This is a genomic window from Pseudomonas fluorescens (assembly GCF_902497625.1).
In the GTDB taxonomy this organism is placed as follows: Bacteria; Pseudomonadota; Gammaproteobacteria; order Pseudomonadales; family Pseudomonadaceae; genus Aquipseudomonas; species Aquipseudomonas fluorescens_BQ.
The window spans coordinates 1-57,671 of the sequence record NZ_CABVGX010000030.1 but is presented as its reverse complement, the minus strand read 5'-3'; the positions used below and the strand labels follow the sequence as shown (position 1 = coordinate 57,671).

Here is a 57,671-nt window from a genome sequence, read left to right as displayed (position 1 = left end):
GCTCGGCCCCGGCGCAACTGGCCTACATCCGTGAAGCAGAGTGCATCGGCTGCACCAAGTGCATCCAGGCCTGCCCGGTAGACGCCATCGTCGGCGCAGCGAAACTCATGCACACGGTGCTCGTTGATGAATGCACCGGTTGTGATCTGTGCGTAGCGCCCTGCCCGGTTGATTGCATCGAGATGCGACCATTGCAACCGGCGACAGTGGTGCCGATTGTCGGCGGTCTGGCGTTTAATCTCGAAGAACAACAGGCCCGGGCTGCCAAACGTAATCATGCGCGGCGGCGATTCGAGCAGCGCAACGCCCGACTCCAGCGAGAGGAACAGCAGAGACTCGCCGAGCGCCAGGCTCGTGCGCAACGCGCTGCAAATCCGCCCGGTGCAGCGACGGCAGATCCCGTGCAAGTCGCCCTCGAACGGGTGAGCGCGCAAAAGCTCGCCAATGCCGATGCGGCGCTGAAGAAAGCCAGAATTGAAGTAGCGATGAGCCGCGCCCAGTTGAACAAATCGCTGAAAGCTTTTGGGCACCCGCCGACCTTCGAACAGCAATCGCAATTGATCGTGCTGCAACAGCAATTCGAGGCGGCGGAAGCTGTGCTGACAGATCTGGAAAAGACCGCGCCACGGGCTCCCGTCGTTGCAGCCCCGGCGCAAAGTGCCGAGCTGAAACGGGCCAAGATTCAATTGGCCATGCGCCGCGCCGAACTCAATAAAGCACACACCGCCGGTGCGTCGGCTGAACACATCGCGTCACTGGAAAGAGCAGTGAACGAGGCGCAACGTCAGGTCGACGCCCATGTCGCCCCTTGAATCGATAGACCAACGTCTCCAGCACGCCATGAAGCGGGTGCTGCTGGCTGCAATCCCCGGTCTGCTGACACTGTTCTGGTTTTATGGCTGGGGGGTGTTGCTGAACCTGCTGCTGGCGGCCATCTCAGCGCTGACGATTGAAGCGCTGGTGATGAAATTGCGAAGACGTCCACTCAAGCCTTCTCTGCTGGACGGCAGTGCCTTGGTCAGTGCGATGCTGCTGGCGATCGCGTTGCCCGCCTATTGCCCATGGTGGCTGACGGTGAGCGCGGCAGTATCGGCCATGCTGTTGGGTAAGCACCTTTATGGCGGCGTCGGCAGCAATCCGCTCAATCCGGCCATGCTGGGTTACGCATTGGTGCTGGTGTCGTTCCCGCAGCAGATGACTCAATGGCCGGCGGTTCACGGCATGGACCTGCTCGGTGGTATGCAGCATTTTTTCGGATTCGACACCGGGGCACCGGATGCCTGGGCTCAGGCCACGGCACTGGACAGTGTGCGCATCAATAAAAGCCTGACGATGGAAGAGCTGTTTTCGGCCAATCCGGCGTTCGGTACCTTCGGTGGGCGCGGCATGGAGTGGGTCAACCTGGCTTTCCTCGCGGGGGGCGCTTTTCTCCTGCAGCAACGAATATTCACCTGGCACGCGCCGGTCGGCATGCTCGCCAGCCTTTTTATCATCAGTCTGCTGTGCTGGAACGGTTCGGGCTCGGACTCCCACGGCTCGCCTCTGTTTCATCTGCTCACCGGTGCGACCATGGTCGGCGCCTTTTTCATTGTCACGGAACCGGTGTCCGGCGCCAAAAGCCCCGGCGCACGACTGATGTTCGGCGTCGGTGTGGGGTTGCTCACTTACCTGATCCGCACCTGGGGCGGCTATCCAGACGGCCTGGCATTTGCGGTCCTGTTGATGAATCTGGGCGTACCGACGCTGGAGCGAATGGTCGCCTCCAGAGCGGAGCGATTGGCACCATGAACCGCACATCGAGCGTGATCATTCTGCTGTTGTTGGCTATGACGGGAGCGGGCGCGACTTATCTGGTTTACTACACCAGCACGCCGCACATTGCTGCCGAGCAACGGTTGATTGACCGCCGAAACCTCCTGGACCTGCTGCCGGCAGACAGTTACGACAACGATCCGCTGCAGCAGCCACTACAACCTGCCAGCAGCGTTTTGACCCATAGCAGGTTGTTGGCTGGATATCTGGCCACCAAGGGCGGCCAACCCAGCGCCGTGTTACTGCAAAGCGAGACGATCGGTTACGCAGGCGCCATCGTATTGATGATCGCGATTGACACTCACGGGAAGCTACTGGGGGTGAAAACGCTCTCGCAATCGGAAACCCAGGGGCTCGGGGCCCGAATCGCCGATTGGCCCAATGCCTGGCTTCAAGGTTTCACGGGCAAGTCCCGTACCGGATCGCCTGACAATGCCTGGGCGTTGAGGAAGGATCAGGGGCAATTTGATCAGATCGCTGGCGCGACCATCACTTCAAGAGCAGTGATCAATGCGGTCCATGACGCGTTGAAATATTTCGACGCGCATTCACAAATGCTGACCGGGAACAGTCCCCATGAATAAGCCCGGCGCGCTACAAAGTTGCTTGATGCTTACGCCTCTGATCGGCGCAACCGGCTTCTTCGCAAGCGCCCTGGGAGTCTGGCTGATGTTCATCGTCGTGATCAGTGCCTATGGAGCGGGCATGACGCTGTTGCGCCATCGGCTGGTTCCGCAAGCGCACTTGCCGGGGGGTATCCTTCTGGCAGCGACCCTGACCAGTTGTGCAGAAATTGCCACGCAAGCCTGGTCGCTTCAATGGCATCAGCCAATGGGCATTTATGCAGGGCTGATTGCGTTGCAATGCGTTGTTTTGGATCACACCGGTTTTTTCCATAACGCCGTACGTGATCGTCTGCGCTTGAGCCTCCAGTTCGGCGTGTTGATGCTGGGCCTGGCCGCGTTGCGAATGTTCCTGGGCAGCAGTGGCTGGCGTCTGGCGACTTTGGCACCTGGCGGCTTCATCCTGCTCGGCCTGCTGCTCGCCGCCTGGCAGGCCTGGCAGCCAACGCATGCCGGCAATAAACAAAACTTAGGAAAAATTGATCCGCCATGAATGCCGCAAAACGTCAGGAAATATTTCGCAGGTTGCATGAAGACAACCCGGAACCGAAAACCGAACTGGCGTATTCCTCGCCCTTCGAACTGCTGATCGCCGTCATCCTGTCAGCGCAGTCGACAGACGTCGGCGTCAACAAAGCCACCTCCAGGCTTTATCCGGTGGCCAATACACCGCAGACCATTTATGCACTAGGCGTCGAGGGCTTATCGGAATACATCAAGACAATTGGCCTGTTTAACAGCAAAGCCAGGAACGTGATCGAAACCTGTCGCCTGTTGTTGGAGCATCACGCAGGCGAAGTACCACAGACCCGAGAGGCGTTGGAGGCGCTCCCGGGTGTCGGCCGCAAAACCGCAAACGTTGTTCTCAACACTGCTTTTCGCCAGCTGACGATGGCCGTAGACACGCATATTTTCAGGGTAAGCAACCGCACCGGCATTGCTCCAGGCAAGAACGTGGTCGAGGTTGAACAAAAGTTGATGAAATTTGTACCCAGACAATACCTGCTCGACGCGCATCATTGGCTGATCCTCCACGGACGCTACGTATGCCTGGCCCGCAGGCCCCGGTGTGGCAGTTGCCGGATCGAAGACCTGTGCGAGTATAAGCACAAAACCTCAGACGATTGAGACGCCCCTTGTTTTTGTATCTGATCGATTGAAAAAATCTTTTGTACCCGCCGGAAAATTGTCGATATAAGGAGCCCCAAGGCAATCTTAGCCTGGAGTAGCCTGATGAGTACTGATAAAGAGCCGCTGGATGCAGTAGAAGACTTCTCAGAGCCGAACAACGATGAACCGCCGGTGGAAGTGGCGAAGACCAACCTGAGCAAACGCCGCACCATTGATAACCTGTTGGAGGAGCGTCGATTGCAGAAGCAATTGGCCGATTACGATTTTGATCTGTAATACCTGAAGGCCTCCCGCAATGGAGGCTTTTTTATCGGATACAAAAGCTACACAGGCTCCCCGCCGCTTCCATTCAACGCGGGCTAGACCAGCCCGTTACGCTGGGCCAGTTCAATCAGATCAACCAGTGATCGTGCATTCAGTTTCAGCAGCAGCCGGGTTTTGTAGGTGCTAACGGTTTTATTACTGAGAAACATTCCATCGGCGATCTCCTTGTTGGTCTTGCCTCGAGCCAGCTGTTGCAACACCATCATCTCTCGGCCCGAGAGACGATCTACCATATCGGCCTCGCTGGCATTCCCCAAACTGGAACGCACCGTGTGCAAGGCTTGATTTGGGAAATAACTGTAGCCTGAAAGAACCGCCTTGATCGCACTAAGCAACTCGGTAAGATCCTGCTGTTTGCAAACATATCCAGCGGCGCCGGACTGCATGCAACGCATTGAGAAATGTCCTGGGGACTGAGATGTCAATATCAGGACCTTCACGGGCATGGCTGCAGATGACAGACGCGCTATGACTTCCAGCCCGTCGAGCTTCGGTATCCCAATATCCAGTATGACAATGTCCGGCATATGTTCCCGGGCAAGTTGCAGCGCGTCGATACCGTTGTCTGTTTCTGCAATGACTTCGTAGCCATGACGCTCCATCAGCATTCGTACCGCAAGACGAATGACAGGGTGATCATCCACGATCAGCACTCTATTCATGGGCAAGTCCAATTTTCGCTGTTCGATTTTTTAGAGCCCGCACAATAGCCTAGTCGTTTCATCCGTGGCATGCCGCCTCCCCCAGTCACCCACAACCAAAGACACTTCCTACTAATATCTCAGAAACTTCCTACAGGAAATCTACAAGCACCCTGATCCAAAAATAATAGTGATTACTTCATGTTTCCAATAATTAAGACGCAGATATTAATATACTAATTAAAATAAATAATTATTTCCGATAATCTTCAGGCACTGCACACTGGAGGGAGTTGTTAATAGCAAACGACCTGAGCCAACTCAGACGGTCCGGGACAGACCAGAAAAACTACAACCTTATACCGCAAAAACAGAAACAAGTTAGTATATAAAACATCAACCCCTACCCAATCAGCCAAACCACCGAGAAAACAATCTTACCCATGAGTACAACAGATGAGAAAATTCAAAAAAACGATCACCAACCCCATGACAGTCATTGCAATATTCGCGACACTGTCTGAAACCTCCGCGGCCATATCCTTACCGTTCCTCGACGACGAGGAGAGGCAGACCTACGTATGGTTTTTGATAAGCTTTCCTTTTTACCTGATTTTTCTATTCTTCATCACGCTTAACTTTAATTATCGCTCACTTTACGCGCCCTCAGACTTTGTAAAAGGGAAGCACTTTATTAAAGCCATGGACAATGATCGCTCGGGGCATGGCAATTCGAAAAATCCCATTGTTGAACCGTGCCAACAACGACCAAACATCGCTCAAGATCCGCCAGAACAGCCCGGACTGCGAACTTACTTGTGCCGGCGAAATCTGGTTCGACTTGCGGCACCATTCGAAGACCTGCAAATTTTCGACACACGAGGCAAGAATGGAAAGATCGACATGCGCGATCTTTGCGAAAGACATCCGTGCGAGAGGAGTGATGCGCCACGGCTTGTCTTGTTCATAACGGGCCGTGATCCGGAAAAATCACTGAGGTCATGTGCACCGAAGTTTACTGAAAATGCAAAAAAGCACTGTAATTCGATGTTTTGCGTCGCCTACAACGTGATTTCGCGTGAAGTGACAGTGATAGCTGAGACCTGGCCATTGACGAGTAAAAAGGAGGCGTTGCAGGCACCAGAACGACCAGTAAGAAAGCAATCGGAAGAAGTTTGAAAAACAACAAGAATGATCCATGCACTGTCAGCACCACCATCCCTATTCTCAAATATGTGGCCGGATCCGAGATCCAGGCCACATATCCGTCACGCCATCACTTGTTTCAGAACAACTTCCGGCCCTTGTTGGCAGCAATACGCATGCGCAAGGCGTTGAGCTTGATGAAACCCGCAGCGTCTGCCTGGTTATAAGCACCACCGTCTTCTTCAAACGTTGCGATGTTGGCATCGAACAGCGATTCGTCCGACTTGCGGCCAGTAACGATTACGTTGCCCTTGTACAGCTTCAGGCGCACGACGCCGTTCACGTGGGCCTGGGACGCATCGATCATCTGTTGCAACATCAGACGTTCAGGACTCCACCAGTAACCGGTGTAGATCAGGCTGGCGTACTTCGGCATCAGCTCGTCTTTGAGGTGGGCCACTTCACGGTCCAGTGTGATCGATTCGATCGCACGGTGAGCGCGCAGCATGATCGTACCGCCCGGCGTTTCGTAACAACCACGGGACTTCATGCCCACGTAACGGTTTTCGACGATGTCGAGACGGCCGATACCGTGTTCGCCACCGATGCGGTTCAGGGTCGCCAGCACAGTGGCCGGGGTCATTTCGACGCCGTCCAGCGCGACGATGTCGCCATTGCGGTAGGTCAGCTCCAGGTATTGCGCCTGATCAGGAGCGTTCTCCGGGGAGACGGTCCATTTCCACATGTCCTCTTCGTGCTCGGTCCAGGTGTCTTCCAGCACGCCGCCCTCATAGGAGATGTGCAGCAGGTTGGCATCCATCGAGTACGGAGATTTTTTCTTGCCGTGACGCTCGATCGGGATCGCATGCTTTTCGGCGTAATCCATGAGCTTTTCACGGGACAGAAGGTCCCATTCGCGCCACGGCGCAATGACTTTCACGCCCGGTTTCAGCGCGTAGGCGCCCAGCTCGAAACGTACCTGGTCGTTGCCTTTGCCGGTTGCGCCGTGGGAAATGGCGTCAGCGCCGGTTTCATTGGCGATTTCGATCAAGCGTTTGGCAATCAACGGGCGAGCGATGGAAGTACCCAGCAGGTACTCACCTTCGTAGACGGTGTTGGCGCGGAACATCGGGAACACGAAATCGCGGACGAATTCTTCGCGCAAGTCGTCGATGTAGATTTCTTTGACGCCCATGGCCTGAGCCTTGGCGCGGGCCGGTTCGACCTCCTCGCCCTGCCCGAGATCAGCGGTGAAGGTCACCACTTCACAGTTATAAGTATCCTGCAGCCACTTGAGGATCACCGAAGTGTCCAGGCCGCCGGAATACGCCAGAACGACCTTGTTTACGTCCGCCATGCCATCACTCCACGGGGTTCTACGGAAAGCCGTCAAGTCTACCGGTCATGCAGAATAATTTACAGAGGCGCGACAGCTTATGACGACGAAGCGACAGAGCGTGTCGATTGCGCGACGATGACCGGTCAGTCAGGATGTCTTCGCGGCACTCGCCGATGCGGTGGTTTGCGGGGCTGCGGGCTCGGCGGGAGCGACTCGCGCCAGATGCACGTTGACCCGCCGGTTTTTCGCCCGGTTGGCGGAATTGGTGTTAGGCACCAGCGGATATCGCTCGCCGTGGAAACGCATGGTGATCTGTGATTCCTGAATGCCATTGGCCTTCAAGAAGTCCACAACCGCCAGCGCCCGCCGCCGCGAAAGGTCGCGATTGGTCAGGCGATTGCCGCTATTGTCGGAGTGACCGTCGAGCTCGACGTGGTTGACAGTCGGATCAGCCTTCATGAACTCCAGCATCACTTGCAGTTGCGCCTTGGCCTGCGCGTCGAGGTCATTGCCCTCGCCAGGGAAGCCGATCTGCGCCTGTTTGACCTGCTCGAAATTCTTCGGCAGCAATTTGGCCACGCAACTCTGGTAGTCGTTGAATGCTTTGTTGAACTTGACCGGCAACAGGCGCACTTCCGATACCCGGCCGTCACCCGATGCGCGCCGTATGACCGGGCTGCGTCCATCCATCAAACCACTGATCAACCGGCCCGCCTGCACCTGCGAAGTGTTAAACAGCACGTTACCGCTGCCGATCTGTACCGAACCGAGATTGATGTCGCCGCGCCCCGGTTGCCACGGTGCGGCTGCCGCCAGCAAGGTTGCCGAACCACCGCCGATGATCGCGTTATAAGCTGTCAAACGAAATATCGCCTGCTCGCCGGCCCGGCGCACGAACTCGCCGGAACCGAAATCAGTAATCGGTTGCGTGAGACGGCATTCGAACTTGTCCCCTTCGACCGTCCACTCAATGCTCTCCAGGCGAGTCTGGAAAGTGAGCGCCATCGCGGGAAGGCTGGCAAACACACTGAGCAAGGCTAAATAACGCTGGCGCACGGGAGGCTCCACTGGCTTCTACAACAAAAAGACCGATACAGATGTTTACGGCATACCTGTTGGATATCGGAAGCTTCCTTCAAAACTTGATAGCGAGTGCCTGGAAGAGTCTTTTCCGGTAGCATTCCCCTCAGTTTGACCCGCCTGGAATTCCCTCATGTCCGACCGCCTGACCCTGCTGCGTCCCGACGACTGGCATATTCATCTTCGCGATGGTGCCGTGTTGACCAATACCGTTGCGGATGTTGCGCGCACGTTTGGCCGCGCCATCATTATGCCCAACCTGGTCCCGCCGGTGCGCAACGCCGCTGAAGCCGACAGCTATCGCCAGCGGATTCTCGCTGCCCGTCCGGCCGGCAGCCGTTTCGAGCCGTTGATGGTTCTGTACCTCACCGACCGTACCCAGCCCGAAGAAATTCGTGAAGCCAGGGCCAGCGGTTTCGTGCACGCCGCCAAGCTGTATCCGGCTGGCGCGACCACCAACTCGGATTCTGGCGTCACCAGCATCGACAAGATCTTCCCTGCGATCGAGGTCATGGCCGAAGTCGGCATGCCGCTGCTGATCCACGGTGAAGTCACCCGTGGCGATGTCGATGTGTTCGATCGCGAAAAGATTTTCATCGATGAGCACATGCGCCGTGTGGTCGAGCGTTTCCCGACGCTCAAGGTGGTGTTTGAACACATCACCACCGCCGACGCCGTGCAGTTCGTCAATGAGGCCTCGGCCAACGTTGGCGCCACCATCACCGCACATCACTTGCTGTACAACCGCAACCACATGCTCGTGGGCGGGATCCGGCCGCACTTTTACTGCCTGCCGATCCTCAAGCGCAACACGCATCAGGAAACCCTGCTTGATGCCGCCACCAGTGGCAGCGAGAAGTTTTTTCTCGGCACCGATTCGGCCCCTCACGCTCAACATGCCAAAGAAGCTGCTTGCGGCTGTGCCGGCTGCTACACCGCCTACGCGGCAATAGAGATGTATGCCGAAGCCTTTGAACAGCGTAATTCGCTCGACAAGCTCGAAGCTTTCGCCAGCCTCAACGGCCCGCGTTTCTACGGTTTGCCAGTGAACACCGATCGCATCACCCTGGTCCGTCAAGAGTGGACCGCCCCAACCAGCCTGCCATTTGGCGAGCTGACCGTAATCCCGCTGCGCGCCGGTGAAAAACTGCGCTGGCGCCTGCTGGAGGAAAACGCGTGAGTGAAGACCATTTCGACGACGAACAGGACGGTCAAGGCGGTGGAGGTGGTTCACGCCACCCGATGGCCGAGCGGTTCCGTGGTTACCTGCCAGTCGTTGTCGACGTCGAAACCGGCGGTTTCAACTCTGCCACTGACGCTCTGCTGGAAATCGCCGCGACCACAATCGGCATGGACGAGAAAGGTTTCGTATACCCCGATCACACCTACTTCTTTCGCGTAGAGCCGTTCGAAGGCGCCAATGTCGAGGCGGCTGCACTGGAATTCACCGGGATCAAACTCGACCACCCTCTGCGCATGGCTGTGAGCGAAGAAACGGCGCTGACCGATATCTTCCGTGGCATTCGCAAAGCGTTGAAAGCGAATGGCTGCAAGCGAGCGATTCTGGTGGGTCATAACAGCAGCTTTGACCTCGGCTTCCTCAACGCCGCTGTTGCCCGTCTGGATATGAAACGCAACCCGTTTCATCCGTTTTCCAGCTTCGATACCGCGACGCTCGCCGGTCTTGCTTACGGCCAGACCGTATTGGCCAAGGCCTGCCAGGCTGCCGATATCGACTTCGATGGCCGTGAGGCTCATTCCGCGCGCTATGACACCGAGAAGACGGCCGAGCTGTTCTGCGGCATCGTCAATCGCTGGAAGCAAATGGGTGGCTGGGAAGACTACAACGACTGATCGGCTTTTCGTAGGAGCCGGCTTGCTGGCGAATCAGGCAACGCGGTTTGCCCGATTACCGAGGTGATTGGATCACCAGAAACCGACTCCTACAGGGACCTGCGTTAGTTCCGCGGACAAAAAAACCGGCCTTGATGGCCGGTTTTTTTATGCCTCGAACGCGCCTTACAGGGCAGCAGCGTTCTCGGTCAGGTAAGCCGCAACACCTTCGGTGGAAGCGGTCATGCCTTTGTCACCTTTTTTCCAGTTGGCAGGGCAGACTTCGCCGTGCTCTTCATGGAATTGCAAAGCGTCGACCAGACGGATCAGCTCTTCCATGTTACGGCCCAGCGGCAGGTCGTTGATGATCTGCGAACGGACAATGCCTTTGTCGTCGATCAGGAACGCGCCACGGAAAGCCACGCCGCCTTCGGATTCCACGTCGTAGGCCTTGGCGATTTCGTGTTTCATGTCGGCAGCCATGGTGTAGCGAACCTGGCCGATACCGCCATTGTTCACCGGGGTGTTACGCCAGGCGTTGTGGGTGAAGTGCGAGTCGATCGACACAGCGATCACCTCAACGTTGCGTGCCTTGAAGTCAGACATGCGGTTGTCCAGAGCGATCAGCTCCGACGGGCAAACGAAGGTGAAGTCCAACGGGTAGAAGAACACCAGGCCGTATTTGCCTTTGATGGCCGACGACAGGGTGAAGCTGTCGACGATTTCGCCATTGCCGAGTACCGCCGGTACGGTGAAGTCAGGGGCTTGCTTGCCTACGAGTACGCTCATTGAATATCTCCTGGTGTGAAAACGTGAAGTTCCGGGTTTGCGCCAGCCTGCCACCCTCAGGCGACAGCCCTGTGACACCCACCCGCTTCATAAGGACCGGCCATCATACACTGGGTTTTTCGCCTGTCTTCCACGGATTTCCTCGCGGGGCAAAAATACGCAATCCCCCTGCCTCGTCAGCACAAACCGTTCGTCAGCCATGCGCAGTTATAACGCGAAGCTTTCAGAAAGCACTTTGACAATCATTCTCGTTAACATTAAGATCCATCGCAATTGAGTCACAACCAGCGACGGTTCTCACTTATGTATGTCTGCCTCTGCACTGGCGTCACCGACGGTCAAATCCGCGATGCAATCTATGAAGGATGCTGCAGCTACAAGGAAGTCCGTCAGGCTACCGGCGTAGCCAGCCAATGTGGAAAATGCGCCTGCCTTGCCAAGGAAGTGGTGCGTGAAACCCTGACCAAAGTCCAAACCGCCCAAGCGGCGATTCCTTTCCCGGTAGAATTTACTGCCGCGTAAAAACCCCTATTTCAAAGAACCGGACTTAGTGTCCGGTTTTTTATGTCTGCAAATCAATTGCTTACGTGTTAGACGCGGAACACAAACATTCTTATTCCGATTAATTTTCACTTAACTTTCAATAACTTAGGTTTGACACTCTTAGGTGCGCGGCTCAAACTCTGCCCTATAGTCAGCGAATACAGGGCAGGACCCCATCATGAAAGGCGACATCACAGTCATCCAGCATCTCAACAAGATCCTTGCCAATGAACTGGTCGCGATCAATCAATACTTTCTGCATGCGCGCATGTATGAAGATTGGGGTCTGAACAAGCTCGGCAAGCATGAGTACGATGAATCCATCGACGAGATGAAACATGCAGACAAGCTGATCAAGCGCATCTTGTTCCTCGAAGGCCTGCCGAATGTCCAGGATCTGGGCAAGCTGCAAATCGGCGAACACACCCGTGAAATGCTGGAATGCGACCTGCGCATCGAACGCACCGGCCATGCCGACCTGAAAGTCGCAATTGCGCATTGCGAGACCGTTGGCGATTTCGGCAGTCGTGAACTGCTTGAAGACATTCTCGAAGCCGAAGAAGAACACATCGACTGGCTGGAAACCCAATTGGGCCTGATCGACAAGATTGGTCTCGAGAACTACCTGCAATCGCAGATGGGCGAAGAGTAAGAGCTGCGCAGGAGCGGTTTAGCGGAGGTGTAGCCGGTTGCGTAGCAGCTGTCGAGTGCAACGAGGCTGCGATACTGGCGATAACAGCGCCGACACCGACATAACTTATCAAGCGTAATAAAAAGCCCCGCCTTCTTTCGAGAGGCGGGGCTTTTTTTGGGGCTGGCGGTGAGAAGATCGCAGCCTCGTTTCACTCGACAGCTCCTACACAGCTCCTACACAGCTCCTACACAGCTCCTACACAGCTCCTGCACGGCTTCTGCACGGCTTCTGCAGGGAGCCAGGTGCATCAGGCTTCAGTCTTGTTCGCAGCAGCCGCTTCAACAGCTGTTTTGATGGTGCTTTGCAACGAACCGTCTGCAGCCATCTCGGTCATGATGTCGCTACCGCCGACCAGTTCACCACCGACCCACAGCTGTGGGAAGGTTGGCCAGTTGGCATATTTTGGCAGGTTGGCGCGGATTTCCGGGTTCTGCAGGATGTCCACGTATGCAAACTTTTCACCGCATGCCATCACGGCCTGCGCGGCTTTCGCAGAGAAGCCGCACTGCGGGGCATTCGGTGAGCCTTTCATGTAAAGCAGAATGGTGTTGTTGGCAATCTGCTCTTTAATCGTTTCGATGATATCCATGGAGCACCTCGGCTGAACTTTCCGACTCAAGGGTCGGCACGGTGGCGCATTGTAACGGAAACCCGAGCGCCATGCTCGGACTCCCCGACAGACTCAATCACGCCGCGGCAACAGTTACCGGTACGCCATTCAACGCCGCATTGCCCGACAACTCGTCAAGCTGACACTCATCGGTGAGGTCATTCGCACTTGAGCCTGGCTGGCTGCTGGCGATGCTCATCTGCACACCCGGCCGCGCATGGCCCCAGCCGTGCGGCAGGCTGACCACGCCCCTCATCATGTCCAGACTGCCGAGCACTTCGACTTCGATCACGCCGACCCGCGAACTGACACGCACCCGCTGTCCGTCATTGAGCCCACGACTGGCCAGATCTTGCGGGTGCATCAACAGCTGATGACGTGGCTTGCCTTTCACCAGACGATGATAATTATGCATCCAGGAATTATTGCTGCGCACGTGACGGCGGCCAATCATCAGCAGTTCATCGGTAGCAGGCGCCTGTACGGCGGCGAAGCGCGCAAGATCAGCAAGGATCGCCGCCGGTGCCGCCTGGATTCGCTGGTTACCGGTTTTCAAACGCGCTGTCAGATTGGGTTTCAGTGCGCCCAAATCCACGCCATGTGGATGATCAAACAAAGTCGCCAGCGATAATTTATGCGCGGACTCATCGCCATACAGCCCCATGCGCAATCCGCGATCGATCATCTGTGCAGGTGGAACCGTCGGCTTCAATTCCTTCTCAGTCATCGCGGCAAAGGCCTTGGCCAGGCCGACAAAAATTTCCCAGTCATGCAACGCCCCCGCCGGTTTGGCCAGAATCGCGCGGTTGAAGCGGCTGACATTGCGTATCGCGAACATATTGAAAGTAGTGTCGTAGTGGTCGTTTTCCAGGGCTGAAGTGGACGGCAGGATAAGGTCGGCATATCGCGTGGTTTCATTAATGTAAAGGTCAATGCTGACCATGAACTCAAGGCCGTCCAGCGCCTGCTCCAGTTGCCGGCCATTGGGTGTCGACAACACTGGATTGCCCGCCACGGTGATCAGCGCGCGAACCTGCCCTTCCCCGCCGGTGAGGATTTCTTCGGCGAGCGCCGACACAGGCAATTCTCCCGCGTACTCCGGACGACCCGACACGCGACTCTGCCACAGGTTGAAATGCCCGCCCGAGGTAGAAGCCACCAGATCCACCGCAGGCTCGGTGCACAACGCACCGCCCACACGATCCAGATTGCCGGTCACCAGATTGATCAATTGCACCAACCAATGACACAACGTGCCGAACGCCTGGGTCGAAACGCCCATTCGCCCATAGCAGACCGCTGTCGGCGCCGCCACGAAGTCACGGGCCAATTGGCGAATCTGCTCGGCCGGCACCGCGCACAGGGGGCTCATGGCTTCAGCCGTGAACGACATAACGGCGTCGCGTACCTCATCCAGACCGTCCACGGGCAAATGACTGTCACGGGTCAGGCCTTCCACGAACAAGGTGTTGAGCAGGCCAAACAATAATGCCGCATCGCCCCCCGGGCGCACGAACAGATGCTGATCGGCAATTGCCGCCGTCTCACTGCGACGCGGATCGACAACCACGACTTTGCCGCCACGCGCCTGAATGGCCTTCAGGCGTTTTTCCACATCGGGCACGGTCATGATGCTGCCGTTGGACGCCAGCGGGTTGCCACCGAGGATCAGCATGAAGTCGGTGTGATCAATGTCCGGAATCGGCAGCAGCAGCCCGTGGCCGTACATCAGATGACTGGTCAGGTGATGGGGCAACTGGTCGACAGATGTTGCAGAAAATCGATTACGGGTTTTCAACAGGCCGAGAAAGTAATTGCTGTGGGTCATCAAGCCGTAGTTGTGAACGCTGGGGTTGCCTTGATAAACCGCCACCGCATTTTGCCCGTGACGCTGCTGGATCGCTGCAAGGCGTTCGGCAACGAGACTAAAGGCATCTTGCCACTCAATGGGTTGCCATTCGCTTCCCACGCGCAACATCGGTTGGCGCAAACGGTCGGGATCGTTCTGGATGTCCTGCAAGGCGACAGCCTTCGGGCAAATGTGCCCGCGACTGAAAGTGTCCAGCGGATCACCCTTGATCGAGGTGATCTGCATGTTGCCATCGGCTTCGGTAGTCTCGATGGTCAGGCCACAAATAGCTTCACACAGGTGGCATGCACGGTGATGGAGAGTCTTGGTCATGGCCAGTCTCTGTTTGTTCTGGGCGGACGATATCGACCGCGGGAACAAAACTATGGCCCGTGCCCTGCTGTTGCGCCAGCGACGTTCGTCTCGTGAATCGATGACCATCAGGCCAGCCGATGCTCCCCGGAATCATTTCGACGGCAGCCTTGGTGGTGCCTGTAACTGAATCTCCTGGATCGTCTCGATCTGCTCTTGGGCGACGTGTACACCGGTCAACTCGCCGATGAGCCGCCAGTGCTCGTCGAGCCCCGAACTGATCGTGGCCATGCGATCAATCATCCGCCGACCTGCTGCCCTGGTGATTTCATCGTTGCTGCGTAACAACTCAAAGGACATTGAAGTCATGGATGCAGTGAGGTGAGTCAGTGAACGGGCCGTCAGGCCAAGTAAATCCATCAATTGTTGTTCTTTCGATTCCATTTCGAAGTCTTCCTGCAGCGCTCGTGACTTATTTATAACCCGGCACTATGCATGAGCAAGTGTTTCAAGGGGAGAAAATTCTCTGTCATTCCATAAAATCCTGCGCGGGAAACCGACCATCAGCGCACCATCCTTGCCCGCCCGGATTGCAAAGGCCGGCGGGCACGGTGTACAAATGAGCGGCTGCTGTCAGGATACCGGCTTCAAAAGCGCTGCCGCGGTCATCCCGGAGCCCCTCTGAAATCCCCTAAACACTGTAGCCCTATTGGAAAGACGCGACATTTAATGTCAATATCGCGCCTTCCCCTATTTCGTCGCCCCGTGCGGCTTACGCCGCAGGTCTCGCCCATTGTTCCGTTAAACAAGGCTTTGAGTATCTGCGGTCCGTTGCAAAAGGTAGTCAATGATGAGCGCAAGGCACTTTCTCTCCCTGATGGATTGCACGCCCGAAGAGCTGGTCAGCGTGATCCGTCGAGGCGTTGAGCTCAAAGACCTGCGTAACCGCGGCGTACTGTTCGAGCCTCTGAAAAACCGCGTGCTCGGGATGATTTTCGAAAAATCCTCCACCCGCACGCGAATCTCCTTTGAAGCGGGCATGATCCAGCTCGGCGGTCAGGCCATTTTCCTGTCCCCTCGCGATACACAATTGGGCCGTGGCGAACCTATTGGCGACTGCGCGATCGTGATGTCGAGCATGCTCGATGCAGTGATGATCCGCACCTTCGCCCATAGCACCCTGACTGAATTTGCCGCCAACTCCCGCGTGCCGGTAATCAACGGCCTGTCTGACGACCTGCACCCGTGCCAGTTGCTGGCCGACATGCAGACGTTCCTCGAACACCGCGGTTCGATCCAGGGCAAAACCGTGGCGTGGATCGGCGACGGCAACAATATGTGCAACAGCTATATAGAAGCGGCAATCCAGTTCGACTTCCAGTTGCGCATTGCCTGCCCGCAGGGTTATGAACCCAGTCCTGAATTCGTCGCCCGCGCCGGTGAGCGGGTGACAATCGTTCGAGATCCGCAGGAGGCCGTGCGCGGCGCTCATCTGGTGAGCACCGACGTCTGGACCTCGATGGGTCAGGAAGAAGAAACCGCCAAGCGCTTGAAGCTCTTCGCGCCATATCAGGTCAGCCGTGCCCTGCTCGATCTGGCCGCCGAGGATGTCCTGTTCATGCATTGCCTGCCGGCCCACCGCGGCGAGGAAATCAGTCTGGACGTGCTCGACGACAAACGCTCCGTGGCCTGGGATCAAGCGGAAAATCGTCTTCACGCCCAGAAGGCCTTGCTCGAATTTCTCGTCCCGCCTTCGTACCACCACGCATGAGCCAGCCATTACTGCTCAACCTGCGCAACCTCGCCTGCGGTTACCAGGATCAACGCGTGGTGCAGCACCTTAACCTGCACTTGAACGCCGGTGACATTGGCTGCCTGCTCGGCTCCTCGGGTTGCGGCAAGACCACTACCTTGCGCGCGATTGCTGGTTTCGAGCCGGTACACGAGGGCGATATCACCCTCGCCGGCGAGACCATCTCCAGTGCCGGCTTCACCCTTGCTCCGGAGAAACGCCGGATCGGCATGGTGTTTCAGGACTACGCCCTGTTCCCCCACTTGAGCGTGGCCGAAAACATTGCATTCGGTATCCGCAAGCATCCGCAAAAGAATCGCGTGACCGAAGAGTTGCTCGAACTGGTCAATCTGAAAAATCTTGGCAAACGTTTCCCGCACGAGCTTTCCGGTGGCCAGCAGCAGCGTGTTGCGCTGGCCCGTGCGCTGGCGCCTGAGCCGCAATTGTTGCTGCTCGATGAACCCTTCTCCAACCTCGACGGCGAACTGCGGCGCAAGCTTAGTCATGAAGTGCGCGGTATCCTCAAGGCTCGCGGCACCAGCGCGATCCTGGTGACGCATGATCAGGAAGAGGCTTTTGCGGTCAGTGATCACGTCGGGGTTTTCAAGGAAGGTCGCCTCGAACAATGGGATACGCCCTACAACCTCTATCACGAACCGCTGACACCGTACGTGGCCAGCTTCATCGGCCAGGGCTATTTCATTCGTGGTCAATTGAACAGTCCGGAATCGGTGCAGACAGAATTGGGCGAGCTTCGCGGCAATCGGGCTTATACCTGGCCGATTGGCGGCGCAGTCGATGTTTTACTGCGTCCGGACGATATCGTCTACGCGCCGGACAGCGGCTTGAAGGCAAGGATTGTTGGCAAGTCTTTTCAAGGCGCATCTACCCTGTATCGCTTGGAGATGCCAACCGGCGCACAGCTGGAATCGATTTTCCCGAGTCATGCCGATCATCTGGTCGGTGCCGAGGTCGGCATTCGTGTCGCCGCCGAACACCTGGTTTTGTTTCAGGCATCCGGCAGCACCGCTGCGCAGATTCCACAGGCCGAAACCGGAGTCCGGCGTCATAGCGCCGCCAGCTGACACCCTCTCTGCTTCAGCAGGAGCAGCCGGTCGACGCTCGATTGCTCGCGATAACATCACCGCGCATGACCGACGCAGCGCGTCAACGTTCATCGCGAGCAAGCTTGCGCCTACACCATCCTGGTTAACCCAACATCAATGTGCCGCTTGCCACGAGCACCGCATGCCCGCCGATTTTGACCCGATCCCCTTCCAGTCGGCAGAACAACTCGCCCCCGCGTTTCGAACACTGATACGCCGTCAGGCTCGACTTGCCTAACCGCTTGGACCAGTACGGGATCAGGCTGCAATGGGTCGAGCCGGTCACCGGGTCTTCGTTAATGCCAATGGCCGGAGCGAAGTAGCGCGAGACAAAATCGTGCTTGATGCCCCGCGCCGTCACGATCGCCCCTAACCACGGCAGCTTGGCCAGGGCCGCCATGTCCGGCTGGCAATCCAGAACCGCCTGCTCTGACTCCAGCACCACAAACAGTTCATTGCCGCCCAGCACATCGACCGCTTCGACACCCAGCGCACGCTCGACGTCCAGAGTCACACCCACTTCCATGGGGGCGATGGCCGGAAAATCCAGCCACAGGCGTTCAACGTCGCGACTCACGCTCAGCGGACCGGATCTGCACATGAAATCCAGGCGCTCAGTCGGCTCGTTGTAAACGTTGAACAGCACAAAGGCGCTGGCCAGCGTTGCATGACCACACAAGGGGACCTCGGTGGTCGGGGTGAACCAGCGGATGTGCCAGACCAGCCCTTCCCTGACGACAAACGCAGTCTCCGCCAGATTATGCTCGGCGGCGATCTTCTGCATCAGTTCATCGGCAAGCCAGGCGTCCAGCCGGTAAACCATCGCCGGGTTGCCACTGAACGGTCGGTCACTGAACGCATCGACCTGATAAAAATCGATCTGCATAAACCTCTCCCTTTGTTCGATCACCCAACATGAAGCCATCAGAAGCCAGACATCAAGCGCGGCCGATGTCGGCAAACTTCGCCTGGGTGTGCTCGGCCAGCACCGCCGGTGCCAATTCAACTTCAAGGCCACGACGTCCGGCGCTGACGAAAATGCTCGCGAAGGGCTGAGCGGATGTGTCGATGAACGTGCGCAGGCGTTTCTTTTGTCCTAACGGACTGATGCCTCCGAGCAGATACCCGCTCGAGCGCTGCGCTGCCGCCGGGTCGGCCATCTCGACCTTCTTGACCCCCGCCGCCTGAGCGAGACCTTTCAGGTCCAGAGTTCCGACGACTGGCACCACAGCGACCAGCAATTCGCCTTTTTCACTGGCCGCCAGCAACGTCTTGAACACTTGCGCCGGAGCCAGCCCCAGTTTTTCGGCAGCTTCAAGGCCATAAGAAGCCGCTTTCGGGTCATGTTCGTAACTGTGCACCCGATGTTCGGCTCGAACTTTTTTTAACAAATCCAATGCGGGGGTCATGACAGCTCCAGGTAGATCGGAGGTGAAAAAGCTTGCGCTGAATTCTAGGCCAACAATTAGCGAAAGGCTCCAATTGACTGCATTTCAAAGAGTTGCTGATGAATAAACCGTTCGTCAGCGGGCAGCGGTACCGTCAAACAAAATGATCATTCATGTGACTAATAGCTGCAATGTGACTGGTAGTTCACTTTCGACCTTTGACAGTAGCGTTTCTTGTCTATATTTTTTCGAATGTGAATAAGGTACACATGTACCCATGAATCAGACTGCAGTAGACCGGGACGGGATGGGGATTCTACCTTGGTAAAAAACGCGCTTTGGCCACGAAGAAAAAAGCGCCAGACAACAAAAACAATGAGGCTTTCCATGACAACTGCTTTACGACAACCGTCACTCTCCAGCCAATGCATGGCCGAGTTTCTGGGCACTGCGTTGCTGATTTTTTTTGGTACCGGTTGCGTTGCCGCACTCAAGGTCGCGGGTGCGAGCTTTGGCCTGTGGGAAATCAGCATCATCTGGGGGGTGGGCGTCAGCATGGCGATTTACCTGACTGCCGGGGTCTCCGGTGCTCACCTCAACCCGGCAGTCAGCATCGCGCTGTGCATTTTTGCCGACTTCGAAAAACGCAAACTGCCCTTTTACATTCTCGCGCAAATTGCCGGCGCCTTCTGCGGCGCATTGCTGGTCTATACGCTGTACAGCAATCTATTCTTCGATTACGAACAAACTCATCACATGGTTCGCGGCACCCAAGCCAGCCTTGAACTGGCGTCGGTATTTTCTACTTTCCCGAATTCGGCACTGTCCACGGCCCAGGCATTCCTGGTCGAGATGATCATAACTGCCATCCTCATGGGTGTGATCATGTCCCTGACTGACGACAACAATGGCCTGCCTAACGGCCCGATGGCCCCATTGCTGATTGGTCTGCTTATTGCGGTGATTGGCAGTTCGATGGGCCCTCTGACCGGTTTTGCGATGAATCCGGCCCGCGACTTCGGTCCCAAGCTGATGACTTTCTTCTCCGGCTGGGGTGAAATTTCCTTCACCGGCGGTCGCGATGTCCCCTACTTCCTGATTCCGATTTTTGCACCGATTGTCGGTGCCTGCCTTGGTGCTGCAGCGTATCGCGGGCTGATAGCCCGTCATTTGCCCAGCGCCGAACCTGCTACAAAGGACGCAGCACCGGCCATTGACGGCAAACCAAGAACTTCTTGATACCGTAGGCGCGTGATCCTGCCCTCGTGATCCCGCGCCCGACCTCTCCTCTATTTCGTGCAAGGCAATCGACATGACCGACATTCAGAATAAGAACTACATCATTGCCCTTGATCAGGGCACGACCAGTTCGCGCGCGATCATTTTCGATCGCGATGCGAACGTGGTCTGCACCGCACAGCGCGAATTCGTTCAGCATTACCCACAGGCGGGTTGGGTCGAACATGACCCGATGGAAATCTTCGCCACGCAAAGCGCGGTAATGGTCGAAGCTTTGGCGCAGGCCGGCTTGCACCACGACCAGGTCGCGGCCATTGGCATCACCAATCAGCGCGAAACCACCGTGGTCTGGGACAAGACTACCGGTCGCCCGATCTACAACGCGATCGTCTGGCAGTGCCGCCGCAGCACCGAAATCTGCCAGCAACTCAAACGCGACGGCCACGAGCCATACATCAGTGAAACCACCGGACTGGTCACCGACCCGTACTTCTCCGGCACCAAGCTCAAGTGGATCCTCGACAACGTCGAAGGCAGTCGCGAACGCGCACGCAACGGCGAGCTGCTGTTCGGCACCGTCGACAGCTGGCTGATCTGGAAATTTACCGGCGGCAAAGTACACGTCACCGATTACACCAACGCCTCGCGCACCATGCTCTTCAACATCCATTCGCTGGAGTGGGACGCGAAGATGCTGGAGATTCTGGATATTCCGCGCGAGATGTTGCCGCAAGTGAAGTCCTCGTCGGAAATTTACGGCCACACCAAAAGCGGCATTGCCATCGGCGGTATCGCCGGCGACCAACAGGCTGCTTTGTTCGGTCAGATGTGCGTCGAGCCAGGCCAGGCGAAAAACACTTATGGCACCGGCTGCTTCCTGCTGATGAACACGGGCGACAAAGCCGTAAAGTCCAACCACGGCATGCTCACCACCATCGCTTGCGGTCCGCGCGGCGAAGTGGCCTACGCGCTGGAAGGCGCGGTGTTCAATGGCGGTTCGACCGTGCAATGGCTGCGCGATGAACTGAAAATCATCAACGACGCTCATGACACCGAATACTTCGCCAGCAAGGTCAAGGACAGCAACGGTGTGTATCTGGTACCGGCCTTCACCGGTCTGGGCGCTCCGTATTGGGACCCGTACGCCCGTGGCGCGTTGTTCGGCCTGACTCGCGGCGTGCGCGTGGATCACATCATTCGTGCCGCGCTGGAGTCGATTGCCTATCAGACCCGCGACGTGCTTGATGCCATGCAACAGGATTCCGGCGAACGTCTCAAGGCGCTGCGCGTTGACGGCGGCGCAGTAGCGAACAACTTCCTGATGCAATTCCAGGCGGACATCCTCGGCACTCAGGTTGAGCGTCCGAAAATGCGCGAAACCACAGCGCTTGGCGCGGCGTACCTGGCAGGTCTGGCGTGCGGTTTCTGGGGCAGCCTGGATGAACTGCGCAACAAAGCGGTGATTGAGCGCGAATTCGAACCGACTCTGGACGAAGGCGAAAAGGAAAAGCTTTATAAAGGCTGGAAGAAAGCAGTCAGCCGTACTCGCGACTGGGCACGTGAAGACGCTGAATAAGCCGCAAACCTGGATGGTAAAAGGTTGTAACTGGTCGGGAGCGGATTCCTGCGTCATCATGGGCAAATTTTGCACGGCAGCCCAAAGGACGCCCCATGAATCTGCCTCCCCGTCAGCAACAAATCCTCGAGTTGGTCCGTGAACGCGGCTATGTCAGCATTGAGGAAATGGCTACGCTGTTCGTTGTTACACCACAAACCATCCGCCGTGACATCAATCAGCTCGCAGAAGCCAATCTGCTGCGCCGCTACCACGGCGGCGCGGCCTACGATTCCAGCGTCGAGAACACTGCGTACGCGATGCGCGCCGATCAGATGCGCGATGAGAAACAGCGTATCGGTGAAGCCATCGCCGCACAGATTCCCGATCACGCCTCGCTGTTCATCAATATCGGCACTACCACCGAATCGATTGCCCGAGCGCTGCTCAATCACAATCATCTGAAGATCATCACCAATAACCTGCACGTAGCCTCGATGCTCAGTGCCAAGGATGATTTCGACGTGCTACTGACCGGTGGCAATGTGCGACGCGACGGTGGCGTGGTTGGTCAGGCGAGTGTCGACTTTATCAATCAGTTCAAGGTCGATTTCGCCCTTGTCGGGATAAGCGGCATTGATGAAGACGGCAGCCTGCTGGATTTTGATTATCAAGAGGTGCGTGTATCGCAGGCGATCATTGCCAACGCGCGGCAAGTGATTCTGGCGGCGGACTCGAGCAAATTTGGACGCAATGCGATGATTCGCCTGGGGCCGATCAGCCTGATCGATTGCCTGGTCACCGATCAGCCGCCCTCCCCGGCCCTGGCGCAACTGCTAACGCAGCACAAAATTCGCCTGGAAGTCGTTTAAGCCCCCAGCCATTAGGCGCCTGAACCGGCGCCTTCGCGGGCAAGCCACGCTCCCACAGGTTGTATGCATGCCCTGTGGGAGCGGGCTTGCTCGCGAATACGCTCGCCCATCCGCCACACCTATCCCGCCTTAGCGCTCACCTAAATGTTCGGAAATTTTCCTTTAAGCGTCCTTCGATCAGTATTTTCAATCGAAGTAGACTGGCTGTGCGCGTCTTTATGGGCTACCATTTTCGCAAATGAACATTAATGTTCGAATTCCAAACAGAAAATCAATAAAGCCCGAGGCCAGCCGATGTCAACTTCTACCTTGCCTACGCCCCCTCTTGCAGAGGTCTACGACGTCGCCGTCATCGGCGGCGGTATCAATGGCGTTGGAATCGCAGCAGATGCAGCCGGCCGCGGTCTTTCTGTGTTCCTCTGCGAAAAGGATGACCTGGCCAGCCACACCTCGTCGGCCAGCAGCAAGCTGATCCACGGTGGCCTGCGCTATCTCGAACACTATGAATTCCGCTTGGTGCGTGAAGCACTGGCAGAGCGCGAAGTGCTACTGAAGAAAGCACCGCACATCGTCAAGCAAATGCGCTTCGTGTTGCCGCACCGTCCGCATCTGCGTCCGGCCTGGATGATTCGCGCCGGTCTGTTCCTGTACGACAACCTCGGCAAACGCGAGCAACTGCAAGGTTCGAAAAGCCTGAAGTTTGGCGCGGACAGTGCGCTGAAAAGCGAAATCACCAAGGGCTTTGAGTATTCCGATTGCTGGGTCGACGACGCGCGTCTGGTGGTGCTCAACGCCATGGCCGCCCGTGAAAAAGGCGCACACGTACATACCCAGACCCGCTGCGTCAGCGCTCGTCGCACCAAGGGCTTGTGGCATCTGCACCTGGAACGCGCCGATGGCAGCCTGTTTTCGATTCGTGCCAAAGCGTTAGTGAATGCGGCCGGCCCCTGGGTCGCCAAGTTCATTCGTGACGACTTGAAGATGGAATCGCCCTATGGCATCCGTTTGATTCAAGGCAGCCACCTGATCGTGCCGAAACTCTACGAAGGTGAACACGCGCATATCCTGCAAAACGAAGATCAGCGCATCGTTTTCACCATTCCGTACCTGAACCAGTTCACACTGATCGGCACCACGGACCGCGAGTACACCGGCGACCCGGCGAAAGTGGCAATTACCGAAGGTGAAACCAATTACCTGCTGAAAGTGGTCAACGCCCACTTCAAAAAACAGATCAGCCACGACGATATCCTGCACAGCTACTCCGGCGTTCGGCCGCTGTGCAACGACGAATCCGATAACCCGTCGGCCGTCACTCGCGATTACACACTGGCACTCTCGGGCGCCGGCGAAGAGGCGCCGCTGCTGTCGGTGTTCGGTGGCAAGCTCACCACTTACCGTAAGCTTGCCGAGTCGGCGCTTGCGCAACTGGCGCCATACTTCAAACACATCAAACCAAGCTGGACAGCGTTAGCGACGCTGCCGGGGGGCGAGGACATGACCACGCCTCAGGCATTGAGCTCGCGTATTCGTGACCAGTTCGACTGGATTCCGAGCGAAATCTCGCGGCGTTGGGCCACCACCTACGGCAGCCGCACCTGGCGTATGCTGGAGGGTGTGCAGAGTCTGAAGGATCTGGGTGAGCATATTGGCGGCGGTCTCTACACCCGCGAAGTGGATTATCTGTGTAGTGAAGAGTGGGCAACCACTGCGCATGACATTCTGTGGCGGCGCAGTAAGCTGGGCTTGTTCACTACAGTGGATGAACAGCAGAAACTGGCGGATTACCTGAGCAAGGTTGAACACAATCGCAGCAAGATCGAAGCGGCCTGATCCGATATCGGCATTGAGCAAAGCCCCTGGAATCTTATGATTCAGGGGCTTTTTGCATTTGTCGCCAGTTTGCGCAGGCATCGCGCTGCATGCCCATTCGGTTTTCCGAACGCAATCCACCAGCCGATTCGGTTAACCGGATCAACCGACTTCAATAATCACAGTTAAAATATTTAATCTCTTTTAAAATCAATAACTTGTTTGATTGAAGCTGGCCTGGCACGAGTCATGCTCTACACTCTTAAGCGAACGCCTGTTGTGCATCCTTCCGGAAGCCAATGGACAGTCGAAGCACAAAAGGGCCGATGAACTGGCTCCATAAAAAAAACAATGTCGAGGAAAATTTGATGCGCATCGTTCCCCATATCCTGGGCGCAGCCATTGCTGCCGCTCTGATTACCACTCCAGTTTTCGCTGCCGAACTCACCGGCACGCTGAAGAAGATCAAAGAGTCCGGCACCATCACCCTCGGGCACCGTGACGCCTCCATTCCTTTTTCCTACATCGCGGATGCTTCCGGCAAGCCGGTTGGTTACTCCCACGATATTCAGCTGAAAATTGTCGACGCCATCAAGAAAGACCTCGACATGCCAGACCTGAAGGTCAAGTACAACCTGGTCACGTCGCAAACGCGTATCCCGCTGGTGCAGAATGGCACCGTTGACCTCGAGTGCGGCTCCACCACCAACAACGTCGAGCGTCAGCAGCAAGTTGACTTCTCCGTGGGCATTTTCGAAATCGGCACCCGCCTGCTGTCGAAGAAAGACTCCCAGTACAAAAACTTCGCCGACCTGAAAGGCAAAAACGTGGTGACCACTGCGGGCACCACCTCCGAGCGCATCCTCAAGTCGATGAACGCCGACAAGCAGATGGGCATGAATGTCATTTCCGCCAAAGATCACGGCGAGTCCTTCCAGATGCTGGAATCGGGCCGAGCTGTAGCGTTCATGATGGACGACGCACTGCTGGCAGGCGAAGCGGCCAAAGCGAAGAAGGCCGCTGACTGGGAAGTGACCGGCGATCCGCAGTCGTACGAAATCTACGGCTGCATGGTTCGCAAAGGTGACGCGCCCTTCAAGAAAGCCGTGGATGACGCGATCGTTGCCACCTACAAATCTGGCGACATCAACAAGATCTACGAAAAATGGTTCATGCAACCGATCCCGCCAAAGAACCTGAATCTGAATTTCCCGATGAGCGACGAGCTCAAAGCACTGATCGCCAATCCGACCGACAAAGCGGCTGACGACAAGAAATCCTGATTTCTGACTAACCTGTCTCCTGAGAGGGTTGTTGCCCTTTCAGGAGTTTGTCACTCCCTGCTGGTATTTTTGGAAACACTCGAACCGGTGGCTGTCGAGCCGTTCGTGTGTGTCTGACCGTCGAGGTTAGACGGGAAGGGATTTTCCCCAAGCGGGCACTTGTATATCGATCGAATGCGAGGGGAGACCCCTGATGAATTACAATTGGGACTGGAGCGTGTTCTTCAGATCCACCGGTGTGGGCAGCGAGACATATCTCGACTGGTACATCTCCGGTTTGGGCTGGACCATAGCCATTGCCATTGTGGCCTGGATCATTGCCCTGCTGCTGGGCTCGATTCTGGGCGTCATGCGCACCGTGCCTAACCGCTTCGTTGCGGGCATCGCGACCTGTTACGTCGAACTGTTTCGTAACGTACCGTTGCTGGTTCAGCTGTTTATCTGGTACTTCCTGGTACCGGACCTGCTGCCGCAAAACCTGCAGGACTGGTACAAGCAGGACCTCAACCCGACCACATCCGCTTACTTGAGCGTGGTCGTCTGCCTCGGCCTGTTCACCGCCGCCCGCGTCTGCGAGCAGGTGCGCACAGGCATCCAGGCTCTGCCGCGTGGCCAGGAGTCGGCGGCCCGCGCGATGGGCTTCAAACTGCCACAAATCTACTGGAACGTACTGCTGCCCCAGGCTTATCGGATCATCATTCCGCCGCTGACCTCCGAATTCCTGAACGTGTTCAAGAACTCATCGGTAGCGTCGCTGATCGGCCTGATGGAACTGCTTGCGCAAACCAAACAGACTGCCGAGTTCTCTGCCAACCTGTTTGAAGCCTTTACCCTGGCGACCTTGATTTACTTCACGCTGAACATGAGCCTGATGTTGCTGATGCGCATGGTCGAGAAGAAAGTCGCCGTGCCGGGCCTGATCTCCGTAGGGGGTAAGTGATGGAATTCGACTTCTCGGGCATCATCCCTGCCCTGCCGGGCTTGTGGAACGGCATGGTGATGACCCTTCAACTGATGGTGCTGGGCGTGGTCGGCGGGATCATACTGGGTACCATCCTGGCCTTGATGCGTCTGTCCCACAGCAAACTGCTGTCGAACATCGCTGGCGCCTACGTCAACTATTTCCGCTCGATTCCGCTGCTGCTGGTCATTACCTGGTTCTATCTGGCGGTGCCGTTCGTGCTGCGCTGGATCACCGGCGAAGACACCCCGATCGGCGCGTTCGCCTCGTGCATCGTCGCTTTCATGATGTTTGAAGCCGCGTACTTCTGCGAAATCGTCCGCGCCGGTGTGCAATCCATTCCAAAAGGCCAGATGGGTGCAGCCCAGGCGCTGGGAATGAACTACAGCCAGGTGATGCGCCTGATCATTCTGCCGCAAGCGTTTCGCAAGATGACGCCTTTGTTGCTGCAGCAGAGCATCATCCTGTTTCAGGACACCTCGCTGGTTTACGCGGTCGGTCTGGTGGACTTCCTCAATGCATCGCGCGCCAGTGGCGACATCATCGGCCGCTCCAATGAGTTCCTGGTCTTCGCAGGTCTCGTGTACTTCATCATCAGCTTTGCCGCCTCGCAGCTGGTCAAGCGTCTGCAAAAAAGGTTCGCCGTATGATCTCTATCAAGAACGTCAACAAGTGGTATGGGGACTTCCAGGTACTGACTGATTGCAGCACCGAGGTCAAAAAAGGCGAAGTGATTGTGGTGTGCGGGCCATCGGGTTCCGGCAAATCCACCCTGATCAAATGTGTCAATGCGCTGGAACCGTTCCAGAAGGGCGATGTGGTGGTGGATGGCACGTCCATCGCAGATCCGAAAACCGACCTGCCGAAACTGCGCTCGCGCGTCGGCATGGTGTTCCAGCATTTCGAGTTGTTTCCACACCTGACCATCACCGAAAACCTGACCATCGCGCAGATCAAAGTGTTGGGACGCAGCAAGGAAGAAGCGACCAAGAAAGGCATGCAGCTGCTTGAGCGTGTCGGCCTCTCGGCGCATGCCCACAAGCATCCAGGTCAGCTCTCCGGGGGTCAGCAACAGCGTGTGGCAATCGCCCGCGCGCTGGCGATGGATCCGGTCGTCATGCTGTTCGACGAACCAACCTCGGCCCTGGATCCGGAAATGGTCAATGAAGTGCTCGATGTGATGGTGCAGCTGGCCCACGAAGGCATGACCATGATGTGCGTGACCCACGAAATGGGCTTCGCCCGCAAAGTGGCCGACCGGGTAATCTTCATGGACCAGGGCAAGATCATCGAAGATTGCCGGAAAGAGGAATTCTTTGGCGACATCAGCGCCCGCTCCGAACGTGCGCAGCATTTCCTCGAGAAAATCCTGCAGCACTAAGAAGCACACCGCTCCCCTGATGTGGGAGCGGGCTCTGTGGCGAGGGGGCTTGCCCCCGTTCGGCTGCGCAGCAGTCGTAAAATTGTACTGTTGCTGCAATTTTGGGCCGGCTTCGCCACCCAACGGGGGCCAGCCCCCTCGCCACGGGCCAGCTCCCACAGGGACCGCTGGTGGTGCTCCAAGTAAGTGTTGTGGTTGACCCAAGGCATCTGTGATGAAATGCGACCCCACTCTTTATCGCGCCGCGCCGCCATCACTCGCCGTGAAACCCCGTCTGATCCGTCATCTGTTCCTGCCGCCGCTGGTCATCGCCCTGATGATCGGATTGGGCTACGTCGGCTATTGGGTCAGTGAACATTACGGCATTCGCAGTCTCAGCGAAAACGGCCAGCGACAGCTCGAACTGCATGCTCGCGCCGTGGAAAGCGAGATCAGCAAATACACTTACCTGCCCAGCCTGCTGGAACTCGAATCCAGTGTTTCCGACTTGTTGGCCGAGCCTTCTGCGGCGAACCGGCAAACGGTCAATGAATACCTCGAAGGCCTCAATCGGCGCAGCCGCAGCCGGGCCATTTACGTGATGGACACCACCGGGCGTGTCATGGCCAGCAGCAACTGGCGTGATTTCGACAGCTATCTTGGTGAAGACCTGTCCTTTCGTGCTTATTTCCAGGACGCCGTGCGCGGTCAACCGGGACGCTTTTATGGCATCGGCAGCACCAACGGCGAGCCCGGTTACTACCTCGCCCACGGCCTGGAGGAACAAGGCAAGATCATTGGCGTCGCCGTGGTCAAGGTGCGCCTGGAAGCCATGGAAGAACGTTGGCAGCGTGCACGCCTGGAAGCCTTTGTCAGCGACGAAAACGGCATCATCATTCTCTCCAGCGACCCGGCGCGACGCCTCAAGTCAGTCATCCCGCTGAGCGACGAAACCAAGGAAAAACTGGCGCGAAGCCTTCAGTACTACTGGTTTCCGCTGAACGAATTGCAGCCGCTTGCCCGGGAGAAACTTGCCGAAGGCGTAGAGAAACTGACTTTCCCCGCCAACAGTGAAGTGGAATCCGAGGTGGAAGACATCAGCTACCTCTCGCAAACCCGCCCGCTGAGTGACACGCCGTGGAATTTCACCCTGCTCACGCCGTTGCAGGACCTGCGCCGTGAGGCGATCAATCAAGGCATTCTGGTGGCGGTCGCGTTTGCCCTGGTGGCCTTCCTGCTGATTGCCTGGAATGAACGCCGCAAGGTCATCGCCACCCGCCTCGCTGCCCGGGAAGCCTTGCAGCAAGCCAACAATCAACTGGAGCGTCGGATTACCGAACGCACCAGCGATCTACGCGCCAGCAACGATCGGCTCAAGAGCCAGATCCGTGAGCGGCGGCAGGCGGAAGAGACCTTGCGCCGAGCTCAGGATGAACTGGTGCAGGCCGGTAAACTCGCGGCCATCGGGCAGATGTCCACCAGCATCGCCCACGAACTGAACCAGCCGCTGGCGGCGCTGCGGACCTTGTCCGGCAACACCGTGCGCTTTCTCGAACGCGGTCAGCTGGACGTCGCCAGCACCAACCTTAGAACCATCAATGAATTGATCGACCGCATGGGCCGGATTACCGCCAGCCTGCGCTCCTTTGCCCGCCGCGGCGATGACAAAGGTCAGGCCAGCCTCGGCAAAGCCGTTGAAGCGGCGGTGCAACTGCTGGGCAGTCGTATCGAAATCGCGCACTTGCAAGTGCATCGCAATTTCACCGACGTCCAGGTACAGATCGACCAGACACGGCTGGAGCAGATTCTGGTCAACCTGATCGGTAACGCGCTGGATGCGATGCAGGCGCAGGCAATGCCAGAGCTGTGGCTGGAAGGCGACATGCTCAATGACAAGTATCGCCTGAGCGTACGCGACAACGGCCATGGCATTGATGCCGAAGCGCGCAAGCACCTGTTCGAACCGTTCTTTACTACCAAACCCGGCGAACAGGGTCTGGGCCTCGGCCTGACGCTTTCCGCCAGCCTTGCCGCTGCCACAGGTGGGCATTTGGGTGTCGAGCATCCGTCCAGCGGCGGTACCACTTTCGTTCTCAGTTTACCGTTGGTAAGCCTTTCTCCCGCCGAGCCAATATGAATAAAGACCTGAGTGTATTGATCGTCGAAGATGATCCCCATGTGCTGCTCGGTTGCCAGCAGGCCCTGAGCCTCGAAGACATTCCCTGTGTGGGCGTCGGCAGTGCCGAAGAAGCGCTCGAACGCGTTGGGGACAACTTTGCCGGCATCGTTATCAGCGACATTCGCCTGCCAGGCATTGATGGTCTGGAACTGCTGACCCGTCTCAAGGCCCGCGACCGCAGCCTGCCGGTGGTGCTGATCACCGGTCATGGCGACATTTCCATGGCCGTCGGCGCAATGCAAAAAGGCGCCTACGATTTCATGGAAAAACCGTTCTCCCCGGAACGTCTGGTCGACGTCGCCCGCCGCGCGCTGGAGCAGCGCAGTCTGGCGCGGGAAGTCTCGTCGCTGCGGCGACAACTGGCCGAGCGTGATTCCCTCGAAGGCCGAATCATTGGCCGCTCGCCGGCCATGCAGAACCTGCGCGAACTGATCGCCAACGTCGCCGACACCTCGGCCAATGTGCTGATCGAAGGCGAAACCGGCACAGGTAAAGAACTGGTCGCCCGTTGTCTGCACGATTTCAGTCGGCGCCACACCAAGCAGTTTGTTGCGCTCAATTGCGGCGGCCTGCCGGAGAATCTGTTCGAAAGTGAAATTTTCGGCCATGAGGCCAATGCCTTCACTGGTGCCGGCAAACGGCGGATCGGCAAGATCGAACACGCTGACGGCGGCACGTTGTTTCTCGACGAAGTGGAAAGCATGCCGCTGCCGCTGCAGATCAAATTGTTGCGGGTCTTGCAGGAACGCACCCTCGAACGCCTCGGCTCGAACCAGAGCGTCGCGGTGGATTGCCGGGTAATCGCCGCGACCAAATCCGACCTGAATGAATCGAGCAAGGCCGGCGAGTTTCGCAGCGACCTGTATTACCGGCTTAACGTGGTGACCCTCGAACTGCCGCCGTTGCGCGAACGTCGCGAGGACATCCTGCAACTGTTCGAACATTTCCTGCAGCAGTCATCGCTGCGTTTCGACAGGGCGGTGCCGGAGCTGGACAACCAGACTCTGTCGAACCTGATGAGCCACGACTGGCCGGGCAACGTGCGCGAGCTGCGCAACGTCGCCGAACGCTTCGCCCTCGGCCTGCCGGCCTTCAAGAAGAGTGGCCCGAGCGGCAGCAATCAAGGCCTGGTATTTGCCGAAGCGGTCGAAGCATTTGAACGCAATCTGCTCATCGATGCCCTGCAGCGCAGCGGCGGTAACCTGACTCAAGCCAGTCAGGAACTGGGCATGGCCAAAACCACGCTATTCGACAAAGTGAAGAAATACGGGTTGAGCCACTGATGGACCTGATGTTCAAAGCACTCCTCGGCGCGGCGGTGGTTGTGATCCTCGCCGCACTGGCCAAGACCAGAAACTATTACATCGCCGGGCTGGTGCCGCTGTTTCCGACCTTTGCGCTGATTGCGCATTACATCGTCGGCAAGGGGCGCTCGCTGGAGGATCTGAAGACCACCATTGTGTTCGGCATGTGGTCGATCATTCCGTATTTCATCTACCTGGTGACGTTGTACGTGATGGTTGACCGAATGCGCCTGGAGGCGTCGCTCGCGGTAGCGGCCGTAGCTTGGCTGATTGCAGCAACGGCGCTGGTATCGATCTGGATTCGAATTCACGGCTGAGAAAAATCTGCGTCTACAGAAGGTTGCGCTCCGGCACGGGATCAATCTGCGCCCAGTGCGACGTGTCCTCGCGATGCGCTTGCAGATACGGCAACACCGCCGCAAGCAATGGCACCTTGAATGCCTCCTGAAAACGATGGGCCAGTCCAGGAATCAATTTCAACTGACTGCCACGGATGTGCGCCGCCAGATGAACGCCGTGCATCACCGGTAACAAAGGATCTGCCGTGCCATGCACGACCAGGGTCGGCACGCGTAGCTGATTGAGCAGCGCCACCCTGCTCCGCTCGGCGAGAATCGCCATGATCTGGCGCTTCACGCCCTCCGGATTGAACGCCCGGTCATAGGATTGAGCCGCTTGCTGCAGCAACGCCTGCCGGTCATCGCTGATCGTCGGGCTGCCCAGTGCCGCGAGCAAATCCGCCTGCTGCTCAAGGGCCACTTCGCGATTCGGCGCACTGCGGCGTGATAGCAATTGCACCAATGCCGCGGTCGGCGCCGGTAGCCCTTCGGCACCGGACGTGGTCATGATCAGCGTCAGGCTCTCGACCCGCGCTGGCGCCATGGCGGCCATGTGCTGGGCGATCATGCCGCCCATGCTCGCGCCCAGCACGTGGAATTGCTCGACGCGCAACGCGTCCATCAAACCGAAGGCATCACCGGCCATGTCGGTCAGCGTGTACGGCGCCGCGACGGGCAAACCGAGCTTGTAGCGCAACACTTCGAAGGTCAGGTTGGCGTCCACCGGTGAGGTCCGCCACGTGGACAGGCCGACATCGCGATTGTCGTAACGAATGACCCGAAAACCTTGCTGACACAGCGCGACCACTACCTCATCCGGCCAGTGAATCAACTGCCCGCCGAGGCCCATCACCAACAACAGCGCTGGATCCGACGCACGGCCGATGCTCTGATACGCCAGACTTACCTGCGCCAGATCGACCCTTTCAGTGGGAACATCGACATCACATCGCGAAGCCGCAAAGGACGGCACGCCGAAAAACAACGCGACCACAAATATGGCCGTTGATAAAAACAAAGCACGCATGAAAAAACACCGAAACGCAGAACCCCAGTAGAGCGCGAGTCTGATGAATTTTGCTCAAGCGCGCTGCCACAGTTGCATGACAGTTTGATGAAGAAAGCCGAGCGGTACGATTATCGTCGTCCCGATAACTAGGTATCGCCATTGCGCGCGGCAATTTCTCTTGATTGGCCCAGGCATGGAGCGGACTTCCCGCTCCCTCATGAGCCACGTTACCCATGATCGACAAAAGTTACCTTGACCTCGCGTTTACCCCGACCACCCTTGCGCCTTCCGACGCAAGCTTGCCGCCTTTTTACGACGACAGCCTGATCTCCATAGCCTCGACCCGGCTGCGCGACAGCAGCCGGGATATGAAGCAACTGGTCGCCGCCTCTCCGCAGGTGCGAGAACCCCGACCTGCCTTATGCAGACATCGGCAGACACTCAACCGTATTTGCGCACTTCGAGCCCCCTTTGAGGTTCCAAGGGAGCGGCGACAAACTGCTCCCTTGGTTGAATTCACGCCAACTGACTACGCAACTGCCGCGCCGCCGCCACCATGTTCACCAGCGCCGCCTCTGTCTCCGGCCACGCCCGGGTCTTCAGTCCGCAATCAGGATTGACCCACAGGCGTTCGGCCGGAATCCGCTGCACCGCTTTGCTGATCAACTTGACCATCTCCGCTGTGTCCGGGACCCGTGGCGAATGGATGTCGTACACCCCCGGACCGATATCGTTCGGGTAGTCGAACGCTTCGAACGCCTGCAACAGTTCCATGTCCGAGCGTGAAGTTTCGATGGTGATCACATCCGCGTCCATCGCCGCGATCGACTCAATCACGTCATTAAATTCGCTATAACACATGTGGGTATGGATCTGGGTCTCGTCGCGTACTCCGGAGGCGCTCAAGCGGAAGGCCTCGACCGCCCAATCCAGATATTCCTGCCATTGTCCGCGCCGAAGTGGCAGACCTTCACGGAACGCGGCTTCATCGATCTGCACGATTTTGATGCCGGCCGCTTCCAGATCCGTTACTTCGTCGCGCAGGGCCAAGGCCAATTGCTGCGCCTGGACCTTGCGCGAAACATCCTCACGCGAAAACGACCACATCAACATGGTCACCGGCCCGGTGAGCATGCCTTTCATGACTTTGTCGGTGAGGCTTTGCGCATAGGTGATCCAGTCGACCGTCATGGCTTTAGGACGGCTCAGGTCGCCGTAAATGATTGCCGGCTTCACGCACCGCGAACCGTAACTTTGAACCCAGCCGAAGCGGGTGAACAAATAGCCATCCAGTTGTTCGGCGAAGTACTCGACCATGTCATTGCGTTCGGCTTCACCGTGCACCAGCACGTCCAGGCCCAGGCGTTCCTGCACCTGAACGGCATGGCGGATTTCGCTGTGCATGGCGTCAGTGTAATCGTTGGCCGAGAGCTTGCCTTGCTTGAACGCCTGACGAGCCAGGCGGATCGCAGAGGTTTGCGGGAATGAGCCGATGGTGGTCGTGGGAAATGCCGGCAACTGCAAACGCTCACGCTGGCGCTCGAGACGTTTGGCAAATGGCGAAGGCCGCTGACTGTCAGCGGCGCTGATAGCTTGCAACCGCGCCTGAACAGCGGCTTTATGAATACGCGGCGACGCTGCGCGGCTGAGCTTGACCGCACGACTTTGCGCCAGGGCTGCATGCACATTTGGCGCGTGCGGATCGTTGAGGGCATCACGCAACACTGCGATTTCGCCACACTTCTGCACAGCAAAAGCCAGCCAGCTTTTCAGTTCCGGGTCTAGCTTGTTCTCGCGCTCGAGGTCCACCGGGCTGTGTAGCAGCGAACAGGAACTGCTGACCCACAGGTTGTCGCCGAAGCGCTCCTGCGCCGGTCGCAGTTGTTCCAGCGCCTGCTCCAGTTCGCAGCGCCAGACGTTGCGCCCGTTGACCAGGCCGACCGAGAGAATTTTGTAAGTCGGCAGTCGATCCAGCACCTGCCCAAGCTGCTCCGGGGCGCGCACGGCGTCGATGTGCAAGCCTTGCACCGGCAGGCTGACCGCCAGCCCGAGGTTGTCTTCCAGACCGCTGAAGTACGTGGCCACGAGTTTCTTCAACGGCGAATATTGCAGGATGTGATAAGCGCGCTCGAAGGCGCTTTTCCAGGCTTGCGGCAAGTCGAGCGTCAGGATCGGTTCGTCGATCTGCACCCACTCCACACCTTGCCCGGCGAGGCGCACGAGGATTTCGTTATAGACCGGCAGCAAACGTTCCAGCAGATCGAGCTTATCGAAGCCGTCGGGATGGACGTTGGATTTGACCTTGCCCAGCCACAGATAGGTCAGCGGGCCGATGATCACCGGTTTGACGGAGTGACCCAGCGCCTTGGCTTCGTCGACTTCATCAAACAGTTGCTCCCAGCTCAGCGTGAACGACTGCTGGGCGCTGAATTCCGGGACCAGGTAGTGATAGTTGGTGTCGAACCACTTGGTCAGTTCTTGGGCGTTCTGGACATTGTCATGTTCAGCGCCGCAACAGGCCGTGGTAGCGCCCCGCGCCATGGCAAACAAGGTATCAAGGGTCGGCAGGCCATTTTCAGCGGTCTTGGCGAAGCGTTTCGGGACGACACCCAACATCAGCGAGTGGGTCAGCACATGGTCGTACCAGGCGAAGTCACCGACGGACAACAAATCGATGCCGGCGTCTTTTTGCAATTGCCAATGGCTCGCGCGCAATTGGCGGCCGACGCTCTTCAATGCGTCCTGATCGAGATCACGCTTCCAGTAGGCTTCGAGGGCTTTTTTCAGTTCGCGGTCTGCGCCAATCCGTGGAAAACCAAGTGTGTGTGCCAGGGCCATGTTGAAATTGCTCTCCGTAAAAGATGTTGTAAAACATGGCGCCATTGTCGACAGCCACAGCAACATGAGACAAACTCAACCTTTTCGTGTTGATCACAAGTTTTCCTCATGGAGCCGCCGGTGCTTGAAATTCGTCACCTGAAAACCCTGCATGCCCTGCGCGAAGCCGACAGCCTGGTCGATGCGGCTGATCGCCTGCACCTGACGCAATCGGCGCTGTCGCACCAGTTCAAGGAACTCGAAGAGCGCATGGGCATGCCGCTTTTCGTGCGCAAGACCAAACCGGTGCGATTCACAAGCGCCGGTTTGCGCCTGCTGCAACTGGCCGACGCGACTCTGCCGTTGCTTCGCGGTGCCGAGCGTGACATTGCGCGGCTGGCTGGCGGCACTGCAGGCCGGTTGCACATGGCTATCGAATGCCACAGCTGTTTTCAATGGCTGATGCCGACCATCGATCAGTTCCGCGATGCCTGGCCGGAAGTCGAACTGGACCTGGCGTCAGGCTTTGCGTTCGCACCGCTGCCCGCCCTGGCCCGCGGCGATCTGGATCTGGTGGTGACGTCCGATCCGCAGGAACTGGCGGGCATTACCTACGTGCCGCTGTTCACTTATGAAGCGATGCTCGCCGTGGCGAATCAGCACCGGCTGGCCAGCAAGGCCTACATCGTCCCGGAAGACCTGCTCAGCGAAACCTTGATCACTTATCCGGTGGAACGCGATCGGCTGGATATCTTCACCCGTTTCCTCGAACCGGCCGATATCGAACCGGCGCAGGTACGCACCTCGGAGCTGACGGTGATGATGATGCAACTGGTCGCCAGCGGACGCGGCGTGTGCGGCATGCCGCACTGGGCGCTGCATGAATACAGTTCACGGGGGTACGTGAAAGCCAAGCGGCTGGGGGAGAAAGGTCTGTTTGCGACACTGTATGCGGGGATTCGCGCGGACATGCTGGATGCACCCTACATGCGTGATTTTCTGCTGACGGCGAAGGACACTTCCTTCTCGACGCTCGACGGGGTCAGCGCGGTTCGTTGATCACGCCACATCGATCACTGTGGAGGTTTCATAGCTCGCGCCACATGTGGATTTTGTCGAAGTAATCCTCGCCCACCCGCACGGCCATCGGCTCCAGACCGTATTGAACAAAGCCGCAGCGCTGGTACAGCTTGAACGCAGCCTCGTTGCCGGCCGTGACGGTCAGCTGGATCAGCCTCAGCTTCGGATGGCTTTGCGCTTCAGCCAGTGCCGCCTGCACCAGTTGAGCACCCAGGCCACGCTGACGGGCTCTGGCGGACACGTACATGCCGAACAGAGTTACCTTGTGACAGGCTTTTTCACGGGGTTCGAACGCAAGACCGACTATACCGGTCAACCCCTCCTCGTCGAACGCGCCGAGCACCTCATCCAGTTTCCTGGAGAGACGCGATTCCCACCAACTCAGCGGCATCACCGCGCGCTCGCGGACGCTGGAAGTGAACGCCTGGGGATGCAAGTCATAGGCTTCCAGCATCAGTGCCCGATAATCCAGCGCATGGCTGACATCCAATCGCTCGATCCACATTTTCAAGCCGTCCTGCGTTGCTCGAGCATCAGCCGCACCGCCAGCGCAGCCAGCACGAACCCCATGAAGTAGCGCTGCACTGCCAGCCACGTTGGGTTGCTGACGAACCAGGAAGCAATGCCCGCCGCGAACAGCGCAATCAGCAGGTTGACGCTGAAACTGACGCTGATTTGCGTCAGCCCCAGCACAATGCTCTGGGCGAACACCGAACCATGTTCCGGTGTGATGAACTGAGGAAACACCGAGAGATAAAAAATTGCGATTTTCGGGTTCAACGAACTGGTGAGGAAACCCATCGTGATCAGTTTTCGCGAGGAGTCCGCCGGCAATTGCTGCGCTTCAAACGGCGAACGGGCGCCCGGTTTGACCGCCTGCCACGCCAGCCACAACAAGTACAAAGCGCCGGCCCACTTGAGCACTTCATAAGCCATCGGCACTGCCAGAAAGACTGCGGTCAACCCGGCGGCTGCGGCAAACAAATGCACAAAAAAACCTGCAGCCACACCCAGCAGCGACGTCACGCCGGCCCTGCGGCCCTGACAGATCGAACGGGAGATCAGGTAGATCATGTTCGGCCCCGGCGTGAGCACCATGATCAGTGCGGCGGCGGCGAAGATCAGCAGATCCTGAAGCGGAATCATGGCGAGTCCTTTTGGCATGAATGAGCAAGCGGTCGCGTCGGCGAACTCCGATCAAACGGCAGGATGAGGTTTGTGTCAATGGCGCCGGCGTGACATCACGGGCAAGGCAAGACGGTCTGCAACGGCCGGGAAATGATTCGTCGCACTCAGTTGCGCGAAGTTGCAGCCGGGCGACTATGCTCCATGGACTCGGATCCATAATCTCCCCTTCGGCCAGGTGATCAGGGAAAGGATGCCCCGCATGAATGCTTTGCACCCAATCGCTGCCGTTGCAGGCAGATGTCGATGAGCAGACCGCTGGCCCGGACCAATCGGCGCATTCTGATCGTCGACGATACACCCTCCATACATCTGGATTTTCGCAAAATCCTCAGTCCGGCACCCGAGGGCGAGCAATCTCTGGCAGACACCGAAGCGGCACTGTTTGGCACCTTGCCGCCACAACGGCCGACATTCGAACTCGATTCCGCCTATCAGGGCCAGGAGGCCTTGCAGTTGGTGAAACGCGCGCTGGCTGAGGGAAGACCTTATTCGCTGGTATTCACCGACATGCGCATGCCTCCGGGCTGGGACGGTCTGGAGACGATCGAACAGCTGTGGAAAGTCGATCCGCAGCTGCAAATCGCCCTGTGCACGGCGTATTCGGACTACAGCTGGGAAGCCATGGCTGACCGGCTGGAGTTCGGCGACCAGTTGCTGGTGTTGAAAAAGCCTTTCGACAGTCTGGAAATCCGCCAGATGGCCAGCGCCCTCACCTGGAAATGGCAGATGGCCCAGGACGCGGCCAGCAAGATGCTCAGCCTGGAGCAGACCATCGAGGCCAGAGTTCACGAACTGCTCAAGGTTTCGCATCTGTTGCAATACGACGTGCTCACCGAACTGCCAAACAGCACTTTGCTCGGCGATCGCCTGAATCAATCGCTGGCCCTGTCGCGCCGGCATGACAAGCAACTGGCGGTGATGTTTCTCGGGCTCGACCGCTTCAAACGTATCAACAATGCCCTCGGGCATCCGGCCGGGGACGAAATGCTCAAACGGGTCGGGCAAAACCTGATTGCGACCGTGCGCGAGTCAGACTCGGTGTTTCGTTACGGCTCGGACGAATTCGTGTTGATCCTTGCCGACATTCGCCATCCGCAGCAAACCAAGGGCATTGCCGAAAAGCTGCTGAAGTCCATCCGCCGTCCGCAGCACATTGCCGGCCACGATTTGAGCGTTACTGCTTCCCTGGGCATCAGCATTTACCCTGACGATGGCCTGGACGCTATCGACCTGATCAAAAAAGCCGAAACCGCGATGCGTAACGTCAAGGAAAGCGGCCCAAACGAGTTCAGCTTCTTCATTGAAGAGATGAATCAGCGTGCCCGCGACCAGCAAAGCATCGAGACCGGCATTCGGCTGGCGCTGGAGCGCAATGAATTTGTCTTGCATTACCAGCCAAAACTGGACCTTGGCAGCGGCCAGGTGGTAGGCGCCGAGGCCTTGATCCGCTGGGAAAAACCTGACCAGGGATACGTCTACCCTTCGGACTTTATCGGAGTTGCCGAAGACAGCGGGCTCATTGTCCCGCTCAGCCGCTGGGTGTTGGCCCAGGCGTGTCGACAAACGTGTGCCTGGCTGGCGGCCGGTCTACCGCGGATCTGCATGTCAGTAAACGTCTCGGCGATCGACTTTCGCCAGCGCGATTTTGTTGAAGGTATCGAACAGATCCTCCAGCAAACCGGAATGGATCCGACCTGTCTGGAGCTGGAAATCACCGAAGGCGTACTGATGCAGAACGTCGAAGCTACGGTCGATACGTTGAAGCGGATCAAGGCATTGGGGGTTCGCCTGGCCATTGACGATTTTGGCACCGGCTATTCCAGCCTCAGCTATCTGCGTCGGTTCCCGATTGATGTGTTGAAAATCGATCAGTCATTCATCCGTGGTTTGAGCAGCGACAGCAATGACGCAGCACTGGTCAGCGCGATCATCAGTCTGGGCCGCAGTCTGAACCTGACCATCATTGCCGAAGGCGTGGAAACCCTTGAGCAACTGGAATTCCTTAAAGCCCGCCAATGCGAGGAAGTGCAGGGTTATTACTTCAGTAAACCGGTCACACCGGACCTGTTCGTGCAATACCTGCGATCGGTGAAGACCGCTTAGTCTGCCCCACTGTGATAGGTGCGCAACGGCACGCGGGCGTTCAACCAAGGAATCATCTGATGTCGCCGTCCCTGATTTTGCTGATTCTGATGCTGTTCGGCCTCAACCTGAACGCCCGGGCCGGGATGCTCGAAGAACCGATCAAACCGTTGCCTGCGGTGCCGCCGCTGAATGCATTGCAAGTAGAGCTGGGACGTCAGCTGTTCAACGAAACGCGGCTGTCAGCCAACAACACGCTGTCTTGCGCTAATTGCCATCAACTTAACAAAGGTGGTGCTGATTCCGTGGCATTTTCCATAGGCGTGCTCGGTCTGCCGGTTTCGGTGAATACCCCCAGCATTTTCAACGCTGCCCTTAACTTCAGGCACTTCTGGGATGGCCGCAGCACGACGCTGCCAGCCCAGGTTCACGAAGCAGTTCAGAGCCCGGGCGAAATGAGCGGCAACTGGAGGGACGTGGTGCGGATGCTGGGCGCCGATGCCACCTACCGGGCATCGTTCGAAAAGGCGTACCCCGACGGGGTGACTGAAACCAACGTGAAAAATGCCCTCACCACTTACGAACGAACGCTGATCAGCAGCAACTCGCGTTTCGATCAGTACCTGCAAGGCGACACCGGGATCCTCACTCAGGAGGAAAAGTCTGGCTACCAGCGCTTCAAAAGCAGCGGCTGCATTGCTTGCCATCAAGGCGTGAATATTGGCGGCAACATGCTGCAGAAATTTGGGGTAATGGACGATTACTTCAAGGCTCGCGGCAATGTCGTCCAAGTTGACCTGGGACGCTATCAGATTACCCGGGACGAGATGGATCGCAACGTGTTCAAGGTGCCGAGCCTGCGCAACGTCGCCGTGACCGCACCGTACTTTCATGACGGCTCGGCCGAAACCCTCGAAGAAGCGGTAGAGGTCATGTTCAGGTATCAGCTGGGGCGCATTCCATCGGCCGAGGACAAGACCCTGATCATCAAATTTCTCAAGACCCTGACCGGTGAATGGGAGGGCAAACCCTTATGAAAATGTCCCGCGGACGCAGCCTGATCCTGCTCAGTCTGGCAGCTGTTCTATTGGCGTCGACCCTGCTGTTTCTGTACCTCAAGTCGAATTCGAATCAGACATCCACCTACGCCGACTCTCGAGACCTCATCGGCCGGATCAAGCAGTTGAACGCACAGTGGGAGTCGCAGATTCTCAAGGCCAGGGTCGCTACCGATCCCAACTACGATCCGCTGGTGATGCCTTTGGTCCAGATCACCGAGTTGTGGGAACGCTTCAACACCATGGAATCGAATCATGGCCGCAACGTCTCGCCGGTCTGGCGCGCCAGTCACGCGGCCTTCAGCGATGCACTCGCGGAAAAAATCCGTCTGGTCGAGCAGTTCAAATCCCACAACGCCCTGCTGCGCAACTCACTGGCCTTTTTACCGGCCGCCGAAGACGATATTCAAGAGCAACTCGCCCAGCTCGTCGATGGCGACAAACTGCAGCTGCAAAATATAGCTACTGACACTTACGATCTGCTGCTTAGCAGCCTCGAGTTTGCTCAGGTCACTTCCGACGAAAAAGCCGCCGACATTTTCCTGGGCCTGAACAAACTGGCCGTGAACAAACTGCGCTTGCCCGAACAGTTTCACAGCCCGATCGAGATTCTCAGCAGTCACATCGCGCTGATCCTGCGCGAGCAACCGGTGGTCAACGACCTGCTCGAACGCATCGAAGCGATCCCGGTGGCTGAACGCCTCGATGAGATCACCCGCTTGCTGAATCTGGATCAGCAGCAGGCTGACGCGGTCGACCAGCGCTACCACTTCCTCATGCTGCTGTTCTCGGTGCTGTTGGTGTTGCTGCTGGTGTACCTGGCGATTCGTCTGATGCACAGTTTCGCGGTAATTCATCGAGTCAACACTGACCTGCAGACCGCCAACGACGAGCTGGAGTTGCGGGTTGAACAGCGCACGCGTGAACTCCAGGACACGCAAAGCGAACTGCTTGACACCGCGCGCCTGGCCGGCATGGCAGAGATCGCGACGAATGTGCTGCACAACGTCGGCAATGTGCTCAACAGCGTCAACATTTCGGCTGATCTGGTCAGTCGCAAACTGCGTGGCAGCAAAGCCCTGGGACTGGCTAAAGCCATGCAACTGATCAACGAACATCCCGATGATCTCGGCACCTTTCTGACCCGCGACGAGAAGGGCAAGTTAGTGATCAATTACCTCAATCAACTGGTCGAGGCCATTGCGCTGGAGCAACGCGACATGGCCGACGAGCTGGCGCAATTGAGTAAAAGCGTCGACTACATCAAGGACATCGTTTCCACTCAACAATCCTATGCCGGCGCCAACAGCTTGATGGAGCCGCTGAACATCAGTGAATTGCTGGAAGATGCCTTGCGCATGAATGCCGGCGCGCTGACCCGCCATCAGGTGGTCGTGGTCAAGGATTACAGCGATGTACCGCCGATCATGGGCGACAAGCATCGCCTGCTGCTGATTCTGATCAACCTGATCAGCAACGCCAAATACGCGATGTCCGACCTCAGCAAGCGTCCGCGCGCAATGACGCTGAGTGTCAGTATCGTCGACAAGACAACCCTGCAAATCAGCGTCAAGGACGACGGCGAAGGCATTGCTGCGCAAAACATGACGCGGATCTTTGCGCATGGGTTCACCACCCGCAAAGAAGGTCATGGTTTCGGTTTGCACAGCTGTGCCCTGGCCGCGATCGAAATGAATGGACATCTCACTGCGCACAGCGATGGACCGGGCAAAGGCGCCCGGTTCACCTTGCAGATCCCCCTGACGCCGGTGCCCTTGGAGGCGTGACTGAAACAGCGATCAAGTCGCTTCCTGAAAATCTATTTCCGGCGGTTGACGTCGGAATCCACCGGTCAACACCGCGAGGTACACCACGCCGATCGCCAGCCAGCTCAAGCCCAGATAAATCGCCAGATGATCGAGGCTGACCATCAACCACAGGTCCGCCGCCAGGCCGATGAAGGGGAACAGGAGAAACAATGCAAATTCGCGCAGTCCTTTCTTCTCGCCGCCGATCCAGTAATGAAAAATCACCGACAGGTTGACCAGGCTAAAGGCAAGAAACGCACCGAAGTTGATGAACGAAGTCGAAGTGGTCACATCCAGTTTCAGCGCCAGCAACGCAATCACGGCGCAGAGCAGGATGCTATTGACCGGCGTGCCGAAGCGTTCGTGCAACGTGCCGAAGAACGATTTCGGCAGGACGCCGTCGCGGCCCATGGCGAACAATAACCGTGAACCGCTGGCCTGGGCGGAGAGACCCGAGGCAAACTGGCCGACGATCAGGCCGATCAGAAAGATCGACACGAACAGGTCACCGCCGATGTTGCGGGCAATTTCATAGGCGGCCGAATCGACGCTGTCGAACTGGAACGAGGGATGAGCGATCTGCACGAAGTACGACACGCCGACGAAGATCAGGCCGCCAATCAACGTGATCAGCATGATCGCCCGTGGAATGGTCCGGCGTGGATCGCGGGTTTCTTCGGTCAGGGTGCTGACTGCATCAAAGCCTAGAAACGAGTAACAGGCGATGGCCGCGCCGCTCATGATCAACGGCATCTGCATGTCGCCGTTGAAAAACGGTTTGATCGACCACAACGGCGTACTCGCGTCGCCACCAATGTAGTGAACGCACAGCGCGATGAAGGCGATCAGCACCAGAAACTGCACGAGCATCAGCAAAGCGTTGATGCCGTTGGCCAGCTTCAGGCCGACAATGTTGATCGCGCTGGTGATGCCGATGAACGTCAGCACCCAGATCCACTGGGGTACGCCTGGAAATGCCGAATGCAGATACGCTGCGCCGATCAACCAGATCGCCATGGGCAGAAACAGGTAATCGAGCAGCACCGCCCAGCCGGCAATGAATCCGAGTTTGGGGCTGATGGCTTTGCGTACATAGCTGTAAGCCGAGCCGGCAACCGGGAATGCGGCAGCCATGCGAGCGTAGCTCATGGCGGTGAAAAACATTGCCACCAGTGCCGCAAGGTACGCGGCGGGCACCATGCCGGCGGTGGATTGAGCGAGAATGCCAAAAGTGCCAAGCACGATGATTGGCGTCATGTAGGCGATGCCGAACAGCACCACCGAGCCTAATGAAAGGGTGCGTTGTAAACGAGCCATGAGCGACTACTCCGAATTTTATTGGATTTATGGCAGAGCCGAGTTCGGCGCAAAATTTCGGGTGTTGCGTTTGTTGTTCTTGGGTCAAGCGCAAACAGTTGTGTCGTAGCCAAGGCCCCATCGCGAGCAAGCTCGCTCCCACACTGGATCTGAGTCACAACATCAATCCCTGTGGGAGTGAGCCTGTTCGCGATGGCGAGGTTGGAAACACATAGAATCAGGATCAACCCCGAGGGATCAGCAACTCCCGCAACCCACCGGCGTGCTCAACGATTTCCCCCGGCAACTTCAGGCGCTGATCATCCAGATATCGGTAATGCTGCCGCGCCGCGTTCAGCTGACTGAAGTTCAGCTCTACGACAAACTGTCCTTCATCACGCCCGGCCTCGAACAGCAACGTCCCCGACGGATCCACCAGTGCGCTGCCACCGGCGAAGACCAGTCCGCCATCGCCCTCTGCCACCCGATTGACCATCAGCGCAAACGCCTGATTCTCCTGCGCGCGGGCCATGATTGCGGTGCGGTGCGTCGGCCCGTACGGGTCCATGTTGCCGTTGGTGACGATCAGCAGTTCGGCGCCCAGTTGCGCCAACGCGCGCGCAGTTTCAGGAAATTCGATGTCGTAGCAGATCAGCAAACCGACGCGCACGCCGTTCCATTCGCACGTGGCGTAACGGTCACCGGCCTCGAACACGCCACGGTCTGACGCCCAGAGGTGCGTCTTGCGGTATTTCAACGCGATACCATCCGGGGTGATCAACAGCGTGGTGTTGTAAAAGCGGCCGTTATCGTTTTCGGCCATACCGATGACCACCGCTATGTTGCGTTCACGTGCCGCCGCTTGCACCGCACTGACGGTCGGGCCATCGAGTGGCTCGGCGGTTTCGCTCAATGCTTGCAGGGACGGGAAACCCATCAAGTGAGTTTCGGGAAACACGATCATTTGCGCGTCGGCGGCGCAAGCGGCAATCGCCGCCAGTGCACGTTCCAGGTTGTACGCCGTGTCGTTGTCACGGCCGGCCAATTGGGCCAGTTCGACTTTCATGGGTAGTCCTTGTTATCTGCGCCGGGGTGGCAGAAAGATTGCCCGGCCGCTGTCTGTGCGCCAGTATGCGCAGCAAGTAACCGGCCAGGGAATCACGCGGCCGGGGTAACCCGATAGGGGTAGAAGCATGACACTTTCACTGGATGACATCGCTTGGCACCGTTCGGTCGGGCAACTGATCGACGCGCTCGACAAGCCCAACTTCTGGACGCAATTGGTGCGCCTGCTGGATCAATACGTGCCGTTCGACAGTTGGGTGGCGCTGCTTTTCAGCGCTGACCGGCACCCGCAAGTGTTCGCCGAATGCCCGGGGGCGGACGGCAGCCCGGATCAGCTGTTCCAGGATTATTTGCGCGGTTTGTATCTGCTCGACCCGTTCTATATCGCCTGCCGCGAACAGTCGCGCACCGGGCTTTATCGCTTGTCGGAAGTGGCGCCTGAGCACTTCGAACTGACCGAGTACTATCAGCGATACTTTCGTGTGAATGTGGTCGCTGACGAAATCCAGTTTAATTGCCAGCTCGAAGGCGACCGTACGTTATGCCTGTCGCTGGGCAGCAGACAGCGCTTCAGCAGTGAACAGATTGCCTTGTTGTCGCTCATCCAGCCGTGGGTGCTGGGCCTTCTGCGTCAACGTCTGCCTTATGAAATAAACGAGGTTGTCGCACTCGCGCCCGCCCCGGTCCATAACGACTGGCGGGTCCAGCTGGAAGCATCGGTGCAGCAGCTCAAAGGCGCGCAATTGACTGCCCGCGAACTGGATGTCGGACGGTTGATGCTCAGCGGTTGCTCAAGCAAGGAAATCGCCCGCAAGCTGGAAATCTCTGTCGAAACCGTAAAGGTCCACAAGAAACACATGTACAGCAAGCTGGGCATCAAATCGCAGTCCGAGCTTTTTTCGATATTTCTGCAGGCGCAGAACGCCTGAATGCCTGAATGCCTGCAATCAGTGTGGGAGCCGGGCTTGCTCGCGATAGCGGTCTGCCTGCTACGTCAATGTTGACTGAACCAGCGCTATCGCGAGCAGGTTCGCTCCCACAGGATTTCTGTCTCCATGCACCTGTTGTGTTAAACGCAGTCAAGTCCGAACACAAGGAAACCTTATGAGCCTGTCACTCCTGAGCCGCTACGCCTTTTTTGCCGCTTGCGTGATCTTCACCCTCGCGAGCCTGCCATTTCTGGCGCACGACTGGCTCTGGCCGATCACAATGGTCACCGGCATCCTCAGCCTGATCGGCTTGTTCGACCTGCTGCAAAGCCCCCACGCGGTGCGCCGCAACTACCCGATCCTGGGCAACATCCGATATCTGGTGGAAGGCATTCGGCCGGAAATCCGCCAATACCTGCTCGAGTCCGACAGCGATGCCCTGCCCTTCTCGCGCGCGCAGCGCTCGCTGGTGTATTCGCGAGCCAAAAATGAAAGCGCCGATAAACCCTTCGGCACACTGATCGACGTCTACCAGTCGGGTTTCGAGTTTATCGGCCACTCCATGCGCCCGGCGCCATTGAGCAATCCCGACAGTTTCCGGGTGATCGTCGGCGGTCCGCAATGCACACAGCCTTACTCCGCGTCAGTGTTCAATATCTCGGCGATGAGTTTCGGCTCGCTGAGTGCCAACGCCATTCGCGCGTTGAATCAGGGCGCCAAACTCGGCGACTTTGCCCATGACACCGGCGAAGGCAGCATCAGTGCCTATCATCGTGAAAACGGTGGCGACCTGACCTGGGAACTGGGCAGCGGCTATTTCGGCTGTCGCACCGCCGACGGTCGTTTCGATCCAGAACGCTTCGCCGCCCAGGCGCAGACACCGCAGGTGCGGATGATCGAAATCAAGATGAGCCAAGGCGCCAAGCCCGGCCACGGCGGCATTCTGCCCAAACACAAAGTGACCAAGGAAATCGCTGAGACCCGCGGCATCCTGATGGGCGAAGATTGCATCTCGCCGTCACGCCACAGCGCATTTTCCACGCCGATCGAATTGATGCACTTCATTCAGCAACTGCGCGAGTTATCTGGCGGTAAACCGGTGGGTTTCAAGTTCTGCCTGGGCCACCCGTGGGAATTCATGGGCATCGCCAAGGCCATGCTGGAAACCGGGATTCTTCCGGACTTCATCGTCGTCGACGGCAAGGAAGGCGGCACCGGCGCGGCGCCAGTGGAGTTCACCGACCACATTGGTGTGCCGATGCGCGAAGGTTTGCTGTTCGTGCACAACACCCTCGTCGGGCTGAACTTGCGGGACAAGATCAAACTCGGCGCCAGCGGCAAGATCGTCAGCGCGTTCGACATCGCCAGCGTTCTGGCGATCGGCGCCGATTGGGCCAACTCGGCGCGGGGCTTCATGTTCGCCATCGGCTGCATCCAGTCGCAAAGTTGCCACACCAACAAATGCCCGACTGGCGTCGCCACTCAGGACATACTTCGCCAGCGCGCGCTCGTCGTCCCGGACAAAGCCCAACGCGTTTTCAATTTCCATCGCAATACCCTCAAGGCGCTCGCAGAAATGCTCGCTGCGGCCGGGCTGGATCACCCTTCGCAACTGTCAGCCAAGCATTTGGTGCGGCGCATGTCGGCGACCGAAATCAAGTTGTTCTCGCAGCTGCATGTGTTTCTGAAACCGGGTGAACTGCTGACCGGTGAGGTCAACGGCGAGTTTTATTCACGGATGTGGCAGATGGCGCGGGCGGACAGTTTTGAGCCCAACGAGGTAGCTGCTGCCTGAAACCCCACTGGCGTAGATTTGTAGGCAGATGAGCCCGCACGGCGGTGGTAGAGACATTCAGTAATAGCCGTTTTTTTGCAATTCTCTGCAATTCGCGCCACCCTGCGCGCCGCCGATGTGCGGCGAGCAACCTTTGGCATCGCCTGGCACCTATGGTGAAGGCGCTTGCCCACGTTCGCCTGACACCTGTGGTGAGGGGCCTTGCCCCGTTCGCCTGGCACCTGTGGCGAGGGGCCTTGCCCCCGTTTGCCTGGCACCTGTGGCGAGGGGGCTTGCCCCGTTTGCCTGGCACCTGTGGTGAGGGGGCTTGCCCCGTTTGCCTGGCACCTGTGGCGAGGGGGCTTGCCCCCGTTCGGCGGCGAAGCCGTCGTAAACCTGCTTGCACGATATGCCTGAAACCAACGACTCATTACTCAACACCCGTTCACGAGCCCGCAGCCATGACGTCTGAACGCGATCACCGAATCGACTTTTTTCGAGGCCTGGCGCTGATCTTCATTTTCTGGGATCACGTGCCGCACAACCCGCTGGGGCAAATCACCCCGCGCAATTTCGGCTTCAGCGATGCCGCCGAGATCTTCGTGTTTCTCGCCGGTTATGCGGCCGTTCTGGCTTACGGGAAAATCCTTCAGCGCGACGGTCATCTGATCGCCTGTGTGAAAATCCTGCGCCGCGCCTGGGTGCTTTATGTGGTGCACATTTTCCTGCTGGCGATGCTCATGGGCATCGTGTTTTTCGCCAACAGCCACGTGGAGACCCGCGATTTGGTCGAGGAAATGGGCCTGCAGCACTTCATCACCAATCCTCAACAGGCGCTGACGGACGAGTTGCTGCTGCGCTTCAAACCGAACCTGATGGACCCGCTGCCGCTGTACATCGTGCTTCTGGCTGGCCTGCCGTTGGTGCTGCCGTTGATGATGCGCAACGCCTGGGCGGTGGTTGCGGCATCAGTGACAGTGTATTTGCTCGCGCCTGCGTTCGGCTGGAACCTTGCGGCGATCAAAGACGGCGTGTGGTATTTCAACCCGGTGACGTGGCAGTTGCTGTTTGTGCTGGGCGGATTTGCGGCGATTCAGGGGCAGCGACCACGCTTGCGGGAGATTCGTCCTGTGTGGCGTCAGCCGCTATTTATAGCAGCGGCGTCGTACGCGTTGGTGACCGGGATCATTACGCTGCTGTGGCGCTGGCCGGACATTCACGACGCGTTGATGCCGGCGAGTCTGAGTAATGTGTTGTACCCGATCAGCAAGACCGATCTGTCGCCGGTACGCCTGCTGCACTTCCTGGCGATCGCTTATGTCACTGCAAAGCTTTTGCCGGACACTGGCTGGACGCAAAACTGGCTGGCACAGCAGAGTTGTCGCATGGGGCGCTATTCGCTGGAGATTTTTTGCCTGGGTGTGCTGCTGGCGCCGTTGGCGGATATGGTCAATGCGATGACCAATGATGCTGTTGTCATGCAGGTGATGACGGCTCTGGTGGGTGTCTGGTTGATGGCGTTGCTGGGGGCATGGCTTGATTTCAATAAGCGCTTGAATCGATCGCTGAGTGCCGTGCCGGCGTGAAGATGGCGGATACTGGTTCCGCTACTTGTACGCATATCCTGTAGGAGCCGAGCTTGCTCGCGATGGCTTTGTCTTGGGCGACCTAGGTTTTGAGGGTGTACATATCCGTTGCTGCGGTCAGGGCTGCTATCGGTTCCGCTTTTACAGCGGGTCACTTGGAAGAGCGCCAAGTAACCAAGCGCAAGCGCCCCTGACGTACGGTGGCTCGCCTAGGCTCGCCATACCCTCGCTTCGGTCCTGCTCCGTGGGCCCGCCGCCATCGGCCATCCATGGCCGGGGGCGGCTAACCCGGCATCCTTGCCGGGTTGCCCACTGCGCAGAACCTGCGCTCGGCCTTCCGACGGGGCAGATCAAGATCAAGATCAAGATCCAAAGCAAAGCAAAGCAAAGCAAGGCAAAGCAAAGCAAAGCAAAGCAAAGCAAAGCAGCTCACAAATTTCGTCTGCGAGACCCATTCAGCCCGTCGCACCACAGGACCTGTAGCAGCTGGCGCAGCCTGCGTCCGGCTCGGACCGCGATCGGATGCAGCAGTCGTCGTCGATCCCGAGCATGGGGTTATCTATTCAACCGCGCCGCATGATTTGCGACTGCTGCGTCCGATCGCGGCCCGAGCCGGACGCAGGCTTCGCCAGCTGCTACAGGGATTTGTGTGGTGGCGGAATACCGCGAGCCAGGTCGGCTATCAGGCCGCCTCGGCGGCTGTGGCGGTTAGCGTCCCGTCGGGAGGCTGAGTGGAGGTTCTGCGCAGTGGGCAACCCGGCATGGATGCCGGGTTAGCCGCCCCCGGCCATGGATGGCCGATGGCGGCGGGCCCACGCAGCAGGACCGGAGCGAAGGCATGGCGAGCCTAGGCGAGGCACCGGACGTCAGGGGCAAGAGCACTTGGTTACTTGGTGTCGGGCCGCGCAGGCTCTTCCAAGTGACTCGCTGTAAGAGCGAAACCAATATCAGCAGCAACCTCAGCAACGGATATGTAAACCAGCAAAAACCAAGCCGCCCAACACGTAGCCATCGCTGACAAGCCAGCGCCCACAATGGACCGATCACGCCGCCCTCTGTGAACAAATTCCATCCCCCAATCCACAAAAAAGCCCCAGCCAAGGACCAAGGCTCATCACCGAACCCGCTCAACTCAATCCCGCAAATCCGACTCATGAATCGGCTGATCCCGATGCGTGGCCCGCTGATACTGCGCCGGCCAAATCGCCTTGCGCCCACCCAGATCATCATCCGCATGCAACGCCCAATACGGATCGCGCAACAACTCACGCGCCAGGAAAATAATGTCCGCCTGACAGGTTCGCAAAATATGCTCAGCCTGCGCCGGCTCGGTAATCATCCCCACTGTCCCGGTTGCCATACCCGACTCTTTGCGCACGCGCTCGGCAAACCGCGTCTGATAACCCGGCCCCGTAGGAATCTCCGCATTGGCCGCAGTGCCACCCGAAGAAACATCAATCAAGTCCACGCCCAGATCCTTCAGCCGCCGCGCCAACTCCACAGTTTCATCCGGATTCCAGCCATCCTCCACCCAATCGGTAGCCGACACCCGCACGAATAGCGGCAACTCCTCAGGCCATACCGCACGCACCGCTTCCGTCACCTGCAGCACCAGGCGAATTCGGTTTTCAAATGAACCGCCATAGTGATCGCGGCGCTGATTGCTCAGCGGCGAAAGAAATTGATGCAGCAGATACCCATGCGCCGCATGAATCTCCACCACTTTGAAACCCGCCGTCAGGGCCCGCTTCGCCGCATCGACAAAAGCCTGGATGACGTCGGCAATCGCGCCCTCGTCGAGTGGCGTGGGCTGAGTATGCTGCGGGTCGAAGGCAATCGGCGAGGGGCCGACCGGGGTCCAGCCACCGTCGTCCGGTTTGACGCTGCCATGCTTGCCCAGCCACGGCCGGAAGGTACTGGCCTTGCGCCCGGCGTGCGCCAGCTGAATGCCAGCCACCGCACCTTGCGCTGAAATAAAGCGAGTGATGCGTTGCAGAGGTTCGATCTGTTCGTCGTTCCACAGACCGAGGTCCTCGGCCGTGATACGACCCTCGGCAGTGATCGCCGTAGCTTCGGTGAAAATCAGCCCGGCGCCGCCGACAGCGCGACTGCCGAGGTGGACCAGGTGCCAGTCATTGGCCAGGCCATCGACGCTGGAGTACTGACACATGGGCGACACTGCGACGCGGTTAAGCAGGGTCAATTGGCGAAGTGTGTAAGGTTCAAGCAGCAGACTCATGGGGCACCTCTCGAATCAGTGGGCAGGCTCCAGGGTTCTGTTTGAAAAGTCGACAAGTGACAGGAAAGAAGGCGCAGCACCCGCCCCCGCGGGCAAAACATTCGACAAGACGTCACAAGGATTTCAAGCAGTGCTTAGAGCCTAGTCGACATCGGGGGATGAGCGAGGGTTCATAGAGATTCGGTGTGAGGGAAATCACTTTCGCGGGCAAGCCCGCTCCCGCAGTGGATCGGCGTCGTGCACAAAACCAACGGGGAAGCGGGCTTGCTCGCGAATGGGGTCAACGAGGCTCGATATGAGCAATCATCAACTGCACGGTTTCATTCCCGCGAAATTCGTTGAGGTCCAGCTTGTACGCCAACTCCACCCATTTGATGGTCGGATTGGGCCACACCTCGCGGTCGATGCCGAACGCGATGCCGTCCAGTTTCACCGCACCGCATTCGCTTTTGAGCACCACTTTCAGGTGTCGCTCGCCGACCACTCGCTGCTCGACCAGCTGAAACACGCCATGAAACAGCGGCTCCGGAAAATGCTGGCCCCATGGCCCGGCATGCCGCAGCGCGCGGGCCAGTTCCAGATGGAACTCCTCCACGGCCAGCGTGCCGTCCGAGAGCATCCTTCCGGTCAGGTCTTCCTCGCGCAACTGCCGACGCACTTCTGCATCAAATGCTTCGGCGAACAGCGGAAAATTCGCCTCTGGCAGGGTCAGACCGGCCGCCATGGCGTGCCCCCCGTATTTGCTGATCAGGTTAGGATGCTGCGCCGCCACCACGCTCAGGGCGTCGCGGATATGGAAGCCCTGAACCGATCGTCCCGAGCCTTTGAGCAGGCCGTCTCCCGCATCAGCGAAGGCAAAGGTCGGACGGAAATAGCGCTCTTTCATACGCGAGGCGAGGATACCGATGACGCCCTGGTGCCATTCGGGATCGAACAGGCACAAGCCGAACGGCATCGAATCCACCGGCAAATCCTTGAGCTGAGCCAGCGCTTCGCGTTGCATGCCCTGCTCGATGGATTTGCGATCCTGATTCATGCCGTCAAGCTGCGCCGCCATTTCCCGCGCCAGCGCTGCGCTGTCAGTCAGCAGGCATTCGATGCCCAGACTCATGTCATCCAGCCTGCCTGCCGCATTCAGGCGCGGGCCGAGGATAAAGCCCAGGTCGGTGGACGTAATGCGCGCATGATCACGCTTGGCCACTTCCAGGATCGCCTTGATGCCTGGCCGCGCACGCCCGGCGCGAATCCGCTCCAGCCCCTGATGCACCAGAATGCGGTTGTTGGCGTCCAGCGGCACCACATCGGCGACGCTGCCCAAGGCCACCAGATCGAGCAACTCACCGATGTTCGGCTGCGGCGTGTTGTCGTACCAACCGAGGCTGCGCAATCGCGCACGCAAGGCCATCAGCACATAAAAAATCACCCCGACGCCGGCCAGCGCCTTGCTCGGGAACTCACAGCCTGGCTGATTGGGATTGACGATGGCATCGGCCAGCGGCAACTCGTCGCCGGGCAAATGGTGATCGGTGACGAGCACCTGAAGCCCAGCCAGTTTCGCAGCGGCCACACCTTCGACACTGGAGATGCCATTGTCGACCGTGATCAGCAGCTGCGGGGTGCGTGTGAGCGCCACTTCGACGATTTCCGGTGTCAGACCGTAGCCGTATTCGAAGCGGTTTGGCACCAGATAATCGACATGAGCCGCGCCCAGCAACCGCAGGCCCAGTACGCCAACGGTACTGGCCGTGGCGCCATCGGCGTCGAAGTCGCCGACGATCAGAATCCGCTGACGCTGCTCCAGTGCAGTCACCAGCAAATCAACCGCGGCATCGATGCCTTTGAGTTGCTGGAACGGGATCAACCGCGCCAGGCTCTTGTCCAGTTCGGCTTCAGACTGCACGCCCCGCGCCGCATACAAGCGGGTAAGTAGCGGCGGCAGATCACCGAGAAATGGCAGGGTGTCGGGCAACAGGCGAGGTTCGATGCGCATGGGGTGACAGGTGCTTCTCTTCAAGACGTAGGATAAAACCGATTGAAGCGGCGAAAATCAGCCGCGTTCGCCGCTCAGCCACTGCAACTGTACTTCGTGTTGACCACGATCGTCGGTGACGAACATCGTCCCTTCGCTGATCATCACATCCCACTTGATAACACGCGGCATGTCTTTGGCCAGGGTTTCGAGGATTTCCTGAGGCACGGCCGCGATGTGCACATTCTTCAGGTTCTTGATTGCCGGGATCACTTTGGTTTCCCAGACGCGCAGGCTGCCGTAGGCCAGCAGACTGGTGCGCTCGGTACGCCGCGAACACCAGGTCAGACGGTCGGCGTCAGGCTGGCCGACTTCGATCCAGTGAAGAACGCGATCGTCCAGACTCTTTTCCCACAGGGCAGGCTCGTCCACGTCTGACAGACCACGGCCAAACGACAGCTGCTCGTTGTACCAGAAGGCGTAGGCCAGCAGTCGCACAGTCATGCGTTCTTCGGTTTCCGAAGGGTGGCGGGCAATGGTCTGCTTCACGTTCTCATAGACGCTACGGTCGAGGTCGGTGAGGTTCAGTTCGAACTTGTAGGTGGTGGACGGCTGGGCCATGAACGGGCTTCTTGATACGTGGAAAGGCGGCAAGTCTAACCGATGCAGCGGACAATCATCGAATAGAAGGCGATCAAGCCCGAGCGACTGACGACAGGCTGTGCTAAAACCCTCTACCAGCCAACCATTGCCCTACAGGATCCAGCATGCCGCTCACCGCCAAACCGCTCTCAGGCCTGAAAGTCATCGAATTGGGCACCTTGATCGCCGGCCCCTTTGCCTCGCGCATTTGCGGCGAATTCGGTGCCGACGTGATCAAGGTCGAGTCGCCCGACGGCGGAGATCCGTTGCGTAAATGGCGCAAGCTGTATGAAGGCACGTCGTTGTGGTGGTTCGTCCAGGCACGCAACAAGAAATCCCTGACGCTGAACCTGAAGCACCCTGAGGGTCTGGCCATCCTCAAGAAGCTGCTGAGCGAAGCCGACATTCTGATCGAGAATTTTCGTCCCGGCGTGCTCGAGAAACTCGGCTTGGGCTGGGACGTTCTGCACGCCCTCAATCCGAAACTGGTGATGGTGCGCCTGTCGGGATTCGGTCAGACCGGTCCCATGAAGGACCAGCCAGGTTTTGGCGCGGTCGGCGAATCCATGGGCGGCCTGCGTTACATCACCGGTTTCGAAGACCGCCCGCCGGTACGCACCGGAATTTCCATCGGCGATTCGATCGCCGCGCTGTGGGGTGTGATTGGCGCGCTGATGGCGTTGCGTCATCGCGAGGTCAATGGCGGTCTCGGCCAAGTGGTCGACGTGGCATTGTATGAAGCGATCTTCGCGATGATGGAAAGCATGGTCCCGGAGTTCGACGTGTTCGGGTTCATCCGCGAACGCACCGGCAACATCATGCCCGGCATCACGCCCTCCTCGATCCACACCAGCGCCGACGGCAAACATGTGCAGATTGGTGCCAATGGCGATGCGATCTTCAAACGTTTCATGCTGATCATCGGCCGTGAAGACCTCGCCAACGATCCCCTGCTGGCCAGTAACGACGGCCGCGACAGCCGGCGCGACGAGCTCTATGGCGTGATTGATCGCTGGGTTAATTCGTTGCCGCTGGACACCATCATCGAGCAATTGAATCAGGCCGAAGTGCCGGCCAGTCGTATCTTCAGCGCCGAAGACATGTTCAGCGATCCGCAGTATCTGGCGCGGGAAATGTTCCTCAAGGCAAAACTACCGGATGGCAAAGATTTCAAGATGCCGGGCATCGTGCCGAAACTGTCTGAGACACCCGGCAGTTCGGAATGGGTCGGACCGCAGTTGGGCGAACATAATGCGCAGGTACTCCACGACCTTGGCTACGACTTGGACCAGATCGCGAAGCTTCGTACAGACGGAGCCATTTAACCTGAGACGCCTGCTTGCCCGCGCAATGCTTGGCCAGCGTGCGCTCGCCGTTTTTTTTCTGCTCGCCACGCCGACTTCGTCAGCGGCGCAACCCAAAGAAACGCTCGTCTGGTTACTGCGCGATCTGCCGCCGCTGATGATTTTCGAAGGGCCGGAAAAAGGTCGCGGCGTCATTGATCAATTGTTGCCGTTGCTGATTGCGCGGATGCCGCAATACCAACACACCCTGATGCGGGTGAATCGCGCGCGCGGTTTGCAGATGCTTCAGGAGCAGACACTCACCTGCGATGCGGCGCTGAACCGGAGCAAGGAGCGCGAACAGTGGATTGCCTTCACCGCCCCGGTTTTTCTAGCCATGAGTAACGGCCTGGCAGTGCGTCGCTCCGATCAGGAATTTTTGAAACCGTTCATCAAGGAAGGCGCAGTCGACCTGGCGGCGCTGCTGGCCGATGGTGGCGAAAAGCTCGGCATCATTGCCGAGCGCAATTATGGCGAACATCTTGATGCCCTGCTCAAACAGGCTCCGGCCAACTCGCTGATTCTGCATTACGGTAACGATGCCCTTGGCAGTCTGTTGCAGATGCAGCGCCTGAGTCGTTTGCGAATGCTCCTTGGTTATCGACCGGAAATCCGCTACCAGGCCCGGCAGCAGGGAATTGCAGAGGACGAACTGCAGTTTTTTCCGATTCGCGACACAGGCAAATACCTCTCCGGCTACATCGGCTGCAGCGCCACTGCACGAGGTAAGCAGGTTGTACGGGAAATTGACCAACTGCTGCGGACCCTGCCTCGCACACCTGTGAGCGAGGCCTACGCGGCTTGGCTCGATCCTGAGAGTCGACCGGATTATCTGGAAACCAGCAGGTTGTTTTTTGTCCAGCAGGAGGGACATTGGTAAATCGCAGACAAAAGAAACCCCGAGAAGTGGGGAGACAACTCGGGGTTAAACGTGGTCTACATAAAGACCAGTAACGACAGGCCACAAACAACGGAGCACAATGCTTGATCCCGTCGTTACATGCTCTGACTGACGTCAGCGCCGGAAGTTTCGTGAAATAAACAATTCAGTTAGGGCCGGCCAGCGCCTTGTTCTGAGCGGCATTGCGCAACGCTGCGATGACGCAAGGTTCCAGGCGTCCTTCGGCAATCATCAGGTCGCGACGCAAACCATCGACCACATCCGTGAGCAGGCGTTTGTCGCTCAGTTGTGCCTGGTTGAATTCGCGCTCGACCACGATTGCGCCTGTTGAGCTCTTGAGTGTCACGAGGCATTCGCCCTGCGCGCCCGACGGTGTCAACGAAACCTGATACGGGCTCAGAGCCTCACCGAGCAATAGACTGATACTTTCCATCTCGATCACCACTCAATAGTCCGAAAACAATGTGCCTGGGGCGTGTCCACAGTAAATGACCACCGGGCCGTAAGGAAAGTTCTGGATTCGCGCTGTGAGCGCATCGATGTGTTTGGTTGACTGAGCATGCATGGTGAATATGACAGGGAGAAAACAGTGGCTGCGTGGTGTGTTTTGCTCTGGTGGAATCGAGTCCGCTGGCGATGGCGATAGGTCTGGCGACCATCTCCTTGCGCATGCACCATGACCAACCAGAGGAGCTGAGCTTGCTCGCGATGGCTTTGTCTTGGGCGACGTAGGTTTTGAGGGTGTACATATCCGTTGCTGCGGTCAGGCTGCTATCGGTTCCGCCCTTACGGCGGGTCACTTGGAAAAGCGCCAAGTAACCAAGCGCAAGCGCCCCTGACGTACGGTGGCTCGCTAAGGCTCGCCATACCCTCGCTCCGGTCCTGCTCCGTGGGCCCGCTGCCATCGGCCATCCATGGCCGGCGGCAGCTAACCCGGCATCCATGCCGGGTTGCCCACTGCGCAGAACCT

General features: G+C 57.9%; 52 protein-coding genes (1 of these 52 running past the window's edge). 33 read left to right on the top strand and 19 right to left on the bottom strand.

All coding sequences use genetic code 11. From position 1 onward, the window contains the following. From rsxB to F8N12_RS27670, 6 genes are all read left to right on the top strand, one after another. Positions 1-812, top strand: the 3' portion of a protein-coding gene (gene rsxB / locus F8N12_RS18415; protein ID WP_150581747.1) for an electron transport complex subunit RsxB. The gene continues 199 nt to the left of window position 1, outside the view; 812 of the gene's 1,011 nt are visible here — the last part of the coding sequence; its start codon lies beyond the left edge, outside the window; it ends in the stop codon at positions 810-812. Next, positions 799-1,788 (top strand): RnfABCDGE type electron transport complex subunit D, encoded by a 990-nt coding sequence (locus F8N12_RS18410; RefSeq protein WP_150581746.1) that lies wholly within the window; start codon positions 799-801, stop codon positions 1,786-1,788. Before rsxB ends, F8N12_RS18410 begins: the two co-directional genes overlap by 14 nt. Beyond that, positions 1,785-2,396, top strand: a complete 612-nt coding sequence (locus tag F8N12_RS18405) for an RnfABCDGE type electron transport complex subunit G (protein ID WP_150581745.1) — start codon at positions 1,785-1,787, stop codon at positions 2,394-2,396. The genes F8N12_RS18410 and F8N12_RS18405 overlap by 4 nt, the downstream gene beginning before the upstream one ends. Further along, complete coding sequence (locus F8N12_RS18400; RefSeq protein ID WP_150581744.1) at positions 2,389-2,928, top strand: Rnf-Nqr domain containing protein; 540 nt, start codon at positions 2,389-2,391, stop codon at positions 2,926-2,928. Before F8N12_RS18405 ends, F8N12_RS18400 begins: the two co-directional genes overlap by 8 nt. Beyond that, positions 2,925-3,563, top strand: coding sequence for an endonuclease III (gene nth / locus F8N12_RS18395; RefSeq protein WP_150581743.1), 639 nt, complete (start codon positions 2,925-2,927; stop codon positions 3,561-3,563). The genes F8N12_RS18400 and nth overlap by 4 nt, the downstream gene beginning before the upstream one ends. 105 nt (positions 3,564-3,668) lie before the next feature. Further along, entirely contained in the window at positions 3,669-3,842 is a 174-nt protein-coding gene (locus F8N12_RS27670; protein ID WP_191623184.1) for a PA3496 family putative envelope integrity protein, read from the top strand. Between the two features lie 83 nt (positions 3,843-3,925). Here the strand turns inward: F8N12_RS27670 and F8N12_RS18390 are convergent, their stop codons facing one another. Then, positions 3,926-4,552 (bottom strand): response regulator transcription factor, encoded by a 627-nt coding sequence (locus F8N12_RS18390; RefSeq protein ID WP_150581742.1) that lies wholly within the window; start codon positions 4,550-4,552, stop codon positions 3,926-3,928. 435 nt (positions 4,553-4,987) lie between these two features. On the opposite strand from F8N12_RS18390, the gene F8N12_RS18385 reads away from it, so the two are divergent. Next, complete coding sequence (locus tag F8N12_RS18385; RefSeq protein ID WP_224787725.1) at positions 4,988-5,710, top strand: hypothetical protein; 723 nt, start codon at positions 4,988-4,990, stop codon at positions 5,708-5,710. Between the two features lie 106 nt (positions 5,711-5,816). Here F8N12_RS18385 and F8N12_RS18380 read toward each other — a convergent pair whose 3' ends face one another. After that, complete coding sequence (locus tag F8N12_RS18380; RefSeq protein ID WP_028624300.1) at positions 5,817-7,034, bottom strand: argininosuccinate synthase; 1,218 nt, start codon at positions 7,032-7,034, stop codon at positions 5,817-5,819. A 129-nt stretch (positions 7,035-7,163) separates the two neighbouring features. After that, positions 7,164-8,072, bottom strand: a complete 909-nt coding sequence (locus F8N12_RS18375; protein WP_150581741.1) for a flagellar protein MotY — start codon at positions 8,070-8,072, stop codon at positions 7,164-7,166. A 157-nt stretch (positions 8,073-8,229) separates the two neighbouring features. Here F8N12_RS18375 and pyrC point away from each other — a divergent pair, with 157 nt between their 5' ends. Further along, positions 8,230-9,276: a dihydroorotase gene (gene pyrC, locus F8N12_RS18370; RefSeq protein WP_150581740.1), complete on the top strand. Its 1,047-nt coding sequence runs from the start codon at positions 8,230-8,232 to the stop codon at positions 9,274-9,276. Next, positions 9,273-9,950: a ribonuclease T gene (gene rnt / locus F8N12_RS18365; protein ID WP_150581739.1), complete on the top strand. Its 678-nt coding sequence runs from the start codon at positions 9,273-9,275 to the stop codon at positions 9,948-9,950. The genes pyrC and rnt overlap by 4 nt, the downstream gene beginning before the upstream one ends. 165 nt (positions 9,951-10,115) lie before the next feature. On the opposite strand, the gene F8N12_RS18360 is transcribed toward rnt, so the two are convergent. Then, the gene (locus F8N12_RS18360) at positions 10,116-10,718 is read right to left on the bottom strand and encodes a peroxiredoxin (protein WP_150581738.1); all 603 of its coding nucleotides are present in this window, start codon (positions 10,716-10,718) and stop codon (positions 10,116-10,118) included. Between the two features lie 303 nt (positions 10,719-11,021). On the opposite strand from F8N12_RS18360, the gene F8N12_RS18355 reads away from it, so the two are divergent. Both F8N12_RS18355 and bfr read left to right on the top strand, forming a co-directional pair. Further along, positions 11,022-11,240 (top strand): bacterioferritin-associated ferredoxin, encoded by a 219-nt coding sequence (locus F8N12_RS18355; RefSeq protein ID WP_028624305.1) that lies wholly within the window; start codon positions 11,022-11,024, stop codon positions 11,238-11,240. Between the two features lie 199 nt (positions 11,241-11,439). Beyond that, positions 11,440-11,913, top strand: a complete 474-nt coding sequence (bfr, locus tag F8N12_RS18350; RefSeq protein WP_150581737.1) for a bacterioferritin — start codon at positions 11,440-11,442, stop codon at positions 11,911-11,913. A gap of 289 nt (positions 11,914-12,202) precedes the next feature. On the opposite strand, the gene grxD is transcribed toward bfr, so the two are convergent. The 3 genes from grxD to F8N12_RS18335 form a co-directional block, all read right to left on the bottom strand. Further along, entirely contained in the window at positions 12,203-12,544 is a 342-nt protein-coding gene (gene grxD, locus F8N12_RS18345) for a Grx4 family monothiol glutaredoxin (protein WP_150581736.1), read from the bottom strand. Between the two features lie 97 nt (positions 12,545-12,641). Continuing rightward, positions 12,642-14,747 carry a molybdopterin oxidoreductase family protein gene (locus F8N12_RS18340; RefSeq protein WP_150581735.1) on the bottom strand — a complete coding sequence of 702 codons (2,106 nt, stop codon included), beginning with the start codon at positions 14,745-14,747 and terminating at the stop codon, positions 12,642-12,644. 132 nt (positions 14,748-14,879) lie between these two features. After that, entirely contained in the window at positions 14,880-15,170 is a 291-nt protein-coding gene (locus tag F8N12_RS18335; protein ID WP_150581734.1) for a hypothetical protein, read from the bottom strand. 406 nt (positions 15,171-15,576) lie between these two features. Here F8N12_RS18335 and argF point away from each other — a divergent pair, with 406 nt between their 5' ends. Both argF and F8N12_RS18325 read left to right on the top strand, forming a co-directional pair. Next, positions 15,577-16,497, top strand: a complete 921-nt coding sequence (argF, locus tag F8N12_RS18330) for an ornithine carbamoyltransferase (RefSeq protein WP_150581733.1) — start codon at positions 15,577-15,579, stop codon at positions 16,495-16,497. After that, the gene (locus tag F8N12_RS18325; RefSeq protein ID WP_150581732.1) at positions 16,494-17,603 is read left to right on the top strand and encodes an ABC transporter ATP-binding protein; all 1,110 of its coding nucleotides are present in this window, start codon (positions 16,494-16,496) and stop codon (positions 17,601-17,603) included. Before argF ends, F8N12_RS18325 begins: the two co-directional genes overlap by 4 nt. Positions 17,604-17,727: 124 nt before the next feature. Here F8N12_RS18325 and F8N12_RS18320 read toward each other — a convergent pair whose 3' ends face one another. Continuing rightward, positions 17,728-18,510, bottom strand: a complete 783-nt coding sequence (locus F8N12_RS18320; RefSeq protein WP_150581731.1) for a PhzF family phenazine biosynthesis protein — start codon at positions 18,508-18,510, stop codon at positions 17,728-17,730. Positions 18,511-18,562: 52 nt separating this feature from the next. Beyond that, complete coding sequence (gene ybaK / locus F8N12_RS18315; protein WP_150581730.1) at positions 18,563-19,033, bottom strand: Cys-tRNA(Pro) deacylase; 471 nt, start codon at positions 19,031-19,033, stop codon at positions 18,563-18,565. A 366-nt stretch (positions 19,034-19,399) separates the two neighbouring features. Between ybaK and F8N12_RS18310 the strand changes: the two genes are divergently transcribed. From F8N12_RS18310 to F8N12_RS18255, 11 genes are all read left to right on the top strand, one after another. Further along, on the top strand, positions 19,400-20,251 hold the full coding sequence (locus F8N12_RS18310) for an MIP/aquaporin family protein (RefSeq protein ID WP_150581729.1): 852 nt from the start codon (positions 19,400-19,402) through the stop codon (positions 20,249-20,251). A 73-nt stretch (positions 20,252-20,324) separates the two neighbouring features. Then, entirely contained in the window at positions 20,325-21,827 is a 1,503-nt protein-coding gene (gene glpK / locus F8N12_RS18305; RefSeq protein ID WP_150581728.1) for a glycerol kinase GlpK, read from the top strand. A 95-nt stretch (positions 21,828-21,922) separates the two neighbouring features. Next, positions 21,923-22,678: a DeoR/GlpR family transcriptional regulator gene (locus F8N12_RS18300; RefSeq protein WP_150581727.1), complete on the top strand. Its 756-nt coding sequence runs from the start codon at positions 21,923-21,925 to the stop codon at positions 22,676-22,678. Positions 22,679-22,972: 294 nt separating this feature from the next. Further along, the gene (glpD, locus tag F8N12_RS18295; protein ID WP_150581726.1) at positions 22,973-24,511 is read left to right on the top strand and encodes a glycerol-3-phosphate dehydrogenase; all 1,539 of its coding nucleotides are present in this window, start codon (positions 22,973-22,975) and stop codon (positions 24,509-24,511) included. Between the two features lie 347 nt (positions 24,512-24,858). Next, the gene (locus F8N12_RS18290; protein ID WP_150581725.1) at positions 24,859-25,773 is read left to right on the top strand and encodes a glutamate/aspartate ABC transporter substrate-binding protein; all 915 of its coding nucleotides are present in this window, start codon (positions 24,859-24,861) and stop codon (positions 25,771-25,773) included. Between the two features lie 193 nt (positions 25,774-25,966). Further along, entirely contained in the window at positions 25,967-26,713 is a 747-nt protein-coding gene (locus F8N12_RS18285) for an amino acid ABC transporter permease (RefSeq protein ID WP_150581724.1), read from the top strand. Beyond that, the gene (locus tag F8N12_RS18280; RefSeq protein WP_150581723.1) at positions 26,713-27,384 is read left to right on the top strand and encodes an amino acid ABC transporter permease; all 672 of its coding nucleotides are present in this window, start codon (positions 26,713-26,715) and stop codon (positions 27,382-27,384) included. Before F8N12_RS18285 ends, F8N12_RS18280 begins: the two co-directional genes overlap by 1 nt. After that, the gene (locus F8N12_RS18275) at positions 27,381-28,115 is read left to right on the top strand and encodes an amino acid ABC transporter ATP-binding protein (RefSeq protein ID WP_150581722.1); all 735 of its coding nucleotides are present in this window, start codon (positions 27,381-27,383) and stop codon (positions 28,113-28,115) included. Before F8N12_RS18280 ends, F8N12_RS18275 begins: the two co-directional genes overlap by 4 nt. Positions 28,116-28,329: 214 nt before the next feature. Continuing rightward, positions 28,330-30,231: a sensor histidine kinase gene (locus F8N12_RS18265; RefSeq protein ID WP_150581720.1), complete on the top strand. Its 1,902-nt coding sequence runs from the start codon at positions 28,330-28,332 to the stop codon at positions 30,229-30,231. After that, positions 30,228-31,556 (top strand): sigma-54-dependent transcriptional regulator, encoded by a 1,329-nt coding sequence (locus F8N12_RS18260; protein ID WP_150581719.1) that lies wholly within the window; start codon positions 30,228-30,230, stop codon positions 31,554-31,556. The genes F8N12_RS18265 and F8N12_RS18260 overlap by 4 nt, the downstream gene beginning before the upstream one ends. 8 nt (positions 31,557-31,564) lie before the next feature. Then, the gene (locus tag F8N12_RS18255) at positions 31,565-31,894 is read left to right on the top strand and encodes a GlpM family protein (protein ID WP_191623183.1); all 330 of its coding nucleotides are present in this window, start codon (positions 31,565-31,567) and stop codon (positions 31,892-31,894) included. Positions 31,895-31,907: 13 nt separating this feature from the next. On the opposite strand, the gene F8N12_RS18250 is transcribed toward F8N12_RS18255, so the two are convergent. Both F8N12_RS18250 and metE read right to left on the bottom strand, forming a co-directional pair. Continuing rightward, positions 31,908-32,942, bottom strand: coding sequence for an alpha/beta fold hydrolase (locus F8N12_RS18250; protein WP_150581717.1), 1,035 nt, complete (start codon positions 32,940-32,942; stop codon positions 31,908-31,910). 498 nt (positions 32,943-33,440) lie between these two features. After that, a complete protein-coding gene (metE, locus tag F8N12_RS18245; protein ID WP_150581716.1) occupies positions 33,441-35,762 on the bottom strand; it encodes a 5-methyltetrahydropteroyltriglutamate--homocysteine S-methyltransferase in 2,322 nt (773 codons plus the stop codon). Positions 35,763-35,882: 120 nt separating this feature from the next. Between metE and metR the strand changes: the two genes are divergently transcribed. Further along, complete coding sequence (gene metR, locus F8N12_RS18240; protein WP_150581715.1) at positions 35,883-36,800, top strand: transcriptional regulator MetR; 918 nt, start codon at positions 35,883-35,885, stop codon at positions 36,798-36,800. A gap of 28 nt (positions 36,801-36,828) precedes the next feature. Here metR and F8N12_RS18235 read toward each other — a convergent pair whose 3' ends face one another. Further along, positions 36,829-37,326, bottom strand: coding sequence for a GNAT family N-acetyltransferase (locus tag F8N12_RS18235; RefSeq protein WP_150581714.1), 498 nt, complete (start codon positions 37,324-37,326; stop codon positions 36,829-36,831). A gap of 2 nt (positions 37,327-37,328) precedes the next feature. Further along, positions 37,329-37,967, bottom strand: a complete 639-nt coding sequence (locus tag F8N12_RS18230; RefSeq protein ID WP_150581713.1) for a LysE family translocator — start codon at positions 37,965-37,967, stop codon at positions 37,329-37,331. A gap of 285 nt (positions 37,968-38,252) precedes the next feature. Here F8N12_RS18230 and F8N12_RS18225 point away from each other — a divergent pair, with 285 nt between their 5' ends. Genes F8N12_RS18225 through F8N12_RS18215 form a run of 3 tightly spaced genes read left to right on the top strand, consistent with a single transcriptional unit; the run spans position 38,253 to position 42,936 of the window. Then, a complete protein-coding gene (locus F8N12_RS18225; protein WP_150581712.1) occupies positions 38,253-40,112 on the top strand; it encodes a putative bifunctional diguanylate cyclase/phosphodiesterase in 1,860 nt (619 codons plus the stop codon). Between the two features lie 59 nt (positions 40,113-40,171). Next, on the top strand, positions 40,172-41,128 hold the full coding sequence (locus F8N12_RS18220; RefSeq protein ID WP_150581711.1) for a cytochrome-c peroxidase: 957 nt from the start codon (positions 40,172-40,174) through the stop codon (positions 41,126-41,128). Further along, positions 41,125-42,936, top strand: coding sequence for a DAHL domain-containing protein (locus tag F8N12_RS18215; protein WP_150581710.1), 1,812 nt, complete (start codon positions 41,125-41,127; stop codon positions 42,934-42,936). Before F8N12_RS18220 ends, F8N12_RS18215 begins: the two co-directional genes overlap by 4 nt. Before the next feature lie 12 nt (positions 42,937-42,948). Here F8N12_RS18215 and F8N12_RS18210 read toward each other — a convergent pair whose 3' ends face one another. Both F8N12_RS18210 and F8N12_RS18205 read right to left on the bottom strand, forming a co-directional pair. Then, entirely contained in the window at positions 42,949-44,274 is a 1,326-nt protein-coding gene (locus F8N12_RS18210; protein WP_150581709.1) for an APC family permease, read from the bottom strand. Between the two features lie 223 nt (positions 44,275-44,497). Beyond that, positions 44,498-45,319 carry a carbon-nitrogen hydrolase family protein gene (locus F8N12_RS18205; RefSeq protein WP_150581708.1) on the bottom strand — a complete coding sequence of 274 codons (822 nt, stop codon included), beginning with the start codon at positions 45,317-45,319 and terminating at the stop codon, positions 44,498-44,500. A 127-nt stretch (positions 45,320-45,446) separates the two neighbouring features. Between F8N12_RS18205 and F8N12_RS18200 the strand changes: the two genes are divergently transcribed. From F8N12_RS18200 to F8N12_RS18190, 3 genes are all read left to right on the top strand, one after another. Then, on the top strand, positions 45,447-46,247 hold the full coding sequence (locus tag F8N12_RS18200) for a helix-turn-helix transcriptional regulator (protein ID WP_150581707.1): 801 nt from the start codon (positions 45,447-45,449) through the stop codon (positions 46,245-46,247). Between the two features lie 175 nt (positions 46,248-46,422). Next, positions 46,423-48,042 (top strand): FMN-binding glutamate synthase family protein, encoded by a 1,620-nt coding sequence (locus F8N12_RS18195; protein ID WP_150581706.1) that lies wholly within the window; start codon positions 46,423-46,425, stop codon positions 48,040-48,042. A gap of 440 nt (positions 48,043-48,482) precedes the next feature. Further along, positions 48,483-49,607 carry an OpgC family protein gene (locus tag F8N12_RS18190; protein WP_150581705.1) on the top strand — a complete coding sequence of 375 codons (1,125 nt, stop codon included), beginning with the start codon at positions 48,483-48,485 and terminating at the stop codon, positions 49,605-49,607. A 1,132-nt stretch (positions 49,608-50,739) separates the two neighbouring features. Here F8N12_RS18190 and F8N12_RS18180 read toward each other — a convergent pair. From F8N12_RS18180 to F8N12_RS18170, 3 genes are all read right to left on the bottom strand, one after another. Further along, a complete protein-coding gene (locus F8N12_RS18180; protein ID WP_150581703.1) occupies positions 50,740-51,846 on the bottom strand; it encodes an NADH:flavin oxidoreductase/NADH oxidase in 1,107 nt (368 codons plus the stop codon). Positions 51,847-52,126: 280 nt separating this feature from the next. Further along, a complete protein-coding gene (recJ, locus tag F8N12_RS18175; RefSeq protein WP_150581702.1) occupies positions 52,127-53,836 on the bottom strand; it encodes a single-stranded-DNA-specific exonuclease RecJ in 1,710 nt (569 codons plus the stop codon). Positions 53,837-53,893: 57 nt separating this feature from the next. Beyond that, positions 53,894-54,436 carry a YaeQ family protein gene (locus F8N12_RS18170; protein WP_150581701.1) on the bottom strand — a complete coding sequence of 181 codons (543 nt, stop codon included), beginning with the start codon at positions 54,434-54,436 and terminating at the stop codon, positions 53,894-53,896. Positions 54,437-54,582: 146 nt separating this feature from the next. On the opposite strand from F8N12_RS18170, the gene F8N12_RS18165 reads away from it, so the two are divergent. Beyond that, entirely contained in the window at positions 54,583-55,782 is a 1,200-nt protein-coding gene (locus tag F8N12_RS18165) for a CaiB/BaiF CoA transferase family protein (protein ID WP_150581700.1), read from the top strand. 25 nt (positions 55,783-55,807) lie between these two features. Continuing rightward, the gene (locus tag F8N12_RS18160; protein ID WP_224787724.1) at positions 55,808-56,680 is read left to right on the top strand and encodes a TIGR02285 family protein; all 873 of its coding nucleotides are present in this window, start codon (positions 55,808-55,810) and stop codon (positions 56,678-56,680) included. A 166-nt stretch (positions 56,681-56,846) separates the two neighbouring features. On the opposite strand, the gene F8N12_RS18155 is transcribed toward F8N12_RS18160, so the two are convergent. Next, positions 56,847-57,134 (bottom strand): DUF3509 domain-containing protein, encoded by a 288-nt coding sequence (locus F8N12_RS18155; protein ID WP_150581698.1) that lies wholly within the window; start codon positions 57,132-57,134, stop codon positions 56,847-56,849. Positions 57,135-57,671: the final 537 nt, after the last annotated feature.

Coding starts and splice junctions, on each gene's coding strand:
- F8N12_RS18390 (WP_150581742.1), bottom strand. CDS start 4,552: ATGAATAGAGTGCTGATCGTGGATGATCACCCTGTCATTCGTCTTGCG.
- F8N12_RS18200 (WP_150581707.1), top strand. CDS start 45,447: ATGACACTTTCACTGGATGACATCGCTTGGCACCGTTCGGTCGGGCAA.
- F8N12_RS18255 (WP_191623183.1), top strand. CDS start 31,565: ATGTTCAAAGCACTCCTCGGCGCGGCGGTGGTTGTGATCCTCGCCGCA.
- F8N12_RS18190 (WP_150581705.1), top strand. CDS start 48,483: ATGACGTCTGAACGCGATCACCGAATCGACTTTTTTCGAGGCCTGGCG.
- F8N12_RS18225 (WP_150581712.1), top strand. CDS start 38,253: ATGAGCAGACCGCTGGCCCGGACCAATCGGCGCATTCTGATCGTCGAC.
- F8N12_RS18165 (WP_150581700.1), top strand. CDS start 54,583: ATGCCGCTCACCGCCAAACCGCTCTCAGGCCTGAAAGTCATCGAATTG.
- F8N12_RS18360 (WP_150581738.1), bottom strand. CDS start 10,718: ATGAGCGTACTCGTAGGCAAGCAAGCCCCTGACTTCACCGTACCGGCG.
- pyrC (WP_150581740.1), top strand. CDS start 8,230: ATGTCCGACCGCCTGACCCTGCTGCGTCCCGACGACTGGCATATTCAT.
- F8N12_RS18400 (WP_150581744.1), top strand. CDS start 2,389: ATGAATAAGCCCGGCGCGCTACAAAGTTGCTTGATGCTTACGCCTCTG.
- F8N12_RS18285 (WP_150581724.1), top strand. CDS start 25,967: ATGAATTACAATTGGGACTGGAGCGTGTTCTTCAGATCCACCGGTGTG.
- F8N12_RS18380 (WP_028624300.1), bottom strand. CDS start 7,034: ATGGCGGACGTAAACAAGGTCGTTCTGGCGTATTCCGGCGGCCTGGAC.
- F8N12_RS18220 (WP_150581711.1), top strand. CDS start 40,172: ATGTCGCCGTCCCTGATTTTGCTGATTCTGATGCTGTTCGGCCTCAAC.
- F8N12_RS18335 (WP_150581734.1), bottom strand. CDS start 15,170: ATGGAATCGAAAGAACAACAATTGATGGATTTACTTGGCCTGACGGCC.
- F8N12_RS18340 (WP_150581735.1), bottom strand. CDS start 14,747: ATGACCAAGACTCTCCATCACCGTGCATGCCACCTGTGTGAAGCTATT.
- F8N12_RS18275 (WP_150581722.1), top strand. CDS start 27,381: ATGATCTCTATCAAGAACGTCAACAAGTGGTATGGGGACTTCCAGGTA.
- F8N12_RS18325 (WP_150581732.1), top strand. CDS start 16,494: ATGAGCCAGCCATTACTGCTCAACCTGCGCAACCTCGCCTGCGGTTAC.
- bfr (WP_150581737.1), top strand. CDS start 11,440: ATGAAAGGCGACATCACAGTCATCCAGCATCTCAACAAGATCCTTGCC.
- glpK (WP_150581728.1), top strand. CDS start 20,325: ATGACCGACATTCAGAATAAGAACTACATCATTGCCCTTGATCAGGGC.
- F8N12_RS18230 (WP_150581713.1), bottom strand. CDS start 37,967: ATGATTCCGCTTCAGGATCTGCTGATCTTCGCCGCCGCCGCACTGATC.
- F8N12_RS18195 (WP_150581706.1), top strand. CDS start 46,423: ATGAGCCTGTCACTCCTGAGCCGCTACGCCTTTTTTGCCGCTTGCGTG.
- F8N12_RS18210 (WP_150581709.1), bottom strand. CDS start 44,274: ATGGCTCGTTTACAACGCACCCTTTCATTAGGCTCGGTGGTGCTGTTC.
- F8N12_RS18280 (WP_150581723.1), top strand. CDS start 26,713: ATGGAATTCGACTTCTCGGGCATCATCCCTGCCCTGCCGGGCTTGTGG.
- F8N12_RS18310 (WP_150581729.1), top strand. CDS start 19,400: ATGACAACTGCTTTACGACAACCGTCACTCTCCAGCCAATGCATGGCC.
- F8N12_RS18320 (WP_150581731.1), bottom strand. CDS start 18,510: ATGCAGATCGATTTTTATCAGGTCGATGCGTTCAGTGACCGACCGTTC.
- F8N12_RS18290 (WP_150581725.1), top strand. CDS start 24,859: ATGCGCATCGTTCCCCATATCCTGGGCGCAGCCATTGCTGCCGCTCTG.
- F8N12_RS18155 (WP_150581698.1), bottom strand. CDS start 57,134: ATGGAAAGTATCAGTCTATTGCTCGGTGAGGCTCTGAGCCCGTATCAG.
- metE (WP_150581716.1), bottom strand. CDS start 35,762: ATGGCCCTGGCACACACACTTGGTTTTCCACGGATTGGCGCAGACCGC.
- F8N12_RS18410 (WP_150581746.1), top strand. CDS start 799: ATGTCGCCCCTTGAATCGATAGACCAACGTCTCCAGCACGCCATGAAG.
- F8N12_RS18215 (WP_150581710.1), top strand. CDS start 41,125: ATGAAAATGTCCCGCGGACGCAGCCTGATCCTGCTCAGTCTGGCAGCT.
- nth (WP_150581743.1), top strand. CDS start 2,925: ATGAATGCCGCAAAACGTCAGGAAATATTTCGCAGGTTGCATGAAGAC.
- ybaK (WP_150581730.1), bottom strand. CDS start 19,033: ATGACCCCCGCATTGGATTTGTTAAAAAAAGTTCGAGCCGAACATCGG.
- glpD (WP_150581726.1), top strand. CDS start 22,973: ATGTCAACTTCTACCTTGCCTACGCCCCCTCTTGCAGAGGTCTACGAC.
- F8N12_RS18385 (WP_224787725.1), top strand. CDS start 4,988: ATGAGAAAATTCAAAAAAACGATCACCAACCCCATGACAGTCATTGCA.
- F8N12_RS18405 (WP_150581745.1), top strand. CDS start 1,785: ATGAACCGCACATCGAGCGTGATCATTCTGCTGTTGTTGGCTATGACG.
- F8N12_RS18300 (WP_150581727.1), top strand. CDS start 21,923: ATGAATCTGCCTCCCCGTCAGCAACAAATCCTCGAGTTGGTCCGTGAA.
- F8N12_RS18205 (WP_150581708.1), bottom strand. CDS start 45,319: ATGAAAGTCGAACTGGCCCAATTGGCCGGCCGTGACAACGACACGGCG.
- recJ (WP_150581702.1), bottom strand. CDS start 53,836: ATGCGCATCGAACCTCGCCTGTTGCCCGACACCCTGCCATTTCTCGGT.
- F8N12_RS18265 (WP_150581720.1), top strand. CDS start 28,330: ATGAAATGCGACCCCACTCTTTATCGCGCCGCGCCGCCATCACTCGCC.
- F8N12_RS18250 (WP_150581717.1), bottom strand. CDS start 32,942: ATGCGTGCTTTGTTTTTATCAACGGCCATATTTGTGGTCGCGTTGTTT.
- argF (WP_150581733.1), top strand. CDS start 15,577: ATGAGCGCAAGGCACTTTCTCTCCCTGATGGATTGCACGCCCGAAGAG.
- F8N12_RS18180 (WP_150581703.1), bottom strand. CDS start 51,846: ATGAGTCTGCTGCTTGAACCTTACACACTTCGCCAATTGACCCTGCTT.
- F8N12_RS18260 (WP_150581719.1), top strand. CDS start 30,228: ATGAATAAAGACCTGAGTGTATTGATCGTCGAAGATGATCCCCATGTG.
- F8N12_RS27670 (WP_191623184.1), top strand. CDS start 3,669: ATGAGTACTGATAAAGAGCCGCTGGATGCAGTAGAAGACTTCTCAGAG.
- F8N12_RS18170 (WP_150581701.1), bottom strand. CDS start 54,436: ATGGCCCAGCCGTCCACCACCTACAAGTTCGAACTGAACCTCACCGAC.
- grxD (WP_150581736.1), bottom strand. CDS start 12,544: ATGGATATCATCGAAACGATTAAAGAGCAGATTGCCAACAACACCATT.
- F8N12_RS18160 (WP_224787724.1), top strand. CDS start 55,808: ATGCTTGGCCAGCGTGCGCTCGCCGTTTTTTTTCTGCTCGCCACGCCG.
- F8N12_RS18355 (WP_028624305.1), top strand. CDS start 11,022: ATGTATGTCTGCCTCTGCACTGGCGTCACCGACGGTCAAATCCGCGAT.
- F8N12_RS18235 (WP_150581714.1), bottom strand. CDS start 37,326: ATGTGGATCGAGCGATTGGATGTCAGCCATGCGCTGGATTATCGGGCA.